Source organism: Motilibacter aurantiacus, assembly GCF_011250645.1.
GTDB lineage: Bacteria > Actinomycetota > Actinomycetes > Motilibacterales > Motilibacteraceae > Motilibacter_A > Motilibacter_A aurantiacus.
Genome location: NZ_JAANNO010000012.1, coordinates 1 through 56781, shown reverse-complemented (window position 1 = coordinate 56781; position 56781 = coordinate 1). Strand labels below are relative to the sequence as shown.

At 74.2% G+C, this 56781-nt stretch carries 51 protein-coding genes; 26 read left to right on the top strand and 25 right to left on the bottom strand.

What is annotated here, in order from left to right; genetic code table 11:
- Positions 1 to 31 precede the first annotated feature (31 nt).
- Positions 32 to 226, bottom strand: a complete 195-nt coding sequence (locus G9H72_RS17400) for a DUF5999 family protein (RefSeq protein WP_166173433.1) — start codon at positions 224 to 226, stop codon at positions 32 to 34.
- Between the two features lie 570 nt (positions 227 to 796).
- On the opposite strand from G9H72_RS17400, the gene G9H72_RS17395 reads away from it, so the two are divergent.
- The 10 genes from G9H72_RS17395 to G9H72_RS17350 all read left to right on the top strand — a co-directional run bounded on the left by G9H72_RS17395 (position 797) and on the right by G9H72_RS17350 (position 11904).
- Entirely contained in the window at positions 797 to 1753 is a 957-nt protein-coding gene (locus tag G9H72_RS17395) for a glycosyltransferase family 2 protein (protein WP_231127319.1), read from the top strand.
- The gene (locus tag G9H72_RS17390; protein ID WP_166173431.1) at positions 1750 to 2244 is read left to right on the top strand and encodes a hypothetical protein; all 495 of its coding nucleotides are present in this window, start codon (positions 1750 to 1752) and stop codon (positions 2242 to 2244) included. Before G9H72_RS17395 ends, G9H72_RS17390 begins: the two co-directional genes overlap by 4 nt.
- A 67-nt stretch (positions 2245 to 2311) precedes the next feature.
- A complete protein-coding gene (locus tag G9H72_RS17385) occupies positions 2312 to 3433 on the top strand; it encodes a glycosyltransferase family 4 protein (RefSeq protein WP_166173429.1) in 1122 nt (373 codons plus the stop codon).
- Positions 3430 to 4596, top strand: coding sequence for a glycosyltransferase (locus G9H72_RS17380; protein ID WP_166173427.1), 1167 nt, complete (start codon positions 3430 to 3432; stop codon positions 4594 to 4596). Before G9H72_RS17385 ends, G9H72_RS17380 begins: the two co-directional genes overlap by 4 nt.
- A gap of 17 nt (positions 4597 to 4613) precedes the next feature.
- Positions 4614 to 5711: a glycosyltransferase family 2 protein gene (locus tag G9H72_RS17375; protein WP_166173425.1), complete on the top strand. Its 1098-nt coding sequence runs from the start codon at positions 4614 to 4616 to the stop codon at positions 5709 to 5711.
- Positions 5708 to 7993, top strand: a complete 2286-nt coding sequence (locus tag G9H72_RS17370; protein WP_166173423.1) for a hypothetical protein — start codon at positions 5708 to 5710, stop codon at positions 7991 to 7993. Before G9H72_RS17375 ends, G9H72_RS17370 begins: the two co-directional genes overlap by 4 nt.
- Positions 7993 to 8889 (top strand): glycosyltransferase family 2 protein, encoded by an 897-nt coding sequence (locus G9H72_RS17365; RefSeq protein WP_166173421.1) that lies wholly within the window; start codon positions 7993 to 7995, stop codon positions 8887 to 8889. The genes G9H72_RS17370 and G9H72_RS17365 overlap by 1 nt, the downstream gene beginning before the upstream one ends.
- Positions 8886 to 10019 (top strand): glycosyltransferase, encoded by a 1134-nt coding sequence (locus G9H72_RS17360; RefSeq protein WP_166173419.1) that lies wholly within the window; start codon positions 8886 to 8888, stop codon positions 10017 to 10019. Before G9H72_RS17365 ends, G9H72_RS17360 begins: the two co-directional genes overlap by 4 nt.
- On the top strand, positions 10016 to 10591 hold the full coding sequence (locus G9H72_RS23155; RefSeq protein WP_166173417.1) for an acyltransferase: 576 nt from the start codon (positions 10016 to 10018) through the stop codon (positions 10589 to 10591). Before G9H72_RS17360 ends, G9H72_RS23155 begins: the two co-directional genes overlap by 4 nt.
- The gene (locus G9H72_RS17350; RefSeq protein ID WP_166173415.1) at positions 10588 to 11904 is read left to right on the top strand and encodes a lipopolysaccharide biosynthesis protein; all 1317 of its coding nucleotides are present in this window, start codon (positions 10588 to 10590) and stop codon (positions 11902 to 11904) included. Before G9H72_RS23155 ends, G9H72_RS17350 begins: the two co-directional genes overlap by 4 nt.
- 8 nt (positions 11905 to 11912) lie before the next feature.
- Here the strand turns inward: G9H72_RS17350 and G9H72_RS17345 are convergent, their stop codons facing one another.
- Entirely contained in the window at positions 11913 to 13724 is a 1812-nt protein-coding gene (locus G9H72_RS17345; protein WP_166173413.1) for a glycosyl hydrolase, read from the bottom strand.
- A 259-nt stretch (positions 13725 to 13983) separates the two neighbouring features.
- On the opposite strand from G9H72_RS17345, the gene G9H72_RS17340 reads away from it, so the two are divergent.
- Positions 13984 to 16011 (top strand): glycosyl hydrolase, encoded by a 2028-nt coding sequence (locus tag G9H72_RS17340; RefSeq protein ID WP_166173411.1) that lies wholly within the window; start codon positions 13984 to 13986, stop codon positions 16009 to 16011.
- A 60-nt stretch (positions 16012 to 16071) separates the two neighbouring features.
- Here the strand turns inward: G9H72_RS17340 and G9H72_RS17335 are convergent, their stop codons facing one another.
- The 6 genes from G9H72_RS17335 to G9H72_RS17310 form a co-directional block, all read right to left on the bottom strand.
- Entirely contained in the window at positions 16072 to 18750 is a 2679-nt protein-coding gene (locus G9H72_RS17335) for a right-handed parallel beta-helix repeat-containing protein (protein WP_166173409.1), read from the bottom strand.
- Positions 18751 to 19082: 332 nt separating this feature from the next.
- Complete coding sequence (locus tag G9H72_RS17330) at positions 19083 to 19865, bottom strand: glycoside hydrolase family 16 protein (protein WP_331272386.1); 783 nt, start codon at positions 19863 to 19865, stop codon at positions 19083 to 19085.
- Positions 19862 to 21007 (bottom strand): mechanosensitive ion channel family protein, encoded by a 1146-nt coding sequence (locus G9H72_RS17325; protein ID WP_166173407.1) that lies wholly within the window; start codon positions 21005 to 21007, stop codon positions 19862 to 19864. The genes G9H72_RS17330 and G9H72_RS17325 overlap by 4 nt, the downstream gene beginning before the upstream one ends.
- Before the next feature lie 71 nt (positions 21008 to 21078).
- Positions 21079 to 21639, bottom strand: coding sequence for a phosphatase domain-containing protein (locus G9H72_RS17320; protein WP_231127317.1), 561 nt, complete (start codon positions 21637 to 21639; stop codon positions 21079 to 21081).
- Positions 21640 to 21650: 11 nt separating this feature from the next.
- Positions 21651 to 25097 (bottom strand): AAA family ATPase, encoded by a 3447-nt coding sequence (locus tag G9H72_RS23150; RefSeq protein WP_166173405.1) that lies wholly within the window; start codon positions 25095 to 25097, stop codon positions 21651 to 21653.
- 1 nt (position 25098) lies between these two features.
- Positions 25099 to 26247: an exonuclease SbcCD subunit D gene (locus G9H72_RS17310; protein ID WP_166173403.1), complete on the bottom strand. Its 1149-nt coding sequence runs from the start codon at positions 26245 to 26247 to the stop codon at positions 25099 to 25101.
- A 93-nt stretch (positions 26248 to 26340) separates the two neighbouring features.
- On the opposite strand from G9H72_RS17310, the gene G9H72_RS17305 reads away from it, so the two are divergent.
- On the top strand, positions 26341 to 27816 hold the full coding sequence (locus tag G9H72_RS17305; protein ID WP_166173401.1) for a glutamate--cysteine ligase family protein: 1476 nt from the start codon (positions 26341 to 26343) through the stop codon (positions 27814 to 27816).
- 40 nt (positions 27817 to 27856) lie between these two features.
- A complete protein-coding gene (locus G9H72_RS17300; RefSeq protein ID WP_231127315.1) occupies positions 27857 to 28456 on the top strand; it encodes an LURP-one-related/scramblase family protein in 600 nt (199 codons plus the stop codon).
- Positions 28457 to 28773: 317 nt separating this feature from the next.
- On the opposite strand, the gene G9H72_RS17295 is transcribed toward G9H72_RS17300, so the two are convergent.
- Positions 28774 to 29520: an SDR family NAD(P)-dependent oxidoreductase gene (locus G9H72_RS17295; protein ID WP_166173399.1), complete on the bottom strand. Its 747-nt coding sequence runs from the start codon at positions 29518 to 29520 to the stop codon at positions 28774 to 28776.
- Positions 29521 to 29543: 23 nt separating this feature from the next.
- Positions 29544 to 30593 carry an Rv2578c family radical SAM protein gene (locus G9H72_RS17290; protein WP_331272385.1) on the bottom strand — a complete coding sequence of 350 codons (1050 nt, stop codon included), beginning with the start codon at positions 30591 to 30593 and terminating at the stop codon, positions 29544 to 29546.
- A gap of 446 nt (positions 30594 to 31039) precedes the next feature.
- Here G9H72_RS17290 and G9H72_RS17285 point away from each other — a divergent pair, with 446 nt between their 5' ends.
- From G9H72_RS17285 to G9H72_RS17275, 3 genes are all read left to right on the top strand, one after another.
- The gene (locus tag G9H72_RS17285; RefSeq protein WP_166173395.1) at positions 31040 to 31564 is read left to right on the top strand and encodes a hypothetical protein; all 525 of its coding nucleotides are present in this window, start codon (positions 31040 to 31042) and stop codon (positions 31562 to 31564) included.
- A gap of 46 nt (positions 31565 to 31610) precedes the next feature.
- Positions 31611 to 31772 carry a hypothetical protein gene (locus G9H72_RS17280; RefSeq protein ID WP_166173393.1) on the top strand — a complete coding sequence of 54 codons (162 nt, stop codon included), beginning with the start codon at positions 31611 to 31613 and terminating at the stop codon, positions 31770 to 31772.
- Positions 31773 to 31875: 103 nt separating this feature from the next.
- A complete protein-coding gene (locus G9H72_RS17275) occupies positions 31876 to 32037 on the top strand; it encodes a hypothetical protein (RefSeq protein WP_166173391.1) in 162 nt (53 codons plus the stop codon).
- A gap of 33 nt (positions 32038 to 32070) precedes the next feature.
- On the opposite strand, the gene G9H72_RS17270 is transcribed toward G9H72_RS17275, so the two are convergent.
- Positions 32071 to 34695, bottom strand: a complete 2625-nt coding sequence (locus G9H72_RS17270) for an AAA family ATPase (protein WP_166173389.1) — start codon at positions 34693 to 34695, stop codon at positions 32071 to 32073.
- A gap of 95 nt (positions 34696 to 34790) precedes the next feature.
- Entirely contained in the window at positions 34791 to 35402 is a 612-nt protein-coding gene (rpsD, locus tag G9H72_RS17265; RefSeq protein WP_166173387.1) for a 30S ribosomal protein S4, read from the bottom strand.
- A 54-nt stretch (positions 35403 to 35456) separates the two neighbouring features.
- Between rpsD and G9H72_RS23145 the strand changes: the two genes are divergently transcribed.
- Together G9H72_RS23145 and G9H72_RS22580 are read left to right on the top strand one after the other, a co-directional pair.
- The gene (locus G9H72_RS23145; RefSeq protein ID WP_166173385.1) at positions 35457 to 36206 is read left to right on the top strand and encodes a DUF2470 domain-containing protein; all 750 of its coding nucleotides are present in this window, start codon (positions 35457 to 35459) and stop codon (positions 36204 to 36206) included.
- Between the two features lie 155 nt (positions 36207 to 36361).
- Positions 36362 to 36493: a hypothetical protein gene (locus G9H72_RS22580; RefSeq protein WP_269205335.1), complete on the top strand. Its 132-nt coding sequence runs from the start codon at positions 36362 to 36364 to the stop codon at positions 36491 to 36493.
- 73 nt (positions 36494 to 36566) lie between these two features.
- On the opposite strand, the gene G9H72_RS17255 is transcribed toward G9H72_RS22580, so the two are convergent.
- The gene (locus G9H72_RS17255; RefSeq protein ID WP_166173383.1) at positions 36567 to 38042 is read right to left on the bottom strand and encodes an aminotransferase class I/II-fold pyridoxal phosphate-dependent enzyme; all 1476 of its coding nucleotides are present in this window, start codon (positions 38040 to 38042) and stop codon (positions 36567 to 36569) included.
- A gap of 159 nt (positions 38043 to 38201) precedes the next feature.
- Between G9H72_RS17255 and G9H72_RS17250 the strand changes: the two genes are divergently transcribed.
- Positions 38202 to 39341, top strand: a complete 1140-nt coding sequence (locus G9H72_RS17250; RefSeq protein WP_166173381.1) for a carboxylate-amine ligase — start codon at positions 38202 to 38204, stop codon at positions 39339 to 39341.
- Between the two features lie 81 nt (positions 39342 to 39422).
- Here G9H72_RS17250 and G9H72_RS17245 read toward each other — a convergent pair whose 3' ends face one another.
- Both G9H72_RS17245 and G9H72_RS17240 read right to left on the bottom strand, forming a co-directional pair.
- Positions 39423 to 40058 (bottom strand): GNAT family N-acetyltransferase, encoded by a 636-nt coding sequence (locus G9H72_RS17245; RefSeq protein WP_166173379.1) that lies wholly within the window; start codon positions 40056 to 40058, stop codon positions 39423 to 39425.
- Between the two features lie 14 nt (positions 40059 to 40072).
- Complete coding sequence (locus tag G9H72_RS17240) at positions 40073 to 41545, bottom strand: multicopper oxidase family protein (protein ID WP_166173377.1); 1473 nt, start codon at positions 41543 to 41545, stop codon at positions 40073 to 40075.
- A 393-nt stretch (positions 41546 to 41938) separates the two neighbouring features.
- On the opposite strand from G9H72_RS17240, the gene G9H72_RS23490 reads away from it, so the two are divergent.
- Positions 41939 to 42862: a cold-shock protein gene (locus tag G9H72_RS23490; RefSeq protein WP_407939602.1), complete on the top strand. Its 924-nt coding sequence runs from the start codon at positions 41939 to 41941 to the stop codon at positions 42860 to 42862.
- A gap of 93 nt (positions 42863 to 42955) precedes the next feature.
- Here G9H72_RS23490 and G9H72_RS17220 read toward each other — a convergent pair whose 3' ends face one another.
- Genes G9H72_RS17220 through G9H72_RS17210 form a run of 3 tightly spaced genes read right to left on the bottom strand, consistent with a single transcriptional unit; the run spans position 42956 to position 44905 of the window.
- A complete protein-coding gene (locus G9H72_RS17220; protein ID WP_166173375.1) occupies positions 42956 to 43969 on the bottom strand; it encodes an iron-containing redox enzyme family protein in 1014 nt (337 codons plus the stop codon).
- Entirely contained in the window at positions 43966 to 44178 is a 213-nt protein-coding gene (locus tag G9H72_RS21890; RefSeq protein ID WP_166173373.1) for a CDGSH iron-sulfur domain-containing protein, read from the bottom strand. Before G9H72_RS21890 ends, G9H72_RS17220 begins: the two co-directional genes overlap by 4 nt.
- On the bottom strand, positions 44168 to 44905 hold the full coding sequence (locus G9H72_RS17210) for a HemK2/MTQ2 family protein methyltransferase (protein ID WP_166173371.1): 738 nt from the start codon (positions 44903 to 44905) through the stop codon (positions 44168 to 44170). The genes G9H72_RS21890 and G9H72_RS17210 overlap by 11 nt, the downstream gene beginning before the upstream one ends.
- 193 nt (positions 44906 to 45098) lie before the next feature.
- On the opposite strand from G9H72_RS17210, the gene G9H72_RS17205 reads away from it, so the two are divergent.
- Positions 45099 to 45704 (top strand): hypothetical protein, encoded by a 606-nt coding sequence (locus tag G9H72_RS17205; protein WP_166173369.1) that lies wholly within the window; start codon positions 45099 to 45101, stop codon positions 45702 to 45704.
- Between the two features lie 87 nt (positions 45705 to 45791).
- Here the strand turns inward: G9H72_RS17205 and G9H72_RS17200 are convergent, their stop codons facing one another.
- The 6 genes from G9H72_RS17200 to G9H72_RS17175 all read right to left on the bottom strand — a co-directional run bounded on the left by G9H72_RS17200 (position 45792) and on the right by G9H72_RS17175 (position 50172).
- A complete protein-coding gene (locus tag G9H72_RS17200) occupies positions 45792 to 46853 on the bottom strand; it encodes a chymotrypsin family serine protease (protein ID WP_166173367.1) in 1062 nt (353 codons plus the stop codon).
- Positions 46854 to 47005: 152 nt separating this feature from the next.
- A complete protein-coding gene (locus G9H72_RS17195; RefSeq protein ID WP_166173365.1) occupies positions 47006 to 48181 on the bottom strand; it encodes a metallophosphoesterase family protein in 1176 nt (391 codons plus the stop codon).
- A gap of 100 nt (positions 48182 to 48281) precedes the next feature.
- The gene (locus tag G9H72_RS17190; protein ID WP_166173363.1) at positions 48282 to 48449 is read right to left on the bottom strand and encodes a hypothetical protein; all 168 of its coding nucleotides are present in this window, start codon (positions 48447 to 48449) and stop codon (positions 48282 to 48284) included.
- A 311-nt stretch (positions 48450 to 48760) separates the two neighbouring features.
- On the bottom strand, positions 48761 to 49081 hold the full coding sequence (locus tag G9H72_RS17185; RefSeq protein ID WP_166173361.1) for a DMT family transporter: 321 nt from the start codon (positions 49079 to 49081) through the stop codon (positions 48761 to 48763).
- Positions 49081 to 49428 (bottom strand): DMT family transporter, encoded by a 348-nt coding sequence (locus G9H72_RS17180; protein WP_166173359.1) that lies wholly within the window; start codon positions 49426 to 49428, stop codon positions 49081 to 49083. The genes G9H72_RS17185 and G9H72_RS17180 overlap by 1 nt, the downstream gene beginning before the upstream one ends.
- A gap of 9 nt (positions 49429 to 49437) precedes the next feature.
- Complete coding sequence (locus G9H72_RS17175) at positions 49438 to 50172, bottom strand: VOC family protein (protein WP_166173357.1); 735 nt, start codon at positions 50170 to 50172, stop codon at positions 49438 to 49440.
- 170 nt (positions 50173 to 50342) lie between these two features.
- On the opposite strand from G9H72_RS17175, the gene G9H72_RS17170 reads away from it, so the two are divergent.
- Both G9H72_RS17170 and G9H72_RS17165 read left to right on the top strand, forming a co-directional pair.
- The gene (locus tag G9H72_RS17170; RefSeq protein WP_166173355.1) at positions 50343 to 51929 is read left to right on the top strand and encodes a methyl-accepting chemotaxis protein; all 1587 of its coding nucleotides are present in this window, start codon (positions 50343 to 50345) and stop codon (positions 51927 to 51929) included.
- 133 nt (positions 51930 to 52062) lie between these two features.
- A complete protein-coding gene (locus G9H72_RS17165; protein WP_166173353.1) occupies positions 52063 to 52485 on the top strand; it encodes a DUF3592 domain-containing protein in 423 nt (140 codons plus the stop codon).
- 75 nt (positions 52486 to 52560) lie between these two features.
- Here G9H72_RS17165 and G9H72_RS17160 read toward each other — a convergent pair whose 3' ends face one another.
- Positions 52561 to 53556: a phosphotransferase enzyme family protein gene (locus G9H72_RS17160; protein WP_166173351.1), complete on the bottom strand. Its 996-nt coding sequence runs from the start codon at positions 53554 to 53556 to the stop codon at positions 52561 to 52563.
- A 140-nt stretch (positions 53557 to 53696) separates the two neighbouring features.
- Here G9H72_RS17160 and G9H72_RS17155 point away from each other — a divergent pair, with 140 nt between their 5' ends.
- The 3 genes from G9H72_RS17155 to G9H72_RS17145 all read left to right on the top strand — a co-directional run bounded on the left by G9H72_RS17155 (position 53697) and on the right by G9H72_RS17145 (position 56533).
- Positions 53697 to 55055 (top strand): GGDEF domain-containing protein, encoded by a 1359-nt coding sequence (locus G9H72_RS17155; protein WP_331272384.1) that lies wholly within the window; start codon positions 53697 to 53699, stop codon positions 55053 to 55055.
- A 102-nt stretch (positions 55056 to 55157) separates the two neighbouring features.
- Complete coding sequence (locus tag G9H72_RS17150; RefSeq protein ID WP_331272383.1) at positions 55158 to 55865, top strand: class I SAM-dependent methyltransferase; 708 nt, start codon at positions 55158 to 55160, stop codon at positions 55863 to 55865.
- A gap of 32 nt (positions 55866 to 55897) precedes the next feature.
- Positions 55898 to 56533 (top strand): hypothetical protein, encoded by a 636-nt coding sequence (locus G9H72_RS17145; protein ID WP_166173347.1) that lies wholly within the window; start codon positions 55898 to 55900, stop codon positions 56531 to 56533.
- Positions 56534 to 56781: the final 248 nt, after the last annotated feature.

Below are 56781 nucleotides of genomic sequence, written 5' to 3'. Positions count from 1 at the left end.
CGCGTGCCCGGCGTTGTCGCCGGGCACCGGCTCAGGCCGCGTTGGTCATCGCACGGTGCGGGGCGACCGCCCTGCCGTTCGGCAACAGGTGCCCGGTGTCGTCGAAGATGACGACGCCGTTGCACAGCAGGAACCACCCCTGCTCAGGGTGGCCGGACACGATGGCTGCCGCCTCGTGATCCACGGCGTCCGCCGCCGGACAGGCGGGCAGATGTGTGCACTTCATCGCAAGCCTCCCTTCTGGCTCGTGCCGAGCCCTCTCAGAGTGCTCTTCGGCTGTGGTCCGCGCCACCTTCAACGCCTCCGGCGTGTCCGGCCTTCCTGTCACCCAGGAGACGTGAACCACTCGCCGGGATACGGCCGCACGGGTTAGCCCGTCCGCTGCTGCGCGGCCTACCGCGGGCCCCCCGCCCGGACCATGGTCATTGTTACGCAGCTCACCCGTTCGGAAACGATCAGTAGTGGGTACGGCCCCCCTGGGCCGCGGGCCCGCTGGGTCCGTGGAACCGAGCGGCAGTGCGGCTGCGTCGATGCCGACGTGTCGCCGTCGGCAGGGCGTCCCGGCGCCGCTCCTGTCACGCCGCGTGGAGCGGCATAGGCACTCGTTCGGGCGAATTGTCCGTCGCGCTGCGCGGCCGAGCGGCTCCTTGTCGATCAAGATCGTTACAGTGGGTGCTCAGACCTTCACGTTGAGGTAAGAGGTCATTAACCCTCACGAGATCTGACATAACTACCGTGCTCTCTGTGACCGGCCGACTGCTGAGCGTCAAGACCCAGGGAAAGAGGGGAAGGTCGCATGACTCCGAGGATGCTGCCGCCGAGTGGCCAGCCGTCGGACACGCTGATCCGCAAGCGCGCCGCCGACGACGAGCCGGAGGGAGGCCCCCTGCCGGCACCCGGTCGCCCGGGGGAGGTCTTCCTCTCGATCGTGATGCCGGCCTACAACGAGGCCGCCACGATCCGCCGTGCCGTGGAGCACGTCCTGGACGCGCCGTACCCCTGCCCGATCGAGCTGATCGTCGTCGACGACGGCAGCAGCGACGGCACGTACGAGCAGCTCAGCGGGTTCGAGGACCCGCGGCTGCAGATCCACCGCCACGTGCGGAACCTGGGCAAGGGCGCCGCCCTGCTGACCGGGATGGCGGTGGCGCGGGGGACCCACCTGCTGCCGTTCGACGCGGACCTGGAGTACTCGGCGGAGGACATCCCCCGACTGCTGGCCCCGGTGATGGCCGGGCGTGCGCAGGTGGTCTACGGGACTCGGCTGTTCGGGGCGAACACCGTCTACTCGTCCTTCCGCTACGGAGCGGGGAACAAGGCGATGACGATGCTGGCGAACGTGCTGTTCGACAGCTACATCAGCGACCTGCACACCTGCCTGAAGCTCGTGCCGCTCGACCTGCTGCGGGGCATGCGCCTGACGGAGACGCGGTTCGGCCTGGACACGGAGATCACGGCGAGCGTGCTGCGCCACGGCTACCGGCCGTTCGAGGTGCCGGTGTCGTACTACTCCCGGACCCGGGCGGCGGGCAAGAAGATCGGCTGGCGTGACGCGGTGTCCTGTGTCCGCGTGCTCGGCCGGGTCCGGCTCTCGCAGCCGGCGGCCGCGCTGCTCGCCGACACGTCACAGCGTCATCTGCACGTGGTGCCTGCGCGCCCGGCGACGACCGCCGAGCGCGTGGTGCTCTCGCTGCCCGACGCGCCCTCGAACGTCGCGCTACGGGTCCCCGCCGCGGCAGAGGCAGGGGAGTGAGGCCCACCCTGCCCGGACGGGTGGTCGTCCCCGCGGTTGCCGTGCTCGCGCTGGCAATACCGAGTGCGCTGCAGATGCCCGCAGCGCAAGGGCTCCTGCGGTCGGCCGGGCTGAAGGGAGCCGAAGAAGCGTTCGCCGAACTGTCATTCAGCGATGCTGAACTCCTCCCCGAGTCCGTGGCCGCCACGGGCAGCGCCCGGTTCGCCTTCGACGTCCACAACGTCTCGGACAAGGCGCGGGGCTTCACCTGGCAGGTGTACGTCGGCCCGGAGGCGGGCGCCCGTCCCCTCGCCTCCGGACGCCTGGAGCTGGCGGCCGAAGGGTCGGCCGTGGTGCCGGTGCGGGTGCACGTCGCCGACTGCGCCCAGCGCAACCGGGTGCAGGTCGAGCTGACGCCCGACGACGGGCCCGGCTCGCGGATCAGCTATTGGGTGCTGCCGGCCACGGACCCGGCGGCCAGCACGGGAGGGAGCGCCACCTGTGGCGGTTGAGGCACCTGCGCCCGAGGCGTCCGCGTCGGCGGCCCGGACGAGGACAACTACCAGGACAACTACGAGGGTGCGCGTCGCTGTCGTGTCCGACGCCGTCCATCCGTTCCACAAGGGCGGCAAGGAGGAGCGGCTGCACGCGCTGACGTCAAGGCTGAGCCGGCACGGCGTCGAGGCGCACGTCTTCACGATGCGTTGGTGGGACGGGCCGACGGAGCACCGCGAGGGTGACGTGGTCCTGCACGCCATGGCGCCCTACGTCCCGCTGTACGCCGGCTCCCGCCGCTCCATCCGCCAGGGCGTGGTCTTCGCCGTCTCCTGCCTGCGGATGCTGCGCGAGCGGTTCGACGTGCTCGAGGCCGACGCGATCCCGTTCCTGCACCTCTTCCCGCTGCGGGTGGTCGCGACGATCAAGCGGCGCCCCTTCGTCGTCACCTGGCACGAGGTCTGGGGCCAGGCCTACTGGCGGCGCTACCTCGGCCCGCTCGGGAGCGTCGCCTCGTTTTGCGAGCGCCGTGCGGTCGCCCTGCCCGACGTGATCGTGGCCGCGTCCAGCGGCACGGCGGAACGGCTGGCCGAGGTGAGCAGGGGCCGGGCGCACGTCGTGGTCGTGCCGAACGGCGTCGACCGAGCGGAGATCGACCGCGTGGAGCCGGCAGTCGATGCCGCCGATCTGCTCTGCGTCGGCCGGCTGCTCGCGCACAAGAACGTCCACGTGCTCCTCGAGGCGCTGTCCGTCCTGCACGGGCGCGGCGTCCGGCTGAGCCTCGACGTCATCGGCCAGGGCCCGGAGGAGACCCGGCTGCGCGGCCTGGCCCACCGGCTCGGGCTCGCGGCGAGCGTCCGCTTCCGCGGGGCGCTCGACCGCCGGGGGGACGTGCTCGCACTCATGAAGAGCACGTCCGTACTTGCGTTCCCCAGCGAGCGGGAGGGGTTCGGGATGGTCGCGCTCGAGGCGCTCGCCTGCGGCACCCCCGTGGTGACGAGCGACGCCGAGGACAACTTCGCCCGGGCGCTCATCCGGCCCGGTGTGGACGGCGAGGTGTGCCCCGCCCGCCCGGAGGAGCTGGCGGACGCGATCGAGCGCGTGCTCGCCGAGCTGCCCGCGAGGCGCCGCGGAGCCGCCGAGCGGGCCGCGAGCTTCGACTGGGACGCCCTGGCCGCCGGGCTGGCGGAGGTGTACCGACCGTGAGGCTGGTCCTCGTCGCGCCGCTGCCTCCGGCGCCCGACGGTATCGCCGACTACGCCGCGCGGCTCGGCCGGGCGTACGCGGAGGAGGGCGTGGAGGTCGCCGCGCTGACGCCCACCGCACGCCCCGGGCGCGACGTGCCCGTGCTGGGGCAGGTGGGCTGGTCGCCGCGGCGCTGGCTGGCCGCGTACCGGTCGGCGCGGTCGTGGCGGCCGGACGCCGTCCACGTGCAGCACTCCGTCGCGACCTACGGCCCGGGCCTGCTGCCCCTGTGGCTGCTGACCGCGGCGCTGCGCCGTCACGGCGCGGACGTCGTGGTCACGCACCACGAGGTGACCCGCGACCTGGCGCGGCTGGGACGTCCGGGGCGGGCGTACTACCGGCTCGTGGCGCGGGCCACCGACCGCACTCACGTGCACACCGCGGCCGCTGCCGCGACGGCGCACGGCCAGGTGGGCATCCCCGCCGACCGGGTCCTCGTCCACCCGCACCCCGTGTACCCGCTGCCCGCTGGATCGGTGTCGGGGCGCGAGCTGCGCGAGCGGCACGCTCTGGGCAGCAGCCGCGTGCTGCTGCTCTTCGGCTACGTGCACGTGGAGAAGGGGCTGCGCGAGCTGGTGGAGGGGCTGGCGGTGCTGCGCGACCGCGACCCGGCCGCGGTCTCCGGGCTGCGCCTCGTCGTGGCCGGGGACGTCCGCCCCCGGCCGCCGGCGTTCGGCCGGTTCGAGCAGGCCGACCGCGACTACCTCGACGCGGTGCGCGCGCGCGTCGACGAGCTCGGCCTGGGAGCGGCCGTCCGGTTCGTGGGCCGCGTCCCCGACCCGGAGGTCGCCGGCTGGTTCGCCGCCGCGGACCTGGTGGTCCTGCCCTACACGGCCACCGAGCAGAGCGGCGTGGCCGGGCTGGCGCTCGCCGCCGGCCGCCCGGTGCTGGCGACGTCCGTGGGCGGGCTCGGCGAGGTGTTCTCCGGCGTCCTCCCGACGTTCGCCTCGCTCGCGCCGGCCGATGTCGCCGACGGCGTCATCGACGGGCTGCAGGCGGCGTCGGGCAGCGGCTGGCAGGAGCGGTACGCCGAGATCGTCGACGCCGCGTCGCCGCGCCGCCTCGTGCAGCAGGTGCTGGCCACGCTCGACCGGCCGGCCGAGCGGACGGGGGCCACGACGTGACCGCCGAAGGGACAGGGGTGAGGGGAGGAACGCCCCGGGCGACGGTCGTCGTCTGCTGCTACAACGGCGCCGACACCCTGCCCCACGTCCTGCAGGCTCTCGCCGCGCAGACCGTGCGCAACGAGATCGAGGTCCTCGTCGTGGACGACGGGTCCGCCGACGACACCGCCGCGGTGGCGGCGGCTGCGGGCGTCCGCGTGGTCCGACACGCGCGCAACCGCGGGCTGGCCGCCGCCCGCAACACCGGCTGGCGCGCAGCCGCGGCACCGGTGGTGGCGTACACCGACGACGACTGCCGCCCGCGACCTGACTGGGTGGAGCGGCTGCTGGGCGCGCTCGACGCCGACCCCCTCCTCGTGGCCTGCGGCGGGGCCGTCCGCGGGAGCCGTACCGACACCTTCGTGCTGCGCTACCTGCGCGAGAACAACCCGCTGGGCCCCCTCGAGGCCTCCTTGCTCGAGGGTGGCGACGGGCTGGCCCGCCGTCTCGGGCTGTACCTGCAGCGAAGCGCCTTTCCGGAACGTCGCAGCGGCCGACGCCCGGTCAGCTCCGTCGTCGGCGCCAGCATGGCCTTCCGTGTCGAGCTGCTCGAGCGCCTCGGCGGGTTCGACGAGAGGTTCCGCTTCGGCGGGGAGGAAGAGGACTTCTGCCGTCGACAGGTCCTGGGCGGCGAGGTGCCCCCTCTGTTCGTCCCCGACGCGCTCGTCGAGCACGACTTCGAGCCGGGGCTCGCGGACACGCTGCGCCGCAGCCGTGCCTACGGCCGGGGCAACGCGCGGATGTACTTCAAGCACGAGGGCCTCTCGCCCACGGCCTACCCGCTGCCGGTCGCCGTGCTCGCCGGCGTCACCGCCGCGGCGCTGCTGCGCCGGCCGGCGCTCGCGGTGGGGGCGCTCGCCCTGCCGCAGGCGCTCTTCGCCACCTGGCCGGTCCGGGCAGTGCGCGAGCGGCGGCCCGAGCTCCTGCTCTACCCCTACGTCCAGGCCCTGCAGGAGGCCGCCAGCGACGCCGGCCTCGCCTCCGGCCTGCTGTCCGAGCGCGCTCGCTTCGCGGCGCCGCGCCGAGGGGCCGCTGCTGGCGCTGCGCGGCCCGCCGCGGAGCGGAGCGCTGCGTGACCGTCACGCCCGTCCGGATCCCGCGTCAGGGCGCCCTCGTCGACGACCGCCCGGTCGTCGTCCGGCGGGTCACCCCGGCCGACCTGGCCTGGCCGGCGGCGGCCGGGGCCGCCTTCCACCTCGCCGTCGCGGCCAGGGCCAACCCGTCGGCCACGGTGCTGGCGCTCGCGTTCCTGCTCGTGGTGCCGGGCGCGCTCCTGCTCCGTGCCCTCCGCGTGGAGGTCGGTGGGGCGGCCCGGGCGGTCGTCGTCCCGGCCGCGAGCCTGGCGGTGCTGACGCTGGTCGTGCTGGCCGAGAACGCCCTGCTCGGCGCCCTGGGGCAGGGCCGACCGCTGCGCACCGTGCCGTTGCTCGTCGCCCTGGACCTGGCCCTCCTTGCTCTCGCGGCGGTGTGCCTGCTGCGCGACGCCGAGCTGCCCCGGCCCCGCGTGCCCGACCGCGTCTCCTGGGCCTGGGCGGCTCTGGCCGTCCCGCTCCTCGCCGCAGTGGGCGCCCAGCTGCTGGGGAGCGGGCGGGGCCCGGCCGCCCTCGGCGTCGCGGTCGTGGCCGCCGGCCTGCTCGTCGTCGCGACTCCGCTGCTGCGCCCCGCGCCGGAGGCGCTGCGCCCCGTCGTGCTCTACGCCGCCTTCCTGACCCTGCTCTGGTCCTACTCGCTGCACGGAGAGGGCCTCTACGGCTTCGACATCCAGCAGGAGTTCGGGGTCTTCTCCCGGACCCTCGCCGCGTCCCGATGGCTGGTCGTCCCCGGCGACGCGTACGCGGCGATGCTCAGCATCACGGCCGTCCCGGTCGCGCTGGCCCGGCTCAGCGGGGTCGACGGCGTCCACGTCTTCACCGTCCTCTACCCGGCGCTCGGCGCACTGCTGCCGGTGGGCGTGTACGCCCTGGCCTGCCGGTGGCTGCGCCCGCGCACGGCGTACGTGTGCGGCGCCCTGGTGGTGCTGCAGGGCACGCTGGTGCCGCAGATGCCGGCCCTGGCCCGGCAGGAGGCCGGGCTGCTGCTCTTCGTCGCCCTGCTGGTGACCGCCTTCCTGGCGACGGGGCCGCGCGCCGGCGTGCAGGGCGCGCTGCTGGTGCTGGGGTCGGGGCTCGTGCTGTCGCACTACTCCAGCGCGTACGTCACCGTGCTCGCCCTGTGCGCGGTGGCCGTGCTCGCCGAGCTGGGGCGGCTGCTCGCCCGGCGGCCGCGGACGTCCAAGCCGGTCTTCAGCGCGGTTCTCGTCCTCTGGATGGCGGGGTTCACCTTCGTGTGGAACTCGGAGGTCACCGAGTCCACGACGAACGTGACGTCGTTCGCGTCGGCGCTGTCGCAGGACGGGGTGCAGCTGCTGCCCAACCGCTCCGGGGGCTCCGCGCTGTCGACGTGGCTGTCCGGCAACGTCACCGAGACGACCACGCCTGCCGAGTACTTCGCTGAAGTCGACCGCAGGTACTCGTCGCGGCCGTGGCTGCTGCCGTACGGCCCCAGCGAGCAGGCGCGCTTCCCTGCGGTCGCCTCCGCGGCGCCGGTGGAGGCCGGTGCGGCTCCCGGCCTGGCCGGCCCGGTGGCGGCGGCGGTCACGCTGCTCCGCCAGCTGTTCAACCTCGGGCTGGTGGTGGGCACCCTCCACCTGGCGGTCACCCTCCTGCGCGGGCGCCGCGACCGCGAGCTCGCCCTTCTCGCCCTCGTCCTGCTGGCGTTGACCGCCGTCACCCGGCTGAGCGGGTCCGTGTCCGTGGCCTACAACCCCGAGCGGCTCGCGCTGCAGACGTCGGTGGTGCTCGTGATCGGCCTCGGGCTGCTCGCGGAGCGTCTGTCGGCCGTCGCCCGGAAGCGGCGCGCCGCCACGGCCCCGCTCGGCACGCTCGTGGCTGCAGCCGCGCTCACGCTGGCCTTCACGGACGCGTCCGGGCTGCGCCCGCTGCTCGTCGGCGGCACCCCGCCGGGCAACCTGTCCGACCGCGGCGAGCACGTCGAGCGCTTCGACACCAGCCCACAGGACGTGGCGGCGGCGCGCTGGTTGGGGCGCAACGTCAAGGCCGACGCCCCCGTCTACACCGACCGCTACGGCCAGCTGACGCTGCTCGCCCACTCGGGCCGACAGGACGGGATCTTCCCCGACCTCGCGCCGGGCGCGCTGGACCAGCGGGCGTACGTCTTCGCGGCGTCCCGCAACGTGGTCGACGGGCGGGCCCGCGGAGGCGCGGGCCGCTTCCAGGCGACCTACGAGTTCCCCGCCGCCTTCCTCGACCACTACAAGGCGGTCGTGTACTCCACCGGATCCTCGGAGGTCTTCCGCTGATGCGTGTCTCGGTCGTCGTCATCAGCAAGAACGAGCGGGCGCTCGACGGCACCCTCACGGCGCTCGCCGACGCGGGCACGGCGGCCGCGGCTGCGCTGCCGGTCGACCCGGTCGTGGAGCTCGTCGTGGTCGACGCGTCGCAGGGGCGGTTGGACGACATCCGTCGCTCGCACCCCGACGTCCGGTGGGTCGACTTCGCCCCGGTGCCGGGCAAGCGCATCACGATCCCGGAGCAGCGCAACCGCGGCGTACGCGTGGCCTCCGGCGACGTCGTCGTCTTCACCGATGCCGGCTGCCGGCCGCACGAGGGGTGGCTCGAGGAGCTGGTCGCGCCGATCGTGCGCGGGGAGGAGTCGGTCACGTGCGGGGTGACCGGCAGCCTCGGCGGGCCGAGCGTCTACGACGCGCACACGGTGACGGAGGACTACGTCGCCGAGTGCGCCACGATCAACCTGGCCTTCACCCGTGCCGCCTTCGACGCGGTCGCGGGCTTCGACGAGGCCTTCGACTACTGCTCCGACAGCGACTTCACCTGGCGCCTGAACGACGCCGGCTACCGCATCCGCCGGGTCGCCGGCGCGCGGCTCGACCACGAGTGGGGCGGCGCCCGTCGGCAGGCCAAGCGCGCCTGGTACTACGGCGCCGGCCGCGCCCGGCTCTACCTCAAGCACCGGAACCGGCAGCGGTGGGCGACGATGGCCCGGCAGGACCCGATCCTCGTGGCGTACCCGGTGTTCCTGCTCGGCCTGCCCCTGACCCTGCGCCTGCGGCCGTACCCGCTGCTGCTCCTCCTGCCGCTGTGGCGCAACCGGCGGCACCAGCCGCTGCGCACCCTGCTGGACCATCTCTGCTACGGCGCCGGCGCGCTCAGCCACGTGGCGAAGGCCCGCGCATGAGGGTCACCGCCTACCCGCGGGACCCGAACCCGTACCAGGAGCTGCTCTACGCCGAGCTGCGGGCACGCGGCGCGACGGTCGGCTACCTGGGGGAGGCGACGCGCAGCCACACGCTCAACCTGGCCCTGCTGCCGATCCAGCTGCTCCTCGAGCGCGCCCGCGGGACGCGCGTCCTTCACCTGCACTGGGTCTACCGTTTCGTGCTTCCCGGAAGGGCCCGTCTGCCCTGGCTGCGTCGGCTCGCCGAGGCGTGGTTCGTCGTCCTCCTCGGGACCGCCCGCCTCTGCGGGGTGCGAGTCGTGTGGACGGCGCACAACGTGCTGCCGCACGAGCGCGTGTTCGCCGACGACGTCCGCGCTCGCCGGGCCCTGCTGCGCCGCGCATCCGGAGTGATCGTGCACGGTGGCGAGACCACCCGCCGCCTCGCCGAGCTCGTGCCGCGGCTGCCTCCGGTCGCCGAGATCCCGCACGGCCCCTATCCGGGGGTGTACGGCCCGGTCCCGCCGCGCGAGCGTGCGCGAGCCCTGCTCGGGATCCCGCCCGCCGGCCGCGTGCTGCTCTTCTTCGGGGCGGTGCAGGACTACAAGGGCGTCGAGGACCTGCTGGACACGGTCGCCGAGCTGCCCGCGGGCCTGCTCGATCGCACCGGCGCCCGCGTCGTGGTGGCCGGCCGGTGCTCCGACAGCGGCCTCGCACGGCGGCTCCACCGGGCCGCGGCGCGCTGCGCCGGCCGTGTCGAGCTCCGCCTCGGCCACGTGCCCGACGGGCAGGTCGCGGCGTACTTCGGCGCCGCTGACGCGGTCGTCCTGCCCTTCCGGTCCGTCACCACGAGCGGCTCGGCCCGGCTCGCCCTCACGATGGGCCGGCCGCTCGTCGTGCCCCGGCTCGCCGCGCTGGCGGACCTTCCCGACGAGGCCTGCTTCCGCTATTCGCCCGGGGGGCTCGGGGCCGCCCTGGAGCGAGCCCTGGCCGCCCGGTCCGAGGAGCTGGCCGCCCGCGGTGCGGCAGGGCACGCCGGTGTCATGAGCTGGGGCTGGGACGACGCGGCGCGTGCCACCCAGCTGTTCCTCGGCGAGCTGGCAGGGGCCGAGCCGCGCGCTCTGCAGCCGGCCGGGTCGGTGGGGGCGTGAGCGGCGGCTCCGCGCTCCGGGCGGCTGCGCAGGCCGGAGCGGCGGGCGTACGAGTGGCCCGCGCAGAGGCGCTGCTGCGCCTGCACAAGGTGGCCCACGGCGCGTACCCGTCGGTCACCGGCCCGCGGCCGCGGATCTCCAACCGCGGGCGCATCGTGGCCGGGCGGCGGCTCAGCATCGGTGGCGCGCAGTTCCCGGTGGGCATCGGCTGCGGCCCCTCGGGGGTCATCAGCTTCGGCGATGAGGTGTTCCTGAACCAGGGGACGGTCGTGCACTGCGAGTCGGCGGTGACCATCGGCTCGCGGGTCCGCATCGGGGACCTCTGCGCCGTCTACGACACGAACTTCCACGAGATCGAGCCGGGCGCGGGAGTGCGCACCGCGCCGGTGACGATCGGCGACGACGTTTGGCTCGCCCGCGGTGTGGTGGTGCTGCCCGGCACGGCCATCGGCGAGGGCAGCGTGGTCGCAGCCGGCTCGGTCGTCCGCGGCGAGGTCCCGCCCTGGGTCGTCGTCGCCGGCAATCCCGCCGTCGTCGTCCGCACCATCGAGGCCAGGGGACGGCGCCGATGACCGTCTCGCAGCGGGAGGTCCCCGCGGGTGCGGCCTCGGTCCCCGCACCGCGACGGGGCCCCGTCCGCGCCGCGCGGCGGCTGCTGTCCGACGGGCTAGTCCGCGGGTCCTTCCTGCTGGTGCTGAACCAGCTGCTCGGCGCCGCCGCCGGCTTCTGCTTCACGCTCATCGCCGCGCGGCTCTACCCGCCCGCGCAGCTCGGCGTCTCCACCTCCGCGCTCTCGGCCACGGCCCTGGCGGTCAACGTCGCCGGGCTCGGGCTCGGCTACTCCGTCGTCCGCATGCTGCCGACCGCACGCGACCGGGCAGCCATGCTCGACACCTGCCTGACCGCCTCCGGCATGGCCCTGGTCGCCGTCCCGCTGGTCCTCGCGCTCAGCCCGCTGACGGCCGAGCTGCGAGCCGAGGGCGGGGCCGCGGTGGTCCCCGCGCTGCTCCTCGGGACGCTCGCCTCGGGCCTGCTCAGCGTGGTCGAGGCGGTCTTCGTCGCCGACCGGGCGAGCGGCCGGGTCGTCGCGGTCACCTGCGTCAGCAGCGCCGTCCGGCTGGGGGCGCTCGTGGCGTTCCTGCCGCTCGGAGCGCTCGCCGCGTACTGCGCCCAGACGGCGGCGTGGCTGATCGGCGCCTCCCTCCTGGTCCTCACGCTGTGCCGGCGGGACGGCTACCGGCCCCGGCTGCGCATGGACCGCGGCGCGCTGGACGCGCTCTGGCGCTTCTCCGCCGGCGCGTACGCCTCGGCGATGACCGGGAGCATCCCCGGGATGGTGGTGCCGCTCCTCGTCGTCGGAACGTTGGGAACGGCCGAAGCCAGCTTCTGGTACGTCGCGTACCAGGTCGCCAATCTGCTCTTCCTGCTCGGCAACATGGTCAGCCGCTCGATGCTCGCGGAGGGCTCGTACGCCGAGGCCGGGCGGCTCGCGCTGCTGCGCAAGGGCTCCCTCCTGCTCGCCGCCGTGCTGCTCCCGGTGCTCGGCGTGGCCTACGCCGGCGCCCCGCTGCTGCTGTCGCTCTTCGGCTCGAGCTACGACGCCGGGGCGAGCACGCTGCTGCGCTACCTGATCGTCTCCGCGGCGCTCGTCGGCGCCAACTACGTGTTCGGCACCGTGTTGCTGCTCGACCGGCGCGTCTTCTTCAGCGTGTTCGTCAACCTGGCCAACGCCGCCCTCGTCATCGGCCTCGTGCTGACGTCCGCCGACTCCCTCGCGGAGGTAGGCCGGGCCTGGCTCGCCGGCGAGGTGCTCAACGTGGTGCTGTTCGGCCTCGGCGCCGCCTGGGTGCTGCGGCGGCGCCGGGCCGAATGGGGGCCGGCATGACGCCGCGCTCAGCGGACGTGGACCGGCACCGCGGTGCCTGCCGCCCGCACGGTGTACGCCCCCGGACGCAGGGCGCGCAGGGCGTACCTGCCGGAGGCGTCCGTCCGGCCGCTCCCGACGACCCGTCCGGCCCGGACGAGGGCCACCGGGGTCCCGCGCCTGGCCGGCAGCACCGTGCCGACGACGGCCCTCCTGCCGGCCCGGGCGGTGAGCTTCGGCGTCACCGTGACCTGCACGGTCGCGCTGGCAGCGGGGGGCAGCCCCGCGGCCCCGAGGAATCGCATCCGGTACGTCGCGCTGGCCACCGCTGGCAGGGGGAACGTCACGCCGCCCCCGGTGCTGGTGGCCCGGGTGGCGACGAGGGCCCAGCCGGCCGAGGTCCGCCGCTCGAGGCGTACCCGCCGGGCGGGCAGGCCCACGCCCTCGCGGCAGAGCGACCCGCGCAGGGTCAGCCGAGCGCCTGCCCGCGCACGGACCGCCGAGCGCGGCACGCGCAACGTCGTCCCCGCCCGCGCCCCCGCGGCGACGCTCGGCGAGGCCCCGGCCGGAGCGGGAGCGGGGACGGCCGGAGCGGCGACCGTCGGCGGCGCAGCGGGTTCCGGGGCCGCGGGCGCCGGGGGAGCGGGCGCCGCAGCGGCCGCCGGGGCGATCGGCGACGCCACCGGCAGCGACGGGACAGGTGTCGTGGAGGGCGTGGTCGGCCCGGCCGCAGCAGGCGTGGGAGCGGGAGGGGCCGCCGAGGGCGCCGCGGCGACGACCGGATCGCCCAGAGCGTCGCCCCGGGCGCCGAAGTGGGAGCGATACGCGGAGAGGGCGCCGGGGTTCGCTTCCAGAGCCATCTGGCTGGGAGGAGCTTCCTTGTGCCAGAACCCCTGGTAGCGCACGGCACTGGTGCGCACGATCTCGGCGATGCGGTCGACGTAGTACGGGTCGTCGCCGCCACCACTGCCCCCGCCCGAGCCGGCCGGCTGCAGGCCCCACTCGGGCAGGCTGAGCGGCTTGCAGTGGGCGTCGGCGAACGCCATGAGCTCGGTGATGCCGTACCGCTGCCGCAGGATCGCCTGCCACCGTGCCTCCGGCGTGACCGGCACCGGCCACGGCACGATCGCGAGGACGTCGTACTGGTCGATCCCGATGATGTCCACCACATCGTCACCGGGGTAGTACTTCTCGAACGGCACTCCGCGGTAGCCCGCGTTCACGGTCCAGTCGAACTCGAAGGCGGCGCCCGGCACCGACCGGGCGACGAGGACGAAGCGCCGCCAGAAGGCGCGCCAGTCGGCGTACTCCGCGTCGCTGCGGCCGATGTGGTCGAAGTACCAGTCGCCGTTGGCCTCGTGGCCGAGCCGGACGACCACGTCCCCGAGGCCGTGGCGGACCAGGTTCGCCGCCCACTCGCGGATCTGGCCGTCGTACTCGCCGCCCGCGCCGCGTGCCCGCCAGTCCGCAGGCAGCGTCGTCGGCACCAGCGCCTGCGTCACGACGAGGGTCCGCGTCCCGTTGCCGGCCCGGTACCAGGAGGCCCAGTTGTACTCCGGGCTGCTGTGGGTGAGGAACCAGGGCTTGGACCAGGTCGCCCAGTCGGTGGCGACGTCGTTGAACACGACCGCGCAGGTGGACTCCCGGCCGACGAGCGAGGAGAAGTCGGCCATGCGGGAGACCTTGTGCGCGGTGTAGACGCAGGAGGTCTTGGTGTCCCCGGCGGCGCCGCCTTCCGCGGTGTGGCGGGGCGTGCTCGCGGCGGCGCCGGCGGTAGCGGGCGCCGCGAGGGCGGCAAGGGACACGGCCAGCGCGAGCAGCGGCCGGGCGAGGCGACGCATGGGGAGGCTCCAGGGACGAGGACGTACTCCTGGTGCGTCGGTGCGTCAAGATCTCGACCCCAGTGCCCAGCGCCGCCCTCACCCGTTCGGCCCGCGCAGGCCGCCGAGCCGCTATCCGCCAACCGGGGGATCCTCCTGCAGCGCGGGAACGAGCAGGTCGATGGCTGAGACATCCCCCTCCTCCGACCGTGAGGCATGTCCCATGCGCCTGTCAGCCCTTCGAGCCCTCCGCGTCGGCGCCCTGTGCGCCGCGCTGGGCGTGAGCGCTGCCTCCCTGCCGGCTCTGGCCTCGACGTCCGCCGGGGCGTCCGACCGGACGGCCACCCAGGTGCGCAACGACAAGACCGTCTGCGCGTACACCTCCAACGACCTCGACCAGCTCAAGCAGTTCGGCTGGCTGGTCGGCAAGCAGCTCGACTGCTCCATGGTCTTCAACGACGAGGCGACGACCTGGGCCGAGTGGTCCGACCCCTGGTTCCTGCACATGCCGACCGAGCAGAAGCAGTTCGCCTGGCCGGCCTGGGTGCAGGACCCTGCCGCACAGCGCACGATCGTCGTCACGCAGGCCCTCGTGCCCGTCGGCATCGAGGGCGACTGGCGCGCCCGGGGCGCCTCCGGGGAGTACGACGAGCACTTCCGCACCCTGGCCGAGAAGCTGGTCGCCGGGGGCATGGGCAAGGCCATCATCCGGCTCGGCCACGAGGCCAACGGGGACTGGTACTTCGACAGCGTCGGGAACGCGGAGGCCGAGTACGCGCAGTGGCGTTCCTTCTGGGCCCGCGCGACGCGGATCATGGACGCCGTCCCCGGCGCCGCGTTCGAGTTCGACTGGACGGTGAACGCGGGCTACCGGCCCGTGCCGTTCGAGAAGTACTACCCCGGCGACGATGTCGTCGACATCATCGGCATCGACCAGTACGACTCGGTCAACCCCGACGTCGGCGTCAAGCAGCCGCTGCGCTGGGAGGCGCTCCGTGACCAGCCGTACGGCCTGGGAGCCCTCCTGCGCTTCGCCCGTGAGCGGGGCAAGCCGGTGAGCATCCCCGAGTGGGGGCTGCTCGACAGCTCGGTCGACCCCATGGGGGCGAACGACGACTGGTACTTCGCCGACCGCATCGCCCAGGTGGTCCGCGAGAACCACGTGCGCTACCACTCGTACTTCAACGCCGAGAACTCGGGCACGATCCGGCTACAGGACCTTCCCGGGTCGCGGGCCTCCTGGAAGCGTCACTTCGGCGCGACCGGAGACTCGCTGGCCGGCTCGGGCCCTGCGGCGCCCACCCCCACGCCCACCCCCACCCCCGGCCAGCAGGACCAGGGGGGCCAGGGGGGCCAGGGGGGCACAGTCACCGCCGGCGACTCCAAGACCCCCTGCGTCAGCGCGCAGAACAGCCTGCAGAAGCTCAAGGAGTTCGGCTGGCTGGTCGGCAAGCAGCTCGACTGCGCGGTGGTCCACAACGACGCCGCCACGTCCTGGGCCGACTGGGAGGACCCGTGGATGATTCACATGCCCGTCGCCGCCTACCCGGAGTACCAGTGGCCGCAGTGGGTGCGCGACGGCAGGGGCGCCCGGACGCTCGTCCTCACCCAGTCGCTCGCGCCCAAGGGGCTCCCGGCCGACTGGCGGGCCCGCGGCGCGGCCGGGGAGTACGACGAGCGTGCCCGGGCGCTGGCCCGCAACCTCGTGGCCCGCGGCCTCGGCTCGACCGTCGTCCGGCTGGGGGCCAAGGCGAACGGCGACTGGGCCTTCGACAACATCGGGGCCACCGACGCTGACTTCGCCAACTGGAAGGCCTACTGGGCGCGGGTCGTGAAGGCCATGCGATCCGTCCCCGGGGCCGACTTCACCTTCGACTGGACGGTCAACGGCAACTGGCGGCCCATCGCCTTCGACAAGTACTACCCGGGCGACGACGTCGTCGACGTCATCGGCATCGCGCAGTACGACTTCGCCCCGGCCGCGGTCGGCCGCGCGCAGCCGGCCCGGTTCACGTACCAGCTCGGCCTGGCCGGCGGGCTCGGCCAGCTTCTCGCCTTCGCCGAGGCCCACGGGAAGCCGCTCAGCATCTCCGAGTGGGCAGTCACCGACGGCGCGCGCAGCGACGGCTCCGGCGACGACTGGGCCTTCGCGGACCAGCTCGCGAAGATCGTGCGCGAGCGCGTGGTGGCCTATCACGCCTACGTCGAGAGCACGGCGAACGGCGCCCTTCCGCTGTCGGGCGTGAGCGGCACCCGGGCGTCGTGGAAGCGCCACTTCGGGGTCGGTGGCGACTCCCTCGGCCGGTAGCCCGCGATCCGGAGCGCGGCTCCGGAAGGGCGCGCCGCCTCCCGGAGCCCGCTTCGTCCGTCAGCTCACGACGATGGTGCCGGTGTCCGTCACGACCACCCCGCCGGGGCCGGTGACGGTCACGGTCGTGGTGTAGGTCCCGGGAGCCGCGTAGGAGTGGAACCCGAACACCCCGGGCGAGCCGTTCGACCCGGCGATGGACCCGGCGGTCGTCGGCCCGTCACCCCAGTTGATCGTGGCCGTCAACTGGGAGTTCGGGATGCCGGGCGCGGACACGGCGGCGACCGCGGCGCCGAAGGGGCGGTTGGCGCCGACCCCGATGTCGCGCGCCTCGACGGTGAACGGCGTGGCGTTGCCGAGCAGCACGTTCGTCACCGCGCTGCTGGTGACCGTCGTGGTCTTGCACCCGCTGCCGTTGCTCGGGTCGGTGTTCTGCCAGCCGCTCTGCGCCTCCTCGCAGACCGTGTAGGTGCCGGGCGGCAGGGCGCTGAAGGTGACGTTGCCGTCCTGGTCGGTCGTCCCGCCGGCCACGGGCAGGCTGTTCCGGCTGACGGTGATCGTCCAGCCGGCCAGGGCAACCTCGCCTGCGTCGCGCGCCCCGCTCCGGTTCTTGTCGTTGTACTTGGTGACCACGAGGGTGCCTCCCGGAGGAGTGCAGGGGGAGGCCTGGATGTCGGGCTGGAAGCCGGGGGCCGGCGAGGTGTCGGTCCCGGTGCAGAGCCAGGGGTCGTAGTCGGCGAAGCCTTCCACGCTGTCCCCCGAACCGGTCGGGCTGGGCCCGGTGTTCGAGCCCCACCAGTCGTTCTCCGCGTTCAGCGTCACGACCGCCAGCGCCCCGGCGGCCCGCAGCCCGGTGCCGTTCCCGGCGATGGAGTTGTGCCTCACGGTGGCGTCGCCCTGAGCTGCGTCCCCCCGGTCGAAGAACGGCGTGCTCTGGACGTTGGCCGTGTTGCCGCCCTGCACCTGGACGCCCACGTCGTTGCCGGACAGGGTGTTGTTGCGGACCGTGTTGGACAGGCCCTCCACGACGATGCCGAAGCCGTCGCCGGTGGCCCCGGTTGCCCGCCGCGTGTAGCCCCGCACCTCGTTCTCCGCGACGACCGCGCCGGCCGGCTGGTCCTGGTTGTACGCCGGTTGCCCGGAGCGCCGGACCACGGCGATGCCGGCCGAGTCACGGGCGTCGGTCGCGGGCACGGTCCGCTCGACGACGTTGCGGGAGATCACGAGGCTGCCCGCGCCGCCGGCGTTCCCGTTCCCGTTCGACGACTTGAGCTCGATGCCGTACCGGCCGTTGTTGCGGATTGTGTTGCCGTCGACCAGGTTGGCCGCGGGCCCCTTCGCCCCGAGGACGCTGATGCCGGCGTCGCCGTTGTTCTCCACCGTGTTCGCCTGCAGGGTGAGGCCGGTGACGTTGCCGTCGCTGATGTCGATGCCGACGAGCGCATTGCCGCTGAACGTGCCGCCGGTGACCGTCAGGTCGGTCTTGACCCCGTTGATGACCCAGAGGCCGCGCCCACCCGACCCGGGTGTCCCGTTGTTCGAGGCCGTCACCCGGTTGACCGTCATGCCCGTCACCGTGCCGGCCTGCTGGAAGAGCCCGTGCCTGCAGTTGCCGGTCGCGGTGACGTCCTCGATGAGCACGTTGCTCTGCGCGTCACCCGTGACGCCGAGCGAGACACCCACGTCGTAACCGGCGACGGACAGGTCCTCCACCGTGAAGCCGTTGCGGGTGCCCGGCAGGGTGAGCCCGGCGCCGGAGCAGCTCGTGCCCTGGAGCACCGTGCTGCCCTGCCCCGCGCCGCTGATGCGCAGGCCGTCCTTCGCGACCGTCACCTGCTCGCGGTAGGTCCCCGCCGCGACGACCACCCGGCCGCCGGGGGACACCTGGTCCACCGCCGCCTGGACCGTTCTCTTGGCGTCGGCCGGGCCGGTCCCGCCGTTCGCGTCGCTGCCGTTGACCGCGTCGACGTAACAGGTGGTGGCGCACTGCGGGGCCGGGGTGGGCTCGAAGTTCGCCGAGACCTCGTCGGGGCCGAAAGCGGCCGACAGGGTGTCGACGAACATTCGCGAGGAGCCGCCCCAGCCGGAGCCGACGCCCACCTCGATACCGACGATGCTCGTGTCGGGCCCCAGGACGTGGGAGCCGGGATAGGAGGCGCCGTCCCTCCACTGGTCGAGCGTCACGTCGTAGCGCTCCACGCTGAAGCCCGGGTTGAACGTCCGCATCCAGAAATACCCGTTGCGGATGTTCCGTGCGAGCCATTGGTCCACCGGAACGGGCGCGGACGTGCTCCCGCCGTTGTAGACGTTCTCCCAGATGAGATAGCCGGCCTGCCCGGCGGCATTCCGGTAGGCGAGGCGGAACGCCGGCGCGTGATGCTGGGCGGTGGTGCTGCTCGAGGCGCGGTAGAACTCGTAGCTCAGGGCGCTCAGATCGCCCAGTGTGCGGCCCGGCAGGACGCCCCAGTACTTCGCGTAGTCGGCCTTGTCCTGGCCGCTGGTGACGGTGCTCGTGGTGAGCTCGAGCGAGCCGAGGCCGTCGGGTGCGGCGCCTCGCGGCTGCGACGTCGTGATCGCGACCGAGGCGTCGGTGCGGACGTTGGCTGCTTGCCACCCGTCGGGAGCGGCGGGGGTCACGACAGCGTAAGGGGGTGCGGCGCCCGCGGGCAGGGCCAGCATCAGCGACGCGACGAGCGCCGCGGCGGCCGCGGCAGCTCCGCGCCTGAACAGGGTTCTCATGATCAGCTGTCTCCTCGGATCGTGGCGGATCCCGGAGCGCGCAGCTCTCCGGCCGGCCTCTCCCGGCCACCTCCGGCGGCTGGGAAAGGAGCCGGCGGGCGGAAGGGGTGTCGGAGGCGTGCATTCCGGTCGGCGGTCGGCACGGCGGGTCGGCGGCGACATGGCGCTCGCCTCGCGAGAACCCACCTCCCCCCGGAGTGGCGGCCCGCTGTCCAGGCCGATCCGCACTGTGCTGGGTCCACCCCCGAGCGCGCCATGACCACTTCGAGTTATTGACGCGATCTCGTCGTCTCCGCTATCGGAAACGGATCAAGAATCGTCGTCGACCCGGGCTACAGGTAGCCGCGCACCCAGTCCACGATCAGTTCGGGAACCGCGGCTGCGTCGTCACCCGTCGAACGCTCCGGGAAGTCGAACACGCCGATCATCAACTGCATGGGATAGGACGGCGCGCCGGTGCAGGTGCGCACCAGTTCGCCGTCGACGTAGAAGTCGACGCGCCCGTCCGTCCGGTCTGCGCCGTAGACGTGGAACTCCGACACGTCGAGCGGCAGGTCGAGGGCGGCGAAGTCCTCGCGGACCTCGGGGTCGCGGAAGGCGTGCAGCCCCGTCCCGACCGCTGTCGACCGGCCCGGCACCACCGCGTGACCGAACATCTCGGCGACACACACCTCGGCGCTGCGCTCCGGGACATCCTCCAGCCCCACGAGCCAGAACGCGACCATCGACCGGGCGGACACGACGCCACGAGCGCGGATCGCGACGTACCCGGAGTCGGGGGCCCAGCCCACGAAGGACGGCTGCTCCTCCCGTACGGTGAGCCCCGGGCGGTAGGGCTGCTGGCCCCGGGTGCTTCCGACGGGCCCGGACCGGCTCGCGGACTGGACTGCCGAGACGCGCAGCGGCGGCGTGTGGTCCCCGGCGCACCACACCCTTTGGCCGGGCGGGATCGACAGCCGCAGGCAGGAGCCCTCGATCTCGTACGTCGCGGCGCTCCGCGCCCGCGAGCTCCAGGCGGGCAAGTAGTGCGGTAGCCACACCGACCGGTCGAGCGTCGGGGCATCGAACTCGTCGGCGAAGGCGAGCCGGGAGCGGCCGGGGGGCAGCGTGGTCACGCGCCCGACCTTGCCCGTCCCGGCGTGCCCTCGTCCATCTCCTTCTCGATGCCCTTCTCGATGCCCGAGCCCTCGTACGCGACGAGGAACGGGCTGCCGGCGGTCGGGGCGATCTCGGCCCGCGTGCGAGGGAGCGCGTACGGGTGGTTGCGCTGGAGCCAGGTGAGCAGCTGCTCGCGGATGTCGCACCGAAGGTCGAACGCGCTGGGCGCGTCGTGTGCGGACGCCAGCACGCGCACGACCATCGTCGTCTCCGTCGTGTCGGTCACCTGCAGGACCCAGTCGCGCCTGTCCCACAACGGCGACCCCTCGATGACGTCGCGGGCGTGCCGGCGCAGCTCCTCCAGCGGGGTGGCGAAGTCCAGGTGCAGCTGGACGGCCCCCAGCACCCGCGACTCCTTGCGGGTCCAGTTCTGGAAGGGGTTGCTGGTGAACCAGCTGGTCGGCAGGACCAGGCGACGCTCGTCCCACAGGTGCACGACGACGTAGGTCAGCGTCAGCTCCTCGATACGGCCCCACTCGCCCTCGACGACCACCACGTCGTCGATGCGCAGCGCGTCGGTGAAGGCGAGCTGGATACCGGCGAACACGTTGCCCAGAGTGGCCTGGGCGGCGAACCCGGCGATCGCGCCCGCGATGCCTGCGGAGGCCAGCAGGGAGGCGCCGACGGTGCGCATGGTGTCGAAGGACATCAGGATGGCCCCGATGCCGACCGCGGTCACGACGGCAGCCGTGATCCGACGCACGATGAGGATCTGGGTGCGCATCTTGCGGACCCGCCGGTTGTCCGTGACGTCGACCCGCAGCCGGGTGAAGGCCGCGTCCTGCGCGACGAAGAGCACCTTCACCACGAGCCACGAGACCGCGGCGATGGTCGCGATCACCAGCGCGTGCCGGACCACCCGCTGGACGTCGTCCGCCGGGAGCGGTGCGGCATCCAGCGCCTGCAGCAGCGCGAAGGAGACGAGGGTGCAGACCCATGCCCGGTGACAGGCCTCGTGCACCCGGCGGGCGAAGCCGCGGTAGCGCGGCGGCGGCACCCGGGTCACGACCTGGCCGGACAGCCAGCCGGCGACCGCCGCGGCCACCCCGGTCGTCGCCAGCACCAGCAGCGAGCGCCACAGGCTTCCCTCGTCGAACAAGCACCCTCCTTCTCGGTCGCGACCCCGCGCCGTGCCCCTGGCGGTCGCCCCGCCGCGCGGAAGGGGAACGGTCAGGTACGCCCTTCATGCTCCTGCGCGTCGAACAGCGTCTGCTGCGCGGCCCGGCCTGACGCGGGCGCCGGCGCGGTCATCCACGTGGCGTGCAGTACGGGAAACCCGGCCGCCCGAACGGCGTCCACCACCGCCTCGTCGTCATCGACCACCATCCGCACCGGCGCCGTCCGGGCCAGCTCGCGCAGCCGCTCCACCTTCACGGCCCGGGCGGGCCGCCGATCGCGCATCGAGCGCAGGACGACCCGGCCCGGAGGCAGGCCGTGGGCCCGCAGCCACGCCAGGGTGTCGGCCCGGCAGGAGGCGGGCCGTCCGCTGAGGTAGACGATCTTGTGGTCTGCGGCCAGGGTCGCCGCCACGGCGGCACCCTCGGCGAGCAGCCCGTCGGCCGGTGCCGCCGCGAAGAAGGCGTCCCAGTCCTTCGGACGGCTCTCCAGGTGGTGCAGCCGGTGGCGTACGTCGGCCAGCACCCCGTCGATGTCCAGGACGGCGTACGGGCGGCCCGCCTCGCCGTCGGTACCCGAGCTGGTCGCGCGGCCACTCGTCCCGTCCGTCCCCACGCCGGGCAACGCTAGGCGGCGTCGCTGCCCGCGGTGGGCGCAGGGGTGGCGTCCTCCGGCCCGTCGCCGAAGAGCAGCCCCTGGCCGGTCTCCTCGGGCACCGCCCTGCGCCGCCGCCCCTTCGCCGCTCGCCGCGGCTCCGGCGCGCCCGCCGGCACGTCAGCCCGGAGCTCGGTCGGCACGTCGGCGGGAACGGCGTCCGCCGCGCGGGCCCCCGTCGACGTGAAGGGCTCCTGCGGCGCGAGGTGCTGCGGGGACGCGGCTCGCGCCCGGACGACGACAGGAACGTGCGCGGTGACGGCGGCCGGCGGCAGCGAGCGGGCCGCGGCCTGCGCCGGGACGGCCGCCCCAGGGGCAGCGGCGCCAGGAAAGGCTGCGCCGGAGGAAGCGGCCACGGCGGGAGCAGTCGAGGACAGGTGGGCCTGCACGGCGGCGGAGAGGCCGACGGTCGAGCCGCTGCGGCCCTTGGCCACGAGGACCTGCGCGGGGATGCGCGCCCGCAGCTCGGACACGTGGCTGACCAGGCCCACGACCCGGCCGCCCTCGCGCAGGCCGTCCAGGACGTCGAGCACCTCGTCGAGCGTCTCCTCGTCGAGGGCGCCGAAGCCCTCGTCGACGAAGAGCGTCTCCATCAGGACCCCGCCGGCCTCGGCGGTGACCACGTCGGACAGCCCGAGTGCCAGGGCCAACGAGGCCATGAACGCCTCGCCGCCGGACAGCGTCGCCGGGTCACGCTCGGCGCCGGTCCACGCGTCGAGCACGGAGAGCCCGAGCCCCGCGCGGCCCCTGCCGCCGGCCACGTCGGTGTGCACCAGGCTGTAGCGGCCGCCCGACATGCGCTGCAGCCGCTCGGTCGCGGCGGCGGCGACCTGCTCGAGCCGCGCCGCCAGCACGTACGCCGAGAGCCGCATGCGCAGCGTGTTGTCCGGGCTCGTGCCCTCGCAGAGCGTGGAGAGCCGGGACGCCACCTCCGCAGCGGCCCGCAGCGGGGCGATGCGCTCCACGGCCTGCTCGACCTCGACGCTGACCTGCTCCAGCTCGACGGCGCGCTCGCGTGCACGGTGCGCCCAGGCCATCGCCCGGGCGTTCGCGGTGTCGGACTGCTCGGCGGCGCCGATCAGGCCCGCCTCGTCCGGAGCGGGGGCGGCCAGCAGCGCCTCGAGGGCGCCGTCGGCGTGCCCGGGCTCGGCCAGCCGGTCGGCGACGGCCGCGGCCTCGGCGTCGTGCGCCGCGACCTGGCCCTCCAACCGGGCCAGCGCGGCGGGCGCCAACCCGGCCGCTCGTGCGGCGGAGACGTCGCCGAACCCCCGCTCGCGCGCGGCCTCGAGCGCGTTCTCCTCGGCCTGGGTGGCCTCCGCCACGAGGCGGGCGGCGTCGACCGCCGCCTCGACGGCGCCGGTGAGCGTCGAGCGCAGCGCCTCCAGGCGCATCCGGCGGGCGTACACGCCGGCGTCCTCCCCCCGGGCGGCGTCGAGCCGGGCGCGCAGTCCGCCCGCCTGCTCCAGCGCGGTGGCCGCTGCGGCGGACAGCTGCGCCTCGCGCGTCGCGACATCCTGGTCCTCCGCGACGAGGGCCGCCTGCGCCTGCTCGAGATCGGTGACCGCCCGCTCGCAACGGGCGAGCTGCCCCGCCACCCCGGACAGGCGGCCCGTGGCGGCGCGGGCGCGCGCCAGGTCCTCCTGCAGCCGGGCGAGCGGCATCCCGCCCGCCCCGGCCTGAGCCGCCGCCAGCTCGATGCGGAGCCCTGCGTGCGCCTGCTCGCACCGCCGCCGCTCCGCCTCCGCCGCCTCGGAGGCGCGCTGGGCCGCCGCTTCCTCGTCGGCGCTCGCAGCCGACCCCGTGGCCGCCGGCTGCGGGTGCGAGCAGCTGCCGCAGACGGGGCACGGGCTGCCCGGCCCCAGCCCGGCGGCGAGCTCGGCCGCCATGCCGTCGAGCCGGCGCTGGCGGGCGTCGAGCCAGGCCTCCCGGGCCTGCTGGGCGCGGTCGACCGCGGCGAGCTCCGCGGCGGACGCGGCCGCGACGGCCGGGGCGAGCTGCTCGGCGCGCATGGCGGCGGCGACGCGCGCCGTCAGCTCGGCCGCCTCCGCCTCCGAGCGCTCGAGCTCGGGCCCGGCCGCGCGCGCGGCGTCCCTGCGCTCGACCGCCCCGGCCAGCCGGTCGGGAAGGAGGGCCGACTCGCGCGCGATGTCCTCGCGGCGGCTGCGCAGGCGGGCGGCCTCGCCCTCGAGCGTCGCCGCCCGCCGGCGCAGCTCCCGCTCGGCGGCCTCGTCGCGCTCGAGGAGGGCCAGGGCCCCGCACTCGCCCGCGGCCGCCGCCGCCGCCCGGCGCAGCTCCTCGACGGTCGCCGCCCGCAGCGGCCGGGGCAGCGCGGCGCGGGCCTCGGACTCCGCGCGGGTCGCGGCGCAGGCGGCGGCCTGCGCCGTGGCCGCAGCCTCCAGGTAGGGCAGCACCGCAGCCGCCCGGCGCGCGCCCGCCACCCGCTCGGCGGCACGCTCGCGCTCCGCGCGCGACTCCTCGACCCTGCTCCGGCGGGCTGCCAGCTCGAGCGCGGCGCGCCGGCGGCGGCCCTGCTCCTGGGCCGCGGACGCCGCCGCGCGGGCGGCCCGGCACGCCTCGGCGGCGGTCGTGGCCGCGGCCGTGGCGGTGTCGGCATCGGCGAGCGCTGCTCGGGCGAGGTCGCGGACGGTCGCGAGCACAGCGTCGTCGTCGGTCCCGGCCGGCCTGTCGGGACCGGCAGCGTCCGGATCGGCGTCCGGCGAGCCCGAGGCGCCGTCGTCGTCCGGCCCGCCGCGGCCGGCGGCCTGGGCCGCCCGAGCGGACAGCAGCGTGAGCTCGAGCGCGGCCTCCTGCACCGCCTCGCGGCTGGCGCGCCGCTGCTCTGCCAGCCAGCCCTCGACCGCGCTGAACCGGTCGGTGGAGAAGAGCGCCTCGAGGATGGCCCGCCGGGCCTCCGCGTCGGCGCGCAGGAAGCGCGCGAACTCACCCTGGGGGAGCAGCACCACCTGACAGAACTGCTCGGCGCTCATCCCCAGCAGGTCACGGAGCAGGTGGCCGGCCTCGTCCAGCCGAGTGGAGAGGACGGCGGGCTCCCCGGAGGAGAGGTCCTCGAGCAGCACCTTCGCCGGCTGCCGGGTCACGCCCTCGCCGCGCCGCTTCGCCCGGTCCCAGGCCGGCCGACGGGCCACCCGGAGGCGCCGGCCGCGCACGGTCAGCTCGAGGACGACCTCGGTGGCCAGCTCGGCCGGCGCGTGGTCGCTGCGCAGCCGGGAGGCGCCCTGGCGCGCGCCCGGGACCACTCCGTAGAGCGCGAAGACGACGGCGTCCAGCAGGCTGGTCTTGCCGGCGCCGGTTGGGCCGCTGAGCAGGAACAGCCCGGCGGAGGCCAGCGCGTCGAAGTCGACGGACTCGGTCCCGGCGAACGGGCCGAACGCCGTGGCGGTGAGTGAGTGAAGGCGCACCTCAGGCCTCCGCCTCGGCCCGGCGGGCGGCCTCCAGGGCCTGCTGCAGCAGCGCGGCCTCCGGCGCGCTCGCGGCGCCGCCGCGCACGTGCTCCACGAAGCCGTGCAGCAGCGCGAGGTCGTCGAGCCCGCGGACCCGCTCGGAGTAGGACGCGACGGCGGCCCGGACGGTCAGCTCGGGCTCGTGCCCGAGCACCAGCACGTGGGGGAACCGGGCGCGCAGCCGCTCCATCGGCTCACGCGGTCGGGCCGGGTCGGTGAGGGTGACCTGGAGCCAGGACTGCTCGTGACGGGCGAGCGCAGGGTCGGCGAGCAGGGCGTCGAGCGTCCCGCGCAGCCGCGCGAGCGGGCGGGGGACGGGGCACGGCACGAGCTCGACCCCGGACAGGCCGTCCGGGCCGAGATCGACCAGGGCGACCGACTTGCTGTGGGCGGCCTCGGAGAAGGAGTAGGCCAGCGGGGAGCCGCTGTAGCGGGCCCACGGGGACACGGCCTGCGCGCCGTGCAGGTGGCCGAGGGCCGCGTAGTCGACCCCGGCGAAGGTCTCCACCGGCACGACGCTGACCCCGCCGACCGTGATGTCGCGCTCGCTGTCGGAGGGCAGGCCACCGGCCACGAACGCGTGCGCGGCGACCACGGAGCGGGCGCCGGGACGGCCCGCGAGGTCGGCGCGTACGCGGCGCATGGCCTCGCCGAGCACGCTGGCGTGGCTGCGGGTCGGGCAGCCGAGCCGGCCGGCCACGGCGTCGGGCTCGAGGTAGGGCAGCGGGTAGAACGCGACCGGGCCGTGCGCGTCGTCGAGGACCACCGGCTCGCCGAGGCGCCCCGGGTCCGTGCGCAGGTGGACGCCGGCCAGGTCCAGCAGGCGGGAGCCGAAGCCGAGCCGGGACGCGGAGTCGTGGTTGCCGCTCAGCAGCAGGACGCGTGCCCCGGTGGCGGCGAGCCGCGCCAGCGCGTCGTCGAACAGCTGGACGGCGTCCACGGAGGGCAGCGCGCGGTCGTAGACGTCACCGGCGACGAGCACCACGTCGACGCCCTCGGCCCGGACCAGGTCGACGAGGAAGTCGACGAAGGCCGCCTGCGGGCCAAGCATCCCCTCGCGGTGGAAGGAGCGGCCGAGGTGCCAGTCGGAGGTGTGGAGCACGCGCACGGCAGGCACGGTAGGAGGCGGCACCGACAAGACCCGGGAGGCGCGCGGCGCGAGCGGGGATTGCCCCCTCTGCCGCCCGGGGATCGAGGGGGCATGGGCAAACGTGTCGAGCGGCAGGAGTTCACGCGCGAGGACCGCCGCCGCTACCGGCAGAAGGCCCATCGCTGCCTGGACGTGCTCGGGCTGATGCTCGCGGAGGGGCGCTTCGACCGGGAGCGCCCGCTGACGGGCCTGGAGATCGAGCTCAACCTGGTCGACTCCCAGGGCCTGCCGGCGATGCGCAATGCCGAGGTGCTCGACCGGATCGCCGACCCGGCCTTCCAGACCGAGCTGGGGCGGTTCAACATCGAGGTCAACGTCGACCCGCGGCGGCTCGACGGGGACAAGCTGGACGGGCTCGAGCACGAGCTGCGCGGAGCCCTCGACGCGGCCGAGGCGCGCGCCCGTGAGGCCGGGTCCGGCATCGTGATGATCGGCATCCTGCCCACGCTGCGCGAGGGGGACGTCGGGCGGGCCGCGCTGTCGGAGGACCCGCGTTACGCGCTGCTCGACGAGCAGATCCTCGCCGCCCGCGGCGAGGACATCCCGTTGGAGATCTCCGGGCCGGAGGTGCTGTCGACGCTCGCGTCGACCATCGCGCCGGAGGCGGCCTGCACCAGCGTGCAGCTGCACCAACAGGTGCGCCCCGAGCGCTTCGCAGCGCATTGGAACGCCGCGCAGGTCCTCGCCGGGGTGCAGCTCGCGATGGGGGCCAACTCGCCGTACCTGCTCGGCCGCGAGCTCTGGCGGGAGACGCGCATCCCGCTGTTCACGCAGGCGACGGACATGCGCAGCGAGGAGCTCAAGGCGCAGGGGGTGCGACCGCGGGTGTGGTTCGGCGAGCGCTGGATCACCTCGGTGCTCGACCTGTTCGAGGAGAACCTGCGCTACTTCCCCGCGCTGCTGCCGCTGTGCGACGAGGAGGACCCGGTCGCGGTCGCGGAGGAGGGCAGAGCCCCCAAGCTCTCCGAGCTCACCCTGCACAACGGCACGGTCTACCGGTGGAACCGGCCGATCTACGACACCGTCGGCGGCGTCGCCCATCTGCGGATCGAGAACCGGGTCCTGCCTGCGGGCCCCACGGTCGTGGACGTCCTGGCCAACGGCGCCTTCTACTACGGCTGCCTGCGCTCCCTGGTCGAGGCGCACCGCCCGATCTGGACCCGGATGCCGTTCCGGGTCGCCGAGGAGAACTTCCTCGCCGCCGCCCGGCACGGTATGGCCGCCTCGTTCACCTGGCCCGAGGCCGGCCGCATCGCCGCGCCGGACCTCGTCCTCCGGCACCTGCTGCCGCTCGCGCACGCGGGGCTCGAGAGCGCGGGGGTGGACGCCGGAGTGCGCGACCGGCTGCTCGGCGTCATCGAGGGCCGCTGCATCGCCCGGCGCAACGGCGCCACCTGGCAGGTGCAGCAGTGCGCCCACCTCGAGCGGTCCGGCTGCGACCGGCGGACCGCCCTCCGGCTGCTGACACAGCGCTATGCCGAGCTGATGCACTCGAACCTGCCGGTCCACCAATGGCCGGTCGGATGAGCCACCGTCCCGTGTCGTCTGATTCTCCGAAGGGCAATTCGTGAGCTCTACAGCGCTGCTCGGCATCGAGCGGTTCCTGGTGCTGCAGCGGGTCGCCATGATGGTGAACCGCTACGAGGTCCGTGCCGTCGCGCCCGACGGGAGCCCGGGGGCGCTGCTCGCCCTCGCCCAGCAGAAGCGGGTCGCCTTCAAGGAGGAGGTCACGTTCTACGCGGACGAGGACCGGCGGACGCCGGCCTTCTCCTTCAAGGCCCGTTCTCGGATGGATCTCGGCGCGACGTACGACGTCCGAGACGCCGAGGGGACGCCCGTCGGCCTGTTCCGGAAGGACTTCGGCAAGTCGCTGCTGCGGTCCACGTGGCACCTCGAGGCGGCCGGCGTCCGGGCGACGGGGCGAGAGCGCAACGCGAACGTCGCGCTCGCCAGGCGGGCCTGGGAGCTGCTGCCGTTCGTCAACGACCTGCCCTCGCCGTTCCGGTTCCACTTCGACTTCGTCGACGAGTCCGGCCAGCTGGTGCTCAGCTCGCAGCGGCTGCGCTCGTTGCGCGACCGCTACGAGGTCACCGTCCCCGGGGGAAGGCTCGACGGGCGAGTGGCGGCAGCGATGTGCGTCGCGCTCGACGCGCTGCAGTCGCGCTGACGCGGCCGCCTCCTCCAGCTCGGCCCGACGTGGCTGAGCCCCGCCCGCGTCCGGCCACGTTGCGAGCCGTCCCGGCCGGGCCGGTGCCGGCCGGGTGCGGGTCCGTCCGCTCCGCCTCCGGCCGCGGTCCCGTCGAAGCCCGCGGCACAGGAGTCGCCGCTGCGGGCGATGCCGAGCTCGGCCCCGCCCCCTGTGGCCGAGATGTCGACCCGGCCCGTGTCGCGACAGCGCCCGGGCCACACCGACAGGGACCCGGGATCGCGACGAGGCCCGGCCGGGACGACGAGCACGTTCCACACGCCCGTCGTCCCGCCCGGCTACCTGCGGTGCACGTCACGCGCCGAGGCCTGGTCGCGGGGGAACAGGTCGATCCGCGCCACCGAGACGTGCGCCGGCCGGGTCACCGCCCAGGTGACGACCTCGGCGACGTCCTCGCCGGTCAGCGGGGTCATCCCGTCGTAGACCGCGTCGGCCCGCTCGGTGTCGCCGGAGAAGCGCACGGCGGAGAACTCGGTGTTGACCAACCCCGGTGCGATCTCGATGACGCGGACCGGCTCCCCGAGCAGCTCGAGGCGCACGGTGTCGACGACCGCGGCGGCGGCGTGCTTGGCGCCGGTGTAGCCCGCGCCGCCGACGTAGGTCTGGTGCCCGGCCACGCTGGTGATGACGACGATCCGGCCGTTTCCGGAACGGCGCAGGGCGGGCAGGAAGGCGTTGATGGTCCGCGGCAGGCTCAGGACGTTGGCTTCGTACATCCAGCGCCAGTGCCCCTCGTCCCACTTCTCCACCGGGTCGAGGCCGAGCGCGCCTCCGGCATTGCAGACCAGGACTTCGCACGTCTCGATCCCCGCGGCGAACCCTCGGACGGAGCCCGAGTCCGTGACGTCGACGCGCCGCGTCGTCACGTCGACGCCGCTGATGCCGTCGGCGACCTCCCCGAGCCGGTCCTCGCGCCGGGCGCCGAGCAGCAGCGGGAAGCCCGCCGCACCGAGTGCCCGTGCCGTCGCGGCGCCGATGCCACTGCTCGCGCCGGTGATGACCGCAGTGCCTCGCGAAGTGACCACGGGCCGACACCGTACTGGCCCGCTCAGAGCAGCGTCAGCTGGGCGGGCTCCGGAGCGGGTGCGGGGCGGGCGAGCCGAGCGCGTTCGTGGCCGGTGCGCCAGCGGGTCGTGGCCCGCCGACCGATCCCGTGCTTGTCGGCCAGCTCGCGGACCTGGCGCGCGACGTGCTCCTGGTAGCCCTTGGGGGCGTAGGAGCCGGCGGCGTACAGCGCCTGGTAGCGGGCGGCCAGCTCGGGGTGCTCGCGCTCGAGCCACGACATCCACCACTCGCGGGCGCCGGGCCGCAGATGCAGCACGATCGGCGTGAGGTACGCCGCCCCGGCCGCTGCGGCGGCGGCCACGGTGGCCTCGAGCTGGGCGGGGGAGTCGGTGAGACCGGGGAGGATGGGCGCCATCAGCACCCCGCAGCGGATGCCGGCCTCGTTCAGGGCGGCCACGGCCTCGAGCCGGCGCATCGGCGCTGGCGTCCCCGGCTCGACGCCGCGCCAGAGCGTCTCGTCCACGAAGCCGACGGAGAGCGCGGTGGACACGTCGGTGCGGTCGGCTGCGTCGGTGAGCAGGTCGAGGTCGCGCAGGATGAGCACGCCCTTGGTCAGAATCGAGAACGGGTTGTTGGCGTCGCGCAGCGCCGACACGACACCCCGCATGAGGCGGTAGCGCCCCTCGACCCGCTGGTACGGGTCCGTGTTCGTCCCCAGGGCGACGTGCTCGCCCTTCCACCGGCGGCCCGCCAGCTCGCGCCGCAGCACCTGCGCGACGTTGACCTTGACGAGCACCTTCGCGTCGAAGTCGGCACCCGAGTCCAGGTCGAGGTACTCGTGCGTCTTGCGCGCGAAGCAGTAGCGGCAGGCGTGGGAGCAGCCGCGGTAGGGGTTGACCGTCCACGAGAACGGCACCTGCGAGGCCGCCGGCACCCGGTTGAGCGCGGACCGGGCCTGCACCTCGTAGAAGGTCATGCCGCGGAACGCGGGGGTGTCGAAGGTGCGCGCCACGGCTCCCCGGGGCAGCAGTGGAAGCGCGTCGCCCAGGGAGGGCTCCTCGTCGGCGTCGAGGCGCAGATTGTCCCATCGCACGGGCATCAGTAGAACATACGTTCGACCGATCCGGTGGCAGCCGCCCAGGCTGTGCTCGGGCCGGGCTGGGTGCCGGCGGCCGCCTACCCTGCGCTTCGGCCTCCGTCGCCGGGTCGGAGCGACCTCAGGGCCCGTGCCCTCGCAGCGGCGGCACCGGCGGCGTCAGTAGGGTGCCCGGGCTCCCACCGGACGTCGTTTCTCCGGTGCACCGGGCCCGGGCCTGACGAGCCCCCAGGACCGGGCGTGTCGGCTCAAGTCGGACGCCGGGCCGCCGATGAGCACATCGAGCGGCAGGAAGGGCTCGGAGCGGACGCGCAGCCGCCCCGGCGCCGCGCCGGCTGCAGACACTGCGCGGTTGTTGTAGTACGCCGGTCCCGGCCTTGCCCCCGAGGCGCCGGGGCCGGCGTCGCCATGCCGAGGTCGCGCGAGCAGGAGGAGGTTCAGCGGTGCGGAGGTCCTTGCGCAGCCCCGTCCTCGCCGCCGGGCTGAGCCTGGCCGGGGCGCTGGCTGCGCTCGCGGCCGTGGCGGGCACGCCCGCCGAGGCCGACGTGCAGGTCGTCCTGCCGCCGATCGGCCCCGGCCGCGGGACCGGCCAGCCCGGCACCGTGAGCCCTCCGCCGGCCTGCGACCCCCGCTCGCACGGCTACCAGCGTCAGGTCACCCCTGGCGTGACCCCGCGCAACGGGGCCCTGGCCGTCTCGTGGCGGCACATGAAGGACCCGGACATCACCGCGTACCGCGTGGCCGCGGTGCCCAAGCGGCTGGTCAGCGGAGAGCAGCCGGCCGTGAGGTGGACGACGGTCAAGCCGTCCGCGCAGTGCTTCGCCACCATGAGCGTCACCATCCGCGGGCTGGCCCGCAAGGCGCCGTACGACGTCTGGCTCGACGTGGTCGTCAAGCGGACCGCGCCCGGTGTGGGCGGCAGCCGTGACCTGAACCTGGGCCGATCGGGTGTTGTCTGGACGCTCTAGGCGTCCGGTGCCACCTGCGGCTCGCGGGACCGGCCACACTCGCGGTATGGACAAGATCTCCTCCCCGAACGCCGGCTCGGGCGCCGTCGAGGTGCTCATGATCCGTCGCACGCTGACGGACATCCAGAACAAGGCCGCCAAGCTCCTCGCCGAGCTGCCCTCCGACGCGCAGGCGTCCACCCCGGCCAAGCCGGGGCTCTACCTCTGACGCCTCGGCGTGTCGGGCCCGCGGCGCTGATCCGCCCGGGTGACGTCGCGATCGAATGGTGGCCGGCAGCTCAGGGCGGCCGTTCCGCTGCCGACGGGCGGGCATGACCCAGATCTCCCCGATCGACGCCAACCCCGGTGCCGCGCAGGTGCTCATGCTTCGCCGGGTCCTCGACTCCCGGCAGGACGCGGCGGCCCAGCTGCTCGCGGTGCTGCCCGAGCTGCCGCCCGCGGTCGCACCCCAGCGCCCGGGCCTCTACCTCTGACCCCTCCCGCTGCCGTGCGGGCGCGGGCCGTTGTCACAGCCCCTCGTCCGCGGGCATGCCCAGGGCGGCCGGGAGCTCGGCCCGCGTGCTGATGCCGAGCTTCTGATAGGCCCGGTTGAGGTGGTTCTCCACGGTCCGCGTGGAGAGCACCAGCGCCGCGGCGATGTCGCCGCTGCGCAGGCCCGTCGCCGCCAGCAGCGCGATCTCGCGCTCCCGGCCGGTCAGCGCTGCAGCAGCCGGCGTGTCGGTCAGGGCCGGCGTGACCGCCCCTGCCGTGGCCTGCTCCCACCGGGCGGCCGACCGTCGGCAGGCTGCCGCCCGGCGGGGGTCACCGGACCGGGTGTACGCGGCCGCGGCCAGCGACGCCGCCTCCCGGGCGAGCAGGGCGGAGCCGAGCTCGCCCAACCGGAGCGCGGAGCGCTCCAGGAGCTCGGGCTCGTCCGTCGCCACGCCGTGGGCCAGGGCTGCCTGTGCCGTCACGAGCGGGGCGTCGAGCGCTTCTGCCAGCTCGGCCAGGCGCCCGGCCCCGTCGGCGTTCCCGGTCCGTGCCGAGTCGCACAGGAGCGTGACCTCGGCCGCCACCAGGCCGGTCTCGCGCGCCCGCTCCGCCGCTGCGGCCAGGACCCGGTGGGCCGCGCCCAGCTCACCCCGCGCGACCGCCGCCCAGGCCCGGCCGCGCTCGACCAGATCAAGCTCGAGCAGGGCCCAGTCACCGCGCTCGGCCGCGTCGAGCTCGTCGACGGCCCGGGCCGCCACGTCGCCCTGGCCGAGCTGTCCGGCGACGAGCGCGACCCCGCCCAGGCACCACCTCAGCGCGGCGGAGTCGTGGAGCTCGCGGTTGATCGCGGCGCCCTCGCGCGCGACGTCCAGCGCCTCGGCGAGCCGTCCCTCGGCCAGCAGCGCCCACAGCAGCACGAGCGCCCCGGTCGCCCGCAGCTCCTCGTCGTTCGTCGCCGCGGTGGTCGCCACGAGCTCGCGAGCGCACGTGGTCGCCTCCGCGAGCTGCCCCCGCGCGCTCAGCGCCAGGACCCGCGGCACGAGCTGGACCTCGGCCGGGATGTGGCTGGCGCCGGTGGCCCGGTGCGACCGCTCGCCCTGGACGCTCAGGGCCACCGCCTCGGCGAACCGCCCCTGCATCCACAGGGCGAGGGCGCCCGGGTAGGAGCTGCGCGCGTAGTCGCGGGACGTGGGGTCGAGCAACGGCTCGAGGGTGCGGTACGCCAGGGTGGGGCGGCCGGCGAACACGTGCTCGAACGCGAGCCGCTGCAGGAGCAGGGCGCGGGTGCCGGGCTCGGTGATCGTCGGCAGGGCGCGCTCGACCGCGGCCACGGCGTCGGCGTATCGCCCCAGCTGGTTCGACAACAGGTAGGCCTGGCCGTTGATGACCCGGACGCGCTGCTCGTCGTCGTCTGCGAGCGGCAGGAGCTGTTCGAAGAGGGCCAGGGCCTCGTCGCGCCGTCCCTGTTTGAACATCGACTCGGCGAGCCGGATGGCCGCGGGCACGCCGGCACCTGCTTGCCAGGCCGCGGCCGCCACCCGCTCGGTGACCGACCAGTCGAGGCCGACGGTCGCCTCCTCCGCCGCCCGGGCGAGGACGCCGGCGTCGCCCGGCAGCCCCGCGTCAAGCTGCCACAGGGCGAGCCGGAGGGCGTCGCCGCGGCGACGCAGGCTGGTCCCGGCGAGGGACGTGGCGAGCGCACGGCGTACGCGCCGGGCCCGTAGTGCCGGCAGCCGCGCCCGTGCGACCTCGCCGTAGAGCGGATGGGCCAGCCGGACCTCGTGCCGCCGCCCGTCGACGTGCAGCTCGATCAGCTCGGCCCGCTCGAGCTCCTCGAGCCCGTCCTCGCCGGCTTGCTCCTCGAGCCATCCGAGCCCGAGCGGGCCGGCGACCGCGAGCAGCTCGACGGCGGCCGCCGCCCCGGGGTCGAGCCGGTCGAACCGGGCGGCGAGCAGCTCGACCAGAGCGGCGGGCGCGGGCGGTGGCCCGGACAGCAGCCAGACCCCGCCGCGCTCCGCCAGCAGCCCGGCCGCCGCAGCGCTGCGCAGCAGCTCGTGCAGGTAGAGCGCGTTGCCGCGGCTGAGGTCGGCGAGCACGTGCGCCGTCCGGGAGTCGACGGGGCCGCCGAGCGTGGCGGCGGCCAACCGGCCCACGTCCGCCTCGTCGAGCACCCCGACCTCCAGGCGCTGGACCCAGGGGTAGCGGGCCAGGGCGGACACCGCGTCGGGTGGCCGGGCACCCGAGCGGACCGTCGCGACGACCGGGAGGTCGCGGTCCGCGACCACCTGGTGCAGGAGGGCGGCCGAGGCGTCGTCGAGCAGGTGGGCGTCGTCGACCACGAGGGCGGCGCCGGCCGCAGCGGCCTGCTCGCCCAGTCGTGTGCGGGCCGCACGCAACAGGTCGAGTGAGCCTCCCGCGCCGTCCAGGTCGCCGGTCAGGACTCCGGCGAAGGCGCCGAGCGGGATCGTGCGCGCGGCCTCGCTGCCCACCGCGAGCAGCGCTGCGGCACCGCTGAGAGAGCGGCTCGCCTCCTGCGCCAGCCGGGTCTTGCCGACCCCGGCGTCGCCGGTGAGCAGGACGGCCTCGGCCGGGCGCCGTCGCAGGGCTGCGTACAGCGTCCTCAGCTCCGCGTCGCGGCCGACGAGCGGGCTCTGCAGCACGGCCCTCAGTCTCGGCACCCGGCGCGCGGCGCGCAACGCCCCGCGACGGGCTGCCCGGCCTGCGCCTCCGGCGGGCTGGTGCCGTCGGTGTCGTGTCAGCGCGAGTAGTGCTCGACGACCAGCTGCTCTTCGCAGATCACCGGGACCTCGGCGCGCTCCGGCATGCGCAGCAGGCGCGCCTCGAGCTCGGTGAGCCGCACCTCGAGGTACGGCGCGGTGCGCTCGCCCGTGTGGGCGCCCGCCGCCGCCACGACGAAGGGCTGCTTGGCCCGGCTGCGCTCGCAGATGGCGACGACGTCGCCGGGGCGTACGCGGAAGGACGGTCTGTCGACCCGCCGGCCGTTGACCACGACGTGCCGGTGCGTGACGGTCTGGCGGGCCTGGTAGATGGTCCGCGCGAACCCAGCGCGCAGCACGACCGCGTCCAGCCGCGTCTCCAGGTCGGCGACCAGCGCCTCTCCGGTCTTCTTCCCGACGACCTTGGAGGCCTTGTCGAAGGCGTTGCGCAGCTGCTTCTCGCTGATGTCGTACTGCGCGCGCAGCCGCTGCTTCTCCAGCAGGCGGACCTTGTAGTCCGAAGCCTGCTTGCGGCCGCGGCCGTGCTGGCCCGGCGGGTAGGGGCGCGCCTCGAAGTACTTCACGCACTTCGGGGTCAGTGGGATGCCGAGGGCGCGGCTGCGCTTGACCTTCGGGCGGGACGTGTTCATGCTCCTCCTCATCGACTAAGGCAAGGCTAACCTATCTTCGACGAGGAGCTGCTCGTGCCGATCTCTGCTGCCGCTGCCGGGTCCCCGACCGGCCGCCCCCGCCTGACCGCCGCCGAGCGGGTGCGGTCGATCGTCCAGGCCGCGGGGTCGGTGACCCTGGTGACCGGCACCCATCGGGCGCACCTCGAAGGCCTGCACAGGGTTGCTCCGGACGGTGCCCTGCTGCTCGCCCTGCCCCATGACGCCCGGATCGCCGTCGAGGCCGGGCAGGAGGGCGGCTTGCCGGCGCTCGTCGAGCTCACCGACATTGCTCCGGTCGCCGTGCGGGCCCGGGTCCGCGCCCGCGCCATGCTCGCCGGCTGGCTGGAGCCGGACGGCGAGCTAGATGGTGCGCTGGACGGTGAGCTGGGCGAGGGGCGGCAGTGGCGGTTCACCCCGGTCGAGGTCACGCTGGAGGAGGAGGGGCGCCGGGTCGAGCTGGAGGGCGAGGAGTACGCCACGGCGGGCCCCGACCCGCTCTGCTGCCTCGAGGCCGACCTCGTCGCGCACCTCGACGCCGCGCACCGGCCGGAGCTCGACGCGCTGCTGCACGCCTGCCCGCCTGCGCTGGACGGCGGCCGGCGCACCCGGCCATTGCGGCTCGACCGGTACGGGCTCACCCTGCGAGTAGAACGGCTCTCCGGCTCCTGCGACGTCCGGGTCCCGTTCCCCCGGCCTGTCCGTGACGTCGAGGAGGCGGGCACGGCTCTTCGCGCGCTCACCGCCGCAGCGCTCGCCGCGCGGCTCGACCGCCCGCAGGGCTGACCCGCGGGCCCGCCGTCGGGTTGCCCCTCCGGCCCTTCGACCCCCCTCGTCCCGGGACCTTGGATGTCGCTCGGCCAGGTCATCACCGGCGGTGCCGTGCCGACCGAACCTTCCAGTACGCGGCCGACGGGGCCGCTTCTCGAAGGGGGAATCCTGTGAGCTCGGACTACAAGCCCAGCGGCAACGTCATCTACACCGCGGAGCGCACGCGTGCCCTGCTCGCCCGTCGTCGCCGTCCGGTGGTCGAGGCCCCGCCCGTCCCGGCGAGCGCGCCGCAGGCTGCCTGACCACGCCTGCTCACGCACGAAGCGATAATCCGGTCACCGGCTTCGGTGAAGCGCACGCCCTGTTTCACGTGCATCAGCGGTCGGCCACGACCCGCACCGTCGCCATGGAGGGGTCCGCGGCGTCCGGGATCAGCATCCCGGCGGCGACGCCGGTCACCAGGTAGTCCATCGCCTCGGCGGTGATGCGCTCGCCCGGCGCCAGCACCGGCACGCCCGGGGGATAGGGCGAGGCCATCTCGGCCGCGACCCGTCCGACCGCCCGGTCCGCGGCCACCTGCTCCACCGGCCCGAAGAACGCCTCGCGCGGCAGCATGACGGTCTCCAGCTCGAGCGAGCGCGGGGGCGGCAGCTCCGCCTGTGGCTGCGACCCGATCCGGTCGCCGTCGCGTACCAGCCGGCGGAAGGCCTCCACGAGAGCGCTGACCGTGCTGTCGTCGTCGGCGTGGGTGAGCCGGGCGCTCACCCGGCACTGGTCCATCGAGCCCAGGTCGACGTGGTACTCGGCGCGCATCCAGTCCGCCGCCTGGTAGCCGGAGACCCCGAGCCCGCGCACGTCGACGGTGATCGCGAGCGGGTCGAGGTCGTACGCCCCCTGCGGGCGGACGACCTCGCGCCCCATGAGCGACAGGCCCGGCAGCGCGTCGATCTCCCCTCGAGCGGTCGAGGCCAGCTGCAGCGCCCGGCCGAGCAGCTCGTGCCCGTGCTCGGCCATCTGCCGGCGCCAGCCGTCCAGCGAGGCGTAGACGAGGCTGGACGAGCTGGTCGTGCCCAGCAGGTCCTCGCGCTGCTTGAGGACGGACGGGTCGACCCGGTCGCCGCGCAGGTGGAACACCGAGCTCTGCTCGACCGCCGCGCCCATCTTGTGGACGCTGGTGACCACCAGGTCGGCTCCTGCGTCCATGCCCCACGACGGGAGCTCGTCGTGGAAGGGCAGGTGCGCTCCCCACGCCTCGTCGACGATGAGGGGCACCCCGAACTCGTGGCACACCTGCGCCACCCCCTCGATGTCCGCGCACGTCCCCCAGTCCGTGGGCGTGATGAGGAGCATCCCCTTGGCGTCGGGGTTCGCCTCGAGCTCGCGCCGTACGTCCGACGGCTCCGGCGGGTGGGCGAGGGCCAGCTGCTCGTCCCAGTGCGGGTGCACCCACACCGGTCGCGTCCCGTTGACGATGACGGCCGCGACCACGGACTTGTGCGCGTTGCGGGAGATCAGCAGCTTCTCACCGGGTCCCGCGACCGCCAGCATCGCGGTCTTGACCGACAGTGAGCTGCCGCAGGTGGAGAAGAAGGCGGTGTCGGCACCCACCGCGTCGGCCATCAGGCCCTCGGCCTGGGACAGCACGCCCTGGGACTCCCTGCGGTCGTCGAGCCCGTTGAGCGTCAGCACGTCCGACCGGAAGACGCCCTCGCCCATGACATCGAGCACCCTCGCGTCCACGCCGCGGCCCTGCTTGTGGCCGGGCGGGCCGAAGACCAGGTCGCCTCGTCTGCGGAACTCCTCCAGCGCCTCGAGCACCGGCACCCTCGACTGGTCCTTCGACTGGCTCATGTCCGACTCCTCGTCCGTGCTCGGTCGCAGCGACGAGCCCGGTGCCCGTTCCGGGGTCACCTACGCGTGCGGGGCCCGCGTCCCCGCGGCGTGAGCGCGATTCGGGGCGGGCAGGGTGGGAAGCACGGCATTCCCACGGCGGACCGGGAGGATCAGCACGTGACGACCGTCGTCCCCCCGTCGGGCGCGTCGACGCCGGCCCAGCCAGCAGGAGCGACGATCGGCGTGGAGGAGGAGTACCACGTCGTCGACGGCGAGACGCTGGCCCTGCGGGACTCCGCCGAGCTGAGCGCGGCCGCCATGCAGGGGCGGATGGGCCCCCGGATCCAGGCCGAGATCTCGACCGCCCAGCTGGAGACCGCGACCCCCGTCTGCCACTCGGCGGGCGAGCTCCGGTCCCAGCTGGCCGTGGCCCGGCGGCAGGCCGCCGCGGCGGCGGCCACGGTGGGCGGCGCGCTGCTGGTGGCCTCGACACACCCGTCCGCCACCTGGGAGCAGCAGCGCCTCACCGCTCGCCCGCGCTACATCGAGCTCTTCGAGAAGTGGGGAGTGCTGGCCCTGCAGCAGCTGATCACCGGATGCCACGTCCACGTGGCGGTGCCGAGCCTGGACACGGCGGTGGCCGTCATGGACCGGGCGCGGCCGTACCTGCCGACGGTCCTCGCCATGACGGGCAGCTCCCCGTTCTTCGAGGGCACCGACACCGGCTACGACAGCTACCGGACCCAGTGGTTCGCCCGTTGGCCCATCACCGGCCCCACGGAGCCGCTCGGCAGCGGGGACGAGTACCTCCGGTTGGTGGAGGACATGCGCCGCACCGGGGTGATCGGGGACTCGTCCTACCTCTACTGGGACGTCCGGCCGTCCGCGAGGTACCCGACGCTAGAGTTCCGCGTCGGCGACGTCTGCACGGAGATCGACGACGTGGTGCTCCACGCGACACTGCTGCGGTCGCTGACCCGGGTGCTCGCCGCGCAGGCCGACCGAGGAGTGGCCCCCGCCGACGTACGCGCGGAGCTGCTGCGCGCCGCCCGATGGCGCGCGGCGCGCTACGGGTTGTCCGACGCGCTGTTCGACCCGGTCGCCGGAGAGCTGGTCCCGGCCGCCGCGGCGGTGGACCGGCTGCTCGCGTTCCTCCGCCCGGACCTCGAGGACGCGGGGGAGTGGGACGAGGCCGCGGCGCTCGCGGCCCAGCTGCTCACCCGGGGCACGTCGGCGCACCGGCAGCGGTCGGTGCTGCAGCGCACCGGCGACCTGCGCGCGGTGGCGGCCTCCGTGGTCCTCGCGCCCGACGGCTGAGAAGGCCGCATCCGCCGGCCGGCGCACGGCGTCCTGGGGAGGACGGCTCCCGCCGCCCTGCCCGCGCGGCGCCGCACTCGGTCAGCGCGCCCGGGCCTCCAGCCCGGCCTTCACGGCGGGCCACTCCCCGGCGAGAACGCTGAACACGACGGTGTCGCGGAACGTCCCGTCCTCCCGGCGCATGTCCCGCCGGAGCAGTCCCTCCCGGACCGCGCCGAGCTTCGCGATGGCCGCCTGGGAGCGGGTGTTCAGGGCGTCGGTCTGGATCTTCACCCGGCCGTAGCCGCAGTCCTCGAAGCAGTGGGCGAGCAGCAGGAGCTTGGCCTCGGGGTTGACCTGCGTGCCCCACCAGCGCCGGCCGTAGAGGGTCGAGCCCACGTGGATGCTCTCGTTCGTCACGTGCGGCTCCAGCAGCGAGCTGGTCCCGACGAGCTCACCCCTCGGCCCGAGCGGGCCGTCGTCGGCGAGCCGGATCGCGTACGCCAACCGGCCGCTGCCGCGGCCGTCGAGCTCGCGCTGGCCGGCCAGGAACCGCTCGCGCGCCAGCACCACGCCGTCGGCCGCGGACGCTGGGCGCCGGTGCATGACGTAGCCGGAGGCGTAGACCTCGGGGTCGGCGAGCAGCGCTCCGACCTCCGGGAGGTCGGCTTCGGACAGCGGCAGCATCCGCAGTCGCGGGCCGGCCAGTTCCCGGCCGGGCGGAAGGGTGGCGGGCATGGCCCTCGCTCCGGTCAGGTCGTGTGGTCGTGCTGCGTGTGCGGGGCGGGGATGTCCGCCGCCGAGCCGCCCTTGGGGACGATGTCGAAGGTCGCCATCATGCCCAGGTCGCTGTGGAGCACGATGTGGCAGTGGAAGACGGACCGTCCGACGAAGTCGCGGATCGGCATGCGGAACGTGATGCTGCCGCCGTTCGGCGTCACCGGGTAGGTGTCCTCGTAGCTCTGCCGCTCGACCGGCTGGCCGTTGACGTGGGTGAGCTGGAACGGGTTGACGTGGATGTGGAACGGGTGCAGCAGGACGCTGTTGTTCACCACCGTCCACTCCTCGACCGTGTCGAGCTCGAGGGTGAGGTCGCAGCGGCTCGGGTCGAAGACCTTGCCGTTGATCGTGAAGCCGCCGGTCATGGAGAAGACGATCTCGCGCTTCTTGTCCACGGGGCGCCGCCGCAGGTCCTCGAAGGGCCGGTAGAAGGGCGTCGTGCTGCCGGGAAGCACGATCTTGTCCCGCCGGGTGACGATCGTGGCCACGTCGTGGTCGGGGGTGAAGAAGCCGGCGCCCATGTTGTAGGGCAGGGCGCGGAACCGGTAGCTGCCCGGTGCCGCCGCCTTGACGAGGACGTCGGCCCGCTGGCCCGGCGTGAGCGAGAGCCGCTCGATGGGCACGGGCTTCGCGAACGGGTGGCCGTCGGCACCGACCTGGATCATCGAGTGGCCCTCGAGCTGCAGGTGGAAGGCCGGGTCCGGGGAGGCGTTGACGATGCGCCAGCGCTCGGTCTGCCCGGTGGACATCTCGATCGTGGGAACCCGCTGGCCGTTGACGTGTGCGACCGTCTGCCGGACCAGGGTCGCGGTGAAGGGGACGAGGGCCCCCGTCGCGTCGAACTCGGGGCTCTGCAGCACCAGGACCCGCTCGGGGATGCGCTTGGTCAGCGCGTTCTCCTCGGCGCGGTCGCGCACGATGATCGCGCCGGCCATGCCGCCGAACAGTTGGAGCACGCCGTTGCCGTGCGGGTGCGGGTGGTACCAGTTGAGCCCGCAGAAGTGGTCCTCGGGGATGTCGAACTCGAAGTCGAACGTCTCGCCGGGGCCGATGTGCAGCAGGACGTTGTCCGCGCGCCCCTCCGGAGAGATGTGGAGGCCGTGGGTGTGCAGGTTGGTGGTCTCGTCGAGCTGGTTGACGAGCCTGATCCGGAGCTTGTCGCCGGGGTGCACGACGAGGGTGGGGCCGGGCACCTTCCCGTTGTAGGTGTAGGCCGTCACCACCTTGCCGGCCACGATCGTCTGGACCTTCTGGCAGACGAGAGTGACCTCGAGCAGGCCGTCCGCGCTCGTGAGGACCTCGGGCTGGGTGAGGGGGTTGGTGACCGCCGCCTCGACCTCGGGTGCGAACGGGTCGGTCAGCAGCCAGGTCGCCGCGGACGCGACGCCGAGGCCCAGCAGGGCGCGTCGGGACATCGGGAGCCGGTCAGCTTTGTGCTCGCCCATGAGCATTACCTCTCGATCCGCGCCCGTCTTTGGGTGCGCCACGACGATAGTTCTGCGGCCCGCGAAGTATCACCGGCGAACGGTGCCCGGGCAAGCAAGATCACTGAACTGCCATCACCCGGTCGCGCTGCGCGCCCGTTCGGGGAGGCAATGGTTGAACACCGCCGTACCCGCGCTTTGTTCCCGATAGGGGTGGGAGCCGTCCTGATACACGGGCCGATCCGCGGTGCCGGTCGCGCGCGGCGGCTGAAAGGGGGTTGCCAGGATGCCCGTGCCTCGTCCGGGGAAGGCTCAGGGCGGCGTCACCCCACGCGAGGCCGCCTCGGCGAGCCTGCGAAGGTGGGAGGGAACGAACCCGCTGCGGCGGGCCGGCTGGTGGAAGAGGGTTGTGGGATGCAGGGCAGCGTGCGCTGGTTCAACGCGGAGAAGGGCTTCGGTTTCATCACCCCGGACGACGGCGGGGAGGACGTGTTCGTGCACTTCTCCGCCATCGCGGACGAGGGGGGCTTCCGGACCCTCGACGAGGGCCAGCGCGTCGAGTTCGACGCAGCCCCCACTGACCGCGGGTTGCACGCCTCGAACGTCCGCGCCCAGGGCGGGCGCCCGACGAACCGCACCGACAGCCGCCCGGAGAGCCGTGGGGGATACCGCGACGAGCCGCGTCGCGACTCCCGGGACGCGCGTGACTCCTCCCGCCGGGACTACCGGGACCAGCCGCGCCGAGACTCCCGCGACGACCACGGCCGTGGCCGGGGGCCGGCCGGCGGACGTCGGGGCGGCGGGTTGGTGACGGGGACCGTCCACTGGTTCGACGGGGACAAGGGCTACGGGTTCATCACCCCCGACGACGTGTTCGTGCACTTCTCCGCGATCCGCAGCGGCGGCTTCCGTTCCCTGGAGGAGGGCCAGCGGGTCGAGTTCGTCGTGACCGAGGGGGAGCGCGGCCTGCAGGCCGAGGACGTCGGCGTGCTGGACGAGCGTCCCGCTCGCCGCGACCGGCGCGACGACGACCGCAGCTGGCGGGGGGACCGGGACGCCGGGCCGGGGCGCACCCGGGAGCCGCGGCGCCCGGTGGAGCGCAACCCCGCCGACGACGTGCCCGGGGGCCTGGTGCAGGGCACGGTCCAGTGGTTCAACGGCCAGAAGGGCTTCGGCTTCATCACGCCCGACGACGGCGGCGAGGACGTGTTCGTCCACTTCTCCGAGATCGACGACGCGTCCGGATACCGTTCCCTCGACGAGGGCCAGCGGGTGGAGTTCGGGCGGACGACGGGCGAGCGGGGGCTGCAGGCGGTGGACGTGCGGCCGGTGGACTGAGGCCGTCCCCCGCCGAGCCGGCGGCTCAGGCGCATCAGCACCTCCGACCCCCGCGCGCGGGTCGGAGGTGCTCGTCGTGAGCCGGCCGCCGGGCTAGGCGGCGTCCTCGAGCGGGCCGACGAGCGCCGAGCGCCCGCGCTCCCACGAGGCGAGGACGTGGGCGGAGAGCCGCTCGTCCAGCAGGTTGGCCGCCTGCATCCCGAACACGACCGCCGTGGCCATCTCCGGGTCGCCGGCGACGAGCGGCGCGATGATGCCGTGCCGCACGACCTGCTCGTGCACCGCGTCCGCCTCCACGTGCTCGGCGTAGAACGCCACGGTCGCCGGGCCGCAGCCCAGCCGCTCGGCGGCGCGCACGAGCCGGTCGGACCCGGGCGAGGAGGTCAGCTCGACGACGGCGAACTGGCCGACGAGCGCCCCCCGCAGCGAGCGGCGCAGCCCGCACAGGGACATGAAGTTGACTTCGGCGATGACAGGTGCGGGCGCGACGCCGACGTAGGCGCCGTAGCGATCCGTGAGCCCCAGCTCGAGCATCATGTCGGCGAAGAGCCGGGCGTGCATCCGCTCGCCGCGTCCGGCGCCGTACTCGTCGTGCTCGACCGACACGAGCGCGGCCTTCGCCTCGCCCTCGAGCCGCGGGATGACCCACGCCTGCGGGTCCGCCTCCTTGAGGTGGTAGAGCGAGCGCAGCGCGATGTACTCGCGGAACTGCCAGAGCTCACCCCGCCGGCGCAGGTGGCGGGAGACGCCCGGTGCGTCCACGTGCTCGACCAGCAACGGCTCGATCTCTGCGGCCACGTCGCCTCCGCCCGGCACCAGGGCGCGCAGAGCGGCGAGGAACGCCTCCTCCAGCCGGCGGCGAAGCCCGAGGAGCGCCGGGTCCCACTCCAGGTCGTCGTCGACCCCGTCGAACCCCCGGTAGTGCAGCTCGTAGCAGATGTAGAGCGCGAGCTGCAGGTCGGCGCCCAAGGGGTCGGCACCGGCGACGTCGAGATCGGCGGGGAGCGCCTCGCCGTGCAGGGCTCGCACCACCGCGGACGAGAGCGGCCCCCGTGCGGCGGGGAGCGCCGGCGCCGTCGACGGCGCGGTCGCGGTGGGGGTGGTCAACGTTCCTCCTCGGCAGCGGAGCGGACACGGCGGCGGTGGCTCGTGTCGCAGAAGGGGTAGCGGCGGCTGTTGCCGCAGACGCAGAGCGCGGTCACCGGGCGCTCGGAGACCGCCCGCCGGCCGTCGGGGAGCTCGACCTCGACCGGCCCGTCCACGAGGATCGGGCCCTCCGGGGTGATCACCACCCGGTGCTGCGCGTCAGGCGGCACGCTCGGCCCCGATGCGGCCGTCCGCGGTCTCGTCCTCCACCCGGCGGCGCAGGTCCACCTCGAGCACGGCGGGCGCCGCACGGCGGGCCTCGATGACGACGAGCTCCTCGGACTCCTGGCCCGGCTCGAGAAGCCCCCGTGCCTCCAGCATCGCCGCCCGCTGGCGCATCACCGGGCCGAACGGCTCGAGCGCCCGCTCGACCACGGCCGCGGTGAGCCCCGCCGCGGCGAGCCGGTCGAGGGTCAGCTGCTCGTCGGCGAGCACCGAGTGCGTCAGCAGGAGCACCCCGTCCTCGGCGAGCACGTCCGGCACCCCGGCGCAGATCCGGTCCAGGACGGCGCGGCCGTCCCGGCCGGCGTCCCAGCACCGTCCCCGGCGGTGGCGGGGCAGCTGCTCGCTCGCCGCGGGGACGTACGGCGGGTTGGCGAGGACGAGGCCGAAGCGCTCCCCGCGGACCGGCGCGAAGAGGTCGCCCTGCCGGACCGTGATGGGTGTGCGGTTCACGCGGCTGTTGAGCCGGGCCGTCAGGACCGAGCGCAGGGACAGGTCGACGGCGGTCACGTCGCTGGCGCCGGCCCGGGCTGCGGCGAGCGCGAGCGCCCCTCCACCGGTGCCGACGTCGAGAACGCGCCGTCCGGCAGCGAGGTCTCTGCGACGCAGGGTCTCCGCGAGGAGCTGGGTGTCGCCCTGTGCTCGGTAGGTGCCCGGAAGGCGTAGCAATTTCACGATTCGACAGTCTCCTGGCTCCGGTCGGTTTGCGCTCGCCGGGAGCTTCCTGCCCGCCCACCCGATCACGTACGCGTCGGCCCGTCACTCTGGATCTTGCTGCCGAGTGGCGCCGGGCCCGGAGCAGGGCCCGCGCGGAACGGGCAGGTGCCCGGCGGCGTCCAAGGGGGACAGCCCTCCCGAGGAGGCCCGCATGACCGCGCACCAGGCCCTTCACCGCTCCGCCCCAGCGGCGCTGCTCCTCCTCCTGCCCCTCGTGGGGACGGCGGCGTGCGGGCAGGAGCCCGACGGGGTGCCGGCCCCCGCCGGCGAGGCGGCAGCGCCCGATGCCGCGGTTACCGGGCCCGCGGCCCCGCCCGCGGTCAACGGCGCGGGCCTCGCCGGGCTGGCGTGCGGCGCGCCGGCCCCGCCGGCATCCGGCGGCCCGCTCGTGCTGGACGGCGTGTTCCCCGAGAGCGTCGGCCCGGGGGAGCGTGCCCTCGCAGGAAGCGTGCGGATCAGCTCGTCGGCTGCCGCAGTCGACGCCGTCGTCGGGTCGAGCGCCGAGGTGGTCCTCGTGCGGGGCGGGCGGATCGTCACCGAGCCGCTGCCGCAGGACTCGGTCGGCGAGCGGGTACGCCTCGTCCCCGGGCGCGTGGAGGAGCTGTCGGCCAGCGTGGTGCTCGTGCCCTGCGACCCGGCCGCAGGGCGGACGCTCGTGCCGGGGGCGTACGAGATCCATGCACGGGTGCTGGTCGACGACCTGGCCGGGGGGCAGGCCGTCCTCGTCGGCGGGCCGTGGCCGGTCGAGCTGTCCTGACCGGCGGTTCGCCGACGCGCTCGAGCCCTGCCGCACGGCGCGGGTGGCGCGTGCGGCAGGGCTCGAGCTGTACCGGAGGCGCGGCCGTCAGCCGGTGACGATGCTGACGCCGTAGCGGCTCTGCACCTTGTCCCAGCGCTCGACGTAGCCGGTCGTCGAGCTCGACGCGATCACGTGGCCGCGGATGAACGCGCCGCGGCTGTCCTTGGCGTAGAAGGCGCCGCCCGAGTCACCCCCCTGCTGGATCACGCCGCCGACGTACGCGATGACGGGGGACTTGCAGCCGGTCTGGGTGCACACCTGGGCGTTCACGCTCGTGGCGCGGTGGCCGCACTGCTCCCCGGTGGTGCGGCCGCTGTGGCAGTAGTCGCTGTAGCCGACAGTGGCGCTGCCGGCCGACACGACCGGGATGCTGCTCGTGCTGACGACGCCACCGGTGAAGACGCGACCGGCGTAGGAGCTGCCCTGCAGCAGCTCCATGTCGACCGCCCCGGAGCCCAGGGAGGCGAGCGCCCGGCCGGTCACCGTGCCGACCACCTGCGAGCCGGACTCGTTGCGCACCACGGTGCCGTTGGCGTAGCAGTGCCCGGCCGTCACCATGAAGCGCGTGCCGACGCCGTTCTGCACCGCGTAACCGGTCGAGCAGAGGCCGCCGCCGGCGGAGAGGCCGCCGCCGCCGTAGAAGGCCGGGACGTCGTCCCGCCGGTGCCAGGCGTCGGCGATCCGGCCCTGCCTCGTCTGGACCTGGAGGCCCTTGAGGGTGCGGTCGGTGCGCACGCCCGTCACCTGGTTGACCACTGCGGAGGGCGCGTCCGTGTCGATGACGATCGCCCCCGTCTCCGGGTCCTCGTACGTGCCGAACGTGTATCGCGTGCCGTTCCTCGCGACGTAGTCGGCGATGCGCGACTGGATCGTCGTCAGCGCCGCGAGCTGACCAGGCTGCGGCTCCACGCCCCGGCCCCCCAGCGCCTCCTCGTCCGGGGGCTCTGCCGCGTCGGCCACGACGATGGCCGACACCCCGTCCTTGCCGGCTGCGCCCTTGCCGACACCGTCCGCCGCCGACGCCTGCCCGGCACCGATCCCGAACGCGCTCGCGGCCGCGGCTGCGGTGACGAGCCCGACCAGGGTCCTCGACCTGGAGCTGCGCATCTGTTCCTCCCCTGCGAAGCCCGCGCCCTGGTGGCGCGGTCCGTGCAGTGGGGAGCGCATCGATCACATGTGAGATACGCCACACGGAAGTGCGGTTGCTGAGGTGGACGGGGCAGCGGCACCGCCGCCGCCCCGTCCGGGCCAGGGCCCGCTCAGCGCCCGGGCGGGAGCGGGAGCGGGTCGACGCTCTGGTCGTTGTTCGTCAGGTCGATCCCGAAGTCCTTCGCGAAGACGTTGTGCGTCTCGACGAGGACGCCGTCCACGTTCTGGTCGAGGGTGAACACCCGCGCTCCACGAAGGCGGTGGTTGTCGGTGCCGCCGAGGCCGTACGTGCCGAACCCGGTCCCCGGGCCGTAGCCGAGCAGCACGCCGTAGTAGTTGCCCACGTAGGTGTTGACGTGGTCGTGCCCGCAGAAGACGCCCTTGACGTCGCCACGGTGCTGGATCGCGGAGAACATGCCGGAGTTGAACGGGCCGGGGCACTCGTCCTCGTTGCGCTCCCCGACGATGGAGTGCTTCTGCACCGCCCGCTGGTGGTCGGCGGCCGTACGGCTGTCGACCGAGGCCCACCACATGAAGCGGTGCTCCCACAGCGGGATGTGCAGGAACATGAGGCCGGGGACCTTGCGGCCCTGGCGCTTCTCCAGCTGCGCCGACTCCTCGAGGTACCAGCCGATCTGGTCGCCGCGCAGCCAGTCCCAGTCGGGGTAGCCGGCGAAGTCCTGCCCCGCGATGGTGTCGGGGGCGTAGCGGCCGCTGTCGAGCAGCCAGACGTTGAACGCGGGAGCCTTCCCCTCGGAGTCGTCGATCAGCAGGCTCATGTTGCCGGTGCCGGTGATGTCGCGGGCGCCCTTGTCGTTGACGTTCCAGCGGTAGCCGCGGAAGAAGTCGAGCTGTGCGGCCTCGTCGAAGCCCGTGCGCCCGGTGGAGTCCTCGTCATGGTTGCCGAAGGTGGCGGCCCACGGGATCTGCCGGCTCTCCATCTGCTGGATGACGTTGTTGAGCGCCTGCTTCATCTCCAGGGTGGTGCGCGGCCCGCCGTTGATGTTGTCACCGACCAGGACCACCAGGTCCGGCTGCTCGGTGTCGAGCACGCGCCCCATCAGCTCGAGCGTGCGGCGGTCGGTCCGGTGGTCGTCCTGCGTGTCGTTGAACTGGACGATCTTGAATCGACCGTCCGCGTTGAAGCGCAGCCGCTTCGGCGCCCGCTCGGTCTTCGCCTGGGCAGGGGTCCCCAGGCCGGTGCCCATGGCCAGGGCGAGGGCGCCGACACCTCCAGCCCGGATGAGGCTCCTACGGTCGATGCCGCGCTCGGTCGCGCCGTCCATGCTGTCCCTCTCCTCGTGGTCGTCCCGACTGCGCACCACGCTGGGTCAGATGCGTGAGCGCTGCGTGAACGACGGCGAGCGAGGGCTTGAAGGGCGGGTGTCAGTCCCCGTCGCCCCCGTGGCCCCCGTCGCTCCAAGCCTGGACGAGGTCGCCGGCGACGTACGCCGGGACGCCGGCGACCCGGACCGCGGCGACCCAGGAGGACGCCGGGGGCCGGGCGTCGCGCAGCAGCTGCTCGAGCGGGATGGCGAACCTCGACTGCTCCATGGGCCGAGGGTGCCCGCTGGGACGCCGCTCAGTCCAGGTGCTGCCCTGGCCGTGCTCGACCCGAAGCAGGTTGCCCGAAGACAGCATCGGTGATCCGCCGGTCCGCGAATGCCGCGCTCCCATGCATGTCGTGCCGACCCACGGGATGCCGCGGGGCCTGCGTGACCTGCGACACCGCGTCCGCGATCGGGCGGTGGCCGCTCCGGTGGCACAACGACACCGTGATCGACGCCCCCACCGGCACACGTGCAGCCGGATGCCCGAACATGGCCTCGCCCTTTCCGCTCCCGGTGCTCGAGCACCGGGAGCCGTCAGTGCGCCGCGCCGAGCTCGATCAGCAGGACCCCGAGGACGATCAGGCCGATGCCGGCGGTCATCGTGCGGTTCAGCCGCTCGTGGAACGCGAGCCTGCTGACGATCGCTGTCAGGGCGACGCCGGCCGCGGCCCAGACCCCGTAGGCCACCCCGATCCCGATCCCGCGCGACAGCGCCCCGCTCAGCAGCAGGAACGCGGCCAGATAGCCCGCTGCGACGGCGGCGTACCACGCCTTGTGCCCCTGGACGGACATCCGCAGCGAGGCCGTGCCGGCCACCTCGGCGAGGATCGCGAGCGCGAGGAACAGGTAGGCCATCAAGGCTCGGGCTTCCTGTCGGGCTGCGTAGCCTGGGACCCGAGCTCGACCAGCAGCACGCCCGCGATGACGATCGCGATCCCGAAGGACATGAGCAGGGTCACGGGCTCGTCGAACAGCACCGCTCCGAGCACCGCGGTCAGGGCGACACCGCAGGCACCCCAGACCCCGTACGCCACCCCGAGCGCCATGCCGGAGCGCAGGACTGCGCCGAGGAGGACGAAAGCCGACAGGTAGCCCGCTACCACGAGCGCGTACCAGGCCGGCTGGTCGAGCGCGGCCTTCAGCGCGAGCGACCCGCTCACCTCGGCGAGGATGGCTCCGGGAAGGAGCAGCAACTTTCCCACGCTGTCGCGTCAGCCGCGGCCGAGGATGCAGAACAGGTTGCCCTCGGGATCGGCCAGGACCCGCCACGGGACGTCTCCCTGGCCTATGTCGGCCGTGGTCGCGCCGATCCTCGCGAGCCGCTCCGCCTCCGCCCGTTGCGCCTCGACCGGCCGGGCGAGCAGGTCGAGGTGGGCACTGCTGCGGCGGCCGCCCAGGTGCGAGGTGGCCACCAGCTCCAAGCAGGGGCCTGCTCCCGCCGGGGAGCGCAGCAGCACGCGATCGTCGCTCATGTCCAGGGGCGCCAGACCCACGGCCTCCGCCCAGAACCGGGCGAGGGCCCGAGGGCCGCTGCACTCGACGACCACCGCCGCAACGGGCCCGGTGTCCGCGCGGACCGGGTCCGGGGCCTGGACGCAGAACGCGTTGCCCTCGGGGTCGGCCAGCATCGTTCGCGAGCCGTCCCGGGCCCCGCCCAGTGGCTCGGCGCCGAGCTGCACGAGCCGCGCGACCAGCTCGGCGTGTCCCGTCGCGGACGGGGCGGCGAGCTCGATGTGAGTGCGGCCCCCGGCCGGCTCCGCATCGGGCACCGCGATCACGTCGAGAGTGAGGCCGGTGGGCAGTGGCCAGGCCGCGCCCTCCGGCCGCACGCTTGTCGCCCCCGGCTCGGGGCTGTCGGCCACCCAGCTCAGCGCTGCGGCCCAGAACCTGCCCAACGCCACGTCGTCGCGGGCCTTGAGGTTCACCTGGACGGGTCGCAACCTCATGAGCGGGGACGCTATCGCGAACGGGCCGCTCACCCGGGCCCCTGCCGGTGGCGGTCCCGGGGCTACGGCGGGGCCATTGCTGCCACAGGACTCCTCCGTTGTGCTCGGCCTCACGTCCGGCGGTCGCCGCTTCGTTTCAGGGCCTGCGGCCGCCGGCCGATGGTCCGGACATGCTGAAGCGTCTGCGCAATCTGAAGGTTGCGGCCAAGCTGGCCGTCGGGTTCGGCGTCGTGTGCCTGCTTCTCGTGCTCGCCCTCGGCGTGGGCATCACCCGGCTCAGCGGTCTCAAGGGCAACCTCGAGACGCTGTCGTCCAGCGGCGTCACCTCTGTCCAGTCGGTGGGTGACACCCGCGCGGCGCTGGCACAGGTCCGGTTCGACTACGCGAACCTCGGCCTGACCCCCGACCCGGCCGGGATGGCGAAGATCCTCGACACCCTCGCCAGCGACCAGGACGCGGTGGACAGCGCATGGGCGGCGTACCAGGCCAGCTCCCCGAGCTCCGCCGAGGCTGACCGTGCGGCCTTCGAGACGAAGCTGGCCGACTACCGCGCGAAGGCGGCGAAGCTGGTCGAGCTGGCCCAGGCGAACGACGTCCGGGGCTTCATCGATTACCGGACGAGCACGACGGTGCCGATCACCAACGAGCTCTTCGAGCTGCTGGACGGCTTCCGCACGGTCGAGGCCGAGGCGGCCGCCACCATGGCCGACGGAGCGGGAGACGCGTCCCGCGCCGCGGTCGCGCTCCTGGTCGCCGTCGGGGCCCTCGCGCTGCTTCTCTCGGCTGGCATCGCGTTCCTGATCGCTCGCAGCGTCGCGCGTCCGCTCGGCAAGGCGCTGGTGGTCGTCGAGGGCCTTGCGGCCGGCCGACTGGACCAGCGCGTCGACCACGTGAGCGAGGACGAGGTCGGCAAGCTCGCCTCGGCGATCAACGCCACCATGGACCGCCTCAGTGCCGTCATCCGCGGAATCTCGGGCAACGCGACGACGCTGGCGTCCTCGTCGGAGGAGCTGACCAGCGTCGCCACGCAGCTCTCCTCCGGGGCGGAGGAGTCATCTGCCCAGGCGCAGTCCGTCTCGGCCACGAGCCAGCAGATCTCCGGCAACATCGGCACTGTCGCTGCGGCCGGCGAGCAGATGACCGCCGCGATCCGTGAGATCGCCACCTCGACCTCGGAGGCCACTGCCACCGCCGCCAGCGCCGTCGCGGCGGCACAGGCCGCCCAGGAGACGCTGGACCGGCTCAGCGCCTCGTCCCGGGAGATCGGCGACGTCGTCAAGCTCATCACCTCGATCGCCGAGCAGACCAACCTTCTCGCGCTGAACGCGACGATCGAGGCCGCGCGGGCGGGGGAGGCCGGCAAGGGCTTCGCGGTCGTGGCCGGCGAGGTCAAGGACCTGGCGCAGGAGACGGCTCGGGCGACCGGGGACATCACGACCCGGGTCGGAGCGACCCAGGCCGACGCCGAGGCGGCATCGCTGGCGATCGCTCAGATCACCGAGGTCATCGGCCGCATCGACGAGCTGCAGTCGGCGATTGCCGCCGCGGTCGAGGAGCAGTCGGCGACGACGTCGGAGATGGTCCGCAACGTCACCGAGGTGTCGACCAGCTCGCAGGACATCTCGTCGAACATCGCCGGGATCGCAGCCGCCGCGGAGCAGACGACCAGCGGTGCCTCGCACACCGCCACGACGGCCGAGGAGGTCTCGCGCGCGGCGGCCGAGCTCGACCAGCTCGTCCACACGTTCAAGCTCTGACGCCTTCTGCGGCGCCCGCCCCGTTCACGGCGGGCGCCGCAGAGCCGTTGCACGACAGCTCACTCCGGCGACCTAGCGACACCAGCGGGATGATCTCCGCGGGGTGCTCGCGCCGATGGTGCATCCTTGCCCCATGCGCGCTGCCCTCGGGCCCCTCGAGCTCACGGCAGGGCTGTTCACCCTGGTCGGCTCGGCCTTCGCCGGCCTGGGGATCTGGACCATCGCGGCCGGCCGGCGACGAGCGCGCGCCTGGCCGGCCGTGCCCGGCACGGTCCTGGGAGCCACGTGGGACCGCAACACGGACTCCCGCTACCTGCAGGTCACGTACACCGGCCCGGACGGGGTCCCGCGTACGTTCGTCAACCGCTACGGCTCCACGATGCTCCGCGTCCCGGTGGGCCGGCAGGTCCGGGTGCTCGTGAACCCGGCCAGGCCGGACGACGCCGTCCTGGCCGGCCCGCGGCACGGAGGTGGATGCCTCGGTGCCGTCCTGACGGTGACCGGGAGCAGCTTCGCCCTCGGCGGGCTGCTGGGCCTGGCGGTCGCGCTGCGCTGAGCCCGCTTCCCCGGCCGCCGGCGCGCGCCGGCCGTTGCCGCCACCCGGTGACGCGGGCCGGGGGCCCCGGCCGGGTCAGCCCAGGCGAGCGACGCCGTCCAGCACCGCATGGAGCTGGCGCGCCGTCGGCAGGATGCGGAGCGCCTCATCGACCTCGCGCGTTGCCCAGTCCCGGTGCCCTTGCTCGGCGGAGGGGTCCAGCGCGACACGCAGCTCGTGCTGGAGGAAGTTCAGGCGGGACGCCACGAGCATGGAGAAGTCCGCCGGCTCGCTGATGCGGCCGGGACCGCCCTCGCCCACGTACGCCACGTACAGCTCGCGCGCCGCTGCCAGGTCGATCGTCGACCCGTCGCAGAGCCAGTCGAACAGCATCTGCGCGACCTCCCGGCCGGGCTCTGCCGGGCCGACGTCGTCCCAGTCGATGACGGCCAGGCCCCCGGACGGCTTCCGGAGGACGTTCTCCGGATGCAGGTCCCGGTGGCAGAGCAGGCAGCGGCGCGGGTCGGCAGGCGTCGCCACGGCACAGAGCGCGGGCAGCTCCGGGAGACGTCGTCGCAGGGCGGCGGCCCACGGTGCGTCCGCTTCGGCGAACGGAGCCCAGGACGACGGCGAGGGGGCCAGGTCGTACCAGGATGCGGGGCGGCCGCCGTCCGGCTCCGCGTCCGCGGGCGGTGCGCTGCTGTGCAGGCGCGCGAGCAGGGCCCCCAGGCGTTGCGCGGACTCCGCCGACGGCACGACCGGCTGAAGGTCGAGCCAGTCGTAGAGCCGCAGCCACGTGCCGTCGACGCCCGGGAGCACGTGGCGGCCCTGCCGGTCCGCATGGCTGGCCGTGACGTGGACGCCGGCGGCCGCAGCGTCGCGCATCAGCCTGACCTGAGCGGCGACGGTGGCGGGGGAGGGAGGAGCCCCGATGCTCTCCTTGAGGGCGTAGCGGCTGCTCTCCACGGCCACCCGCCAGATCCGCCCCTCCGCGCCGCGCGGGCCGGCGTCGACCCGGATGTCCCCGGACCAGCCGAACGCGGCACGCAGAATGGCCGCAAGCTCGGCCCCGGCAGGCGACGAGGGGCTCACCCGGGAGATTGTGGCTCGGCACGGGGCAAGGGGCCACGCGATTCCTTCCCGGCCGCGCCCCGACCTTCGGCCGGCCGCTGGGGGCACGGGACGGTCGCGAGTCGTTGCGACAGCACCGGCTCTAGAAGAATGGGAGCCCCGTGGAGTGGAACTCTCCCTTCGTGGGCGTCGATGACATGGTTGCGCTGGCCGGGCCGGTGTTCTCCCGGGGGCCGGACGCGGCGTGGGTCTGGCGCCGGCTTGCGCCGGACGACTTCGTCCTCATCGCCGGCAACACGGCCGCCGAGGCGCTCGCCGGCGCCGCACTGCCCGGGATGCAGTCCGCGGTGGCCGGCCTGCTCCGGCAGCCCGGCCTGACACTGCGTGCAGACCTCGCGCGTTGCCTGGACGAGCAGGTCGGGGTCGCCTCCGATTTCGAGGCGCCGTCCCCGCTGTCCGGGCAGTTCCTGCAGTTGCTGGTCAGCCACGTCCCGTTGACGGAGGAGCACGTGCTCACCGTGGTCCGGGACGTGAGCCGGCTGCGGTCGCAGCTCAGCGCGGACCGCCAGCTGATCGGCGACCTGGCCCAGCTCACCACGTTGTCCCGGGCGATCCTCGAGGCGGACGACCCGCAGCAGGCGCGCGACGAGTTCTGCCGGGGGGCGCTGGAGCTCTGCGCGGCGGACGGGGTGTTTCTCGCCGAGCCACACGAGGGCAGCCTGACGGCGACCGCGCGGGCTGTCGTGGACGGCATGCCGGCGCGAGAGCTGCTGCCCCAGCGCGGGCTGGGGGAGCAGCGGTCGGTCACGCGCGAAGTGTTCGACTCCGGGGTCCCCGTCTTCCTGCCGGACCTGGCCTCCCACCCCCAGGCGGACCCGGGGCTGGTGCGTGCATCGGGAGCCGCCGCCGGGCTGTTCCACCCGGTCGTCCGCAGAGGCACGGTAGTGGGCGTGCTCGTCGTGGCCTGGCGGGCCGCACTGCCCGAGCCACCCCAGCGAGTGCGCCAGCTGATGCCGCTGCTGTCCGCCGACGCCACGCTTGCGATCGACCGGGCGGACCTCATCGCCAAGCTCGGCGCCGCTGCGGCGGAGGACGCGCTCACCGGGTTGCCCAACCGGCGCGCCGCCGGCACCGAGCTCGACCGCTGCGTCGCTCACGCGGGCCGGGCAGAGCGGCCCCTTGCGGTCGCGGTCCTCGACGTCAACGGGCTCAAGGCCGTCAACGACGAGCATGGCCACGCGGCGGGGGACGCGCTGCTGCAGACGGCGGCGCGGGCCTGGCGCGCCGCCGTGCGGCGGGAGGACCAGCTCGCGCGGGTGGGGGGCGACGAGTTCGTCCTGCTCATGCCGGACACCGACGCGGCGGCGGCCCAGCAGGTCATCGCTCGGCTGCGCGCCAGCGCTCCCGAGATCTCCGTCGCGGCCGGCGTGTCCGAGTGGGTCACGGGCCAGACCTCCGAGGAGCTGCTGGCGGCCGCGGACCGGGCGATGTACGCGGACAAGGCCAACCCGACCTCCTGACTGCCGCGCCCGGCCCGCAGCACCTGGTCGCCGGGCTGCGCCGCCGGTGTTGCCGAGCGGGTCGCTGACTGCGCCGTCGGACCTGCCTCTAGCGTCCGTACCGTGGACGAGGAGCTGTGGTCGGCGTACGACGAGATGGGCGACGGCTACCTCCGGCATGCCGAGGACGGCCCCTTCAACGCCGAGTACGACCGTCCGGCGGTCCTCTCAGCCCTCGCGCCCGTGGCCGGCAAGCGGGTCCTGGACGCCGGCTGCGGGCCGGGTCTCTACGTCAGCGCGTTGCTGGCTGCCGGCGCGGAGGTCGTCGGCTTCGACGCCAGCCCGGCGATGGTCGACCTGGCCAGGACGAGGGCCGGGACCCGGGCGCGCATCGACCGTGCCGAGCTGGGCGCTGCCCTGCCGTACGCCGACCAGTCCTTCGACCTCGCAGTCTGCGCCTTGGCCATCCACTACGTGGAGAACCGGGTAGCTGCGTTCGCCGAGCTGCACAGGGTCCTGCGCCCGCAGGGCGCCCTGGTGGTATCGACCCAGCATCCGACCGCCGACTGGCTGCGGAAGGGCGGTTCCTACTTCGACCGCGTCCTCGAGAGCGACACGTGGGCCCTGCCGGACGGGCGGCGTCAGCAGGTGCGCTACTGGCGTGCGCCCCTGACGGACCTGTGCAAGGCCGCCACCGACAGCGGGTTCGTCATCGACCTGCTCCTGGAGCCACGCCCGACCGACAGGATGCGGGTCAGCGCGCCCGAGGACTACGCGCGGCTCCAGTCCCAGCCCGGCTTCCTGGTCCTGCGGCTGCGCAGAGCCGCGTGACTCCTGCGGCTGTGCGGGGGTAGGCCGGACAGGTGGACCGACGAACACTGCTGCTCGGCGACTGGAGCCCCGTCGTACGCGACGGCATCGACCTGCTGAGGATCGCCATCCTGCTCGGAGCGGCGGGCTTCGCCCTCGCGGGGGACCGCGGCGGCGCGCTCGTGCTCGCCGCGCTCGGCGGGCTCACGCTGATCGCGCGGGCGCTCAACCTGCCGCGGGTCTACGACCTGTGCTTCACGGCTGCGATGGCGTTGCAGGGCTTCGGGGAGGCGTTCGCGCTCTACGACAGCTTCGTACGGTTCGACGACCTGGTGCACTTCACGCTGCCGCTGCTGACCGCGCCGGTGGCGTACATCGCGTTGGCCCGGGCCGACGTGGTGCCCGACCCCAGGGACGAGACGCACCTGCCGCACTACGTCGGCATCTTCGTCATCACGCTCGCGCTGGGGACCGCACTCGGTGCAGTGTGGGAGATCGTCGAGTGGCGTTCGGATGCCTGGCTCGGCTCCGACCTGTCCATCAACAATGACGACACGGTCGGTGATCTGGTGCGCGACACCCTCGGCTCCGCCGTGGGCGCTGGACTGCTCGTGGTCTGGGCGCGGTGGGGATGGGGATCTGTACGACGCGTGCCCGGCGTGAACACGTACGAGGACGTGGACGCTTGAACGGGCGGTATCAGGGCCGGAAGTCGCTGTCCGAGCCCGTTCGCGGCGTCTCGTCGGCCGGGGGCTGCCCTTTCCGTTGGCGTCACCGAGGCGAGGCGCAGTGAAGGGCATCCTGCGGGAAGCACGCGACATGCTGGCCTTGGCCGCCCTGATGGGGGTCGCGTGGGTGCTGCTCCGGGTCCTGTTGTCCGATGACACCTGGCGCGAGGACCCTGTGCGTCAGGCTGAGGTGAGACACCCCGGGTAGG

Excerpts from the sequence above, each read along its gene's own strand:
- G9H72_RS17240 (WP_166173377.1), bottom strand. The coding sequence starts at position 41,545 with ATGGGCGAGCACAAAGCTGACCGGCTCCCGATGTCCCGACGCGCCCTG.
- G9H72_RS17305 (WP_166173401.1), top strand. The coding sequence starts at position 26,341 with ATGGGCAAACGTGTCGAGCGGCAGGAGTTCACGCGCGAGGACCGCCGC.
- G9H72_RS23490 (WP_407939602.1), top strand. The coding sequence starts at position 41,939 with ATGCAGGGCAGCGTGCGCTGGTTCAACGCGGAGAAGGGCTTCGGTTTC.
- G9H72_RS17190 (WP_166173363.1), bottom strand. The coding sequence starts at position 48,449 with ATGGAGCAGTCGAGGTTCGCCATCCCGCTCGAGCAGCTGCTGCGCGAC.
- G9H72_RS17200 (WP_166173367.1), bottom strand. The coding sequence starts at position 46,853 with ATGCGCAGCTCCAGGTCGAGGACCCTGGTCGGGCTCGTCACCGCAGCC.
- G9H72_RS17345 (WP_166173413.1), bottom strand. The coding sequence starts at position 13,724 with ATGCGTCGCCTCGCCCGGCCGCTGCTCGCGCTGGCCGTGTCCCTTGCC.
- G9H72_RS17360 (WP_166173419.1), top strand. The coding sequence starts at position 8,886 with ATGAGGGTCACCGCCTACCCGCGGGACCCGAACCCGTACCAGGAGCTG.
- G9H72_RS17175 (WP_166173357.1), bottom strand. The coding sequence starts at position 50,172 with ATGAGGTTGCGACCCGTCCAGGTGAACCTCAAGGCCCGCGACGACGTG.
- G9H72_RS17395 (WP_231127319.1), top strand. The coding sequence starts at position 797 with ATGACTCCGAGGATGCTGCCGCCGAGTGGCCAGCCGTCGGACACGCTG.
- G9H72_RS17165 (WP_166173353.1), top strand. The coding sequence starts at position 52,063 with ATGCGCGCTGCCCTCGGGCCCCTCGAGCTCACGGCAGGGCTGTTCACC.
- G9H72_RS17170 (WP_166173355.1), top strand. The coding sequence starts at position 50,343 with ATGCTGAAGCGTCTGCGCAATCTGAAGGTTGCGGCCAAGCTGGCCGTC.
- G9H72_RS17245 (WP_166173379.1), bottom strand. The coding sequence starts at position 40,058 with ATGCCCGCCACCCTTCCGCCCGGCCGGGAACTGGCCGGCCCGCGACTG.
- G9H72_RS17280 (WP_166173393.1), top strand. The coding sequence starts at position 31,611 with ATGGACAAGATCTCCTCCCCGAACGCCGGCTCGGGCGCCGTCGAGGTG.
- rpsD (WP_166173387.1), bottom strand. The coding sequence starts at position 35,402 with ATGAACACGTCCCGCCCGAAGGTCAAGCGCAGCCGCGCCCTCGGCATC.
- G9H72_RS17185 (WP_166173361.1), bottom strand. The coding sequence starts at position 49,081 with ATGGCCTACCTGTTCCTCGCGCTCGCGATCCTCGCCGAGGTGGCCGGC.
- G9H72_RS17255 (WP_166173383.1), bottom strand. The coding sequence starts at position 38,042 with ATGAGCCAGTCGAAGGACCAGTCGAGGGTGCCGGTGCTCGAGGCGCTG.
- G9H72_RS17335 (WP_166173409.1), bottom strand. The coding sequence starts at position 18,750 with ATGAGAACCCTGTTCAGGCGCGGAGCTGCCGCGGCCGCCGCGGCGCTC.
- G9H72_RS17365 (WP_166173421.1), top strand. The coding sequence starts at position 7,993 with ATGCGTGTCTCGGTCGTCGTCATCAGCAAGAACGAGCGGGCGCTCGAC.
- G9H72_RS17205 (WP_166173369.1), top strand. The coding sequence starts at position 45,099 with ATGACCGCGCACCAGGCCCTTCACCGCTCCGCCCCAGCGGCGCTGCTC.
- G9H72_RS17400 (WP_166173433.1), bottom strand. The coding sequence starts at position 226 with ATGAAGTGCACACATCTGCCCGCCTGTCCGGCGGCGGACGCCGTGGAT.
- G9H72_RS17350 (WP_166173415.1), top strand. The coding sequence starts at position 10,588 with ATGACCGTCTCGCAGCGGGAGGTCCCCGCGGGTGCGGCCTCGGTCCCC.
- G9H72_RS17275 (WP_166173391.1), top strand. The coding sequence starts at position 31,876 with ATGACCCAGATCTCCCCGATCGACGCCAACCCCGGTGCCGCGCAGGTG.
- G9H72_RS17195 (WP_166173365.1), bottom strand. The coding sequence starts at position 48,181 with ATGGACGGCGCGACCGAGCGCGGCATCGACCGTAGGAGCCTCATCCGG.